The 57,671-nt window shown below is 50.2% G+C and carries 49 protein-coding genes and 4 tRNA genes (1 of these 53 running past the window's edge); 30 read left to right on the top strand and 23 right to left on the bottom strand.

Annotation, left to right across the window (positions count from 1 at the left end):
• Window positions 1–559: 559 nt before the first annotated feature.
• From rbsD to BZJ21_RS08420, 7 genes are all read left to right on the top strand, one after another.
• Window positions 560–979, top strand: a complete 420-nt coding sequence (rbsD, locus tag BZJ21_RS08390; protein ID WP_077669542.1) for a D-ribose pyranase — start codon at window positions 560–562, stop codon at window positions 977–979.
• Window positions 980–1,002: 23 nt separating this feature from the next.
• Complete coding sequence (gene rbsA / locus BZJ21_RS08395; RefSeq protein WP_021023175.1) at window positions 1,003–2,508, top strand: ribose ABC transporter ATP-binding protein RbsA; 1,506 nt, start codon at window positions 1,003–1,005, stop codon at window positions 2,506–2,508.
• Window positions 2,505–3,494, top strand: a complete 990-nt coding sequence (rbsC, locus tag BZJ21_RS08400) for a ribose ABC transporter permease (protein WP_021023174.1) — start codon at window positions 2,505–2,507, stop codon at window positions 3,492–3,494. Before rbsA ends, rbsC begins: the two co-directional genes overlap by 4 nt.
• A 262-nt stretch (window positions 3,495–3,756) precedes the next feature.
• Complete coding sequence (rbsB, locus tag BZJ21_RS08405) at window positions 3,757–4,650, top strand: ribose ABC transporter substrate-binding protein RbsB (protein WP_077669543.1); 894 nt, start codon at window positions 3,757–3,759, stop codon at window positions 4,648–4,650.
• Window positions 4,651–4,736: 86 nt separating this feature from the next.
• Complete coding sequence (rbsK, locus tag BZJ21_RS08410; RefSeq protein ID WP_077669544.1) at window positions 4,737–5,666, top strand: ribokinase; 930 nt, start codon at window positions 4,737–4,739, stop codon at window positions 5,664–5,666.
• A 34-nt stretch (window positions 5,667–5,700) separates the two neighbouring features.
• Entirely contained in the window at window positions 5,701–6,705 is a 1,005-nt protein-coding gene (locus BZJ21_RS08415; RefSeq protein WP_077669545.1) for a substrate-binding domain-containing protein, read from the top strand.
• A gap of 129 nt (window positions 6,706–6,834) precedes the next feature.
• Window positions 6,835–7,503: a TIGR01621 family pseudouridine synthase gene (locus BZJ21_RS08420; protein ID WP_077669569.1), complete on the top strand. Its 669-nt coding sequence runs from the start codon at window positions 6,835–6,837 to the stop codon at window positions 7,501–7,503.
• On the opposite strand, the gene gspS2 is transcribed toward BZJ21_RS08420, so the two are convergent.
• The 14 genes from gspS2 to rne form a co-directional block, all read right to left on the bottom strand.
• The gene (gene gspS2 / locus BZJ21_RS08425) at window positions 7,496–7,873 is read right to left on the bottom strand and encodes a type II secretion system pilot lipoprotein GspS-beta (RefSeq protein ID WP_077669546.1); all 378 of its coding nucleotides are present in this window, start codon (window positions 7,871–7,873) and stop codon (window positions 7,496–7,498) included. The two genes, BZJ21_RS08420 and gspS2, sit on opposite strands and share 8 nt — an antisense overlap.
• A complete protein-coding gene (locus BZJ21_RS08430; RefSeq protein WP_021023168.1) occupies window positions 7,873–8,184 on the bottom strand; it encodes a YciI family protein in 312 nt (103 codons plus the stop codon). Before BZJ21_RS08430 ends, gspS2 begins: the two co-directional genes overlap by 1 nt.
• Window positions 8,185–8,374: 190 nt before the next feature.
• On the bottom strand, window positions 8,375–10,498 hold the full coding sequence (locus tag BZJ21_RS08435) for a plasmid pRiA4b ORF-3 family protein (protein WP_077669547.1): 2,124 nt from the start codon (window positions 10,496–10,498) through the stop codon (window positions 8,375–8,377).
• 513 nt (window positions 10,499–11,011) lie between these two features.
• Window positions 11,012–11,962: a transposase gene (locus BZJ21_RS08440; protein WP_077669548.1), complete on the bottom strand. Its 951-nt coding sequence runs from the start codon at window positions 11,960–11,962 to the stop codon at window positions 11,012–11,014.
• 410 nt (window positions 11,963–12,372) lie between these two features.
• Entirely contained in the window at window positions 12,373–13,140 is a 768-nt protein-coding gene (gene miaE, locus BZJ21_RS08445) for a tRNA isopentenyl-2-thiomethyl-A-37 hydroxylase MiaE (RefSeq protein WP_077669549.1), read from the bottom strand.
• Window positions 13,141–13,249: 109 nt separating this feature from the next.
• Complete coding sequence (locus tag BZJ21_RS08450; protein WP_077669550.1) at window positions 13,250–15,214, bottom strand: beta-N-acetylhexosaminidase; 1,965 nt, start codon at window positions 15,212–15,214, stop codon at window positions 13,250–13,252.
• Window positions 15,214–17,232: a glycoside hydrolase family 9 protein gene (locus BZJ21_RS08455; protein ID WP_077669551.1), complete on the bottom strand. Its 2,019-nt coding sequence runs from the start codon at window positions 17,230–17,232 to the stop codon at window positions 15,214–15,216. Before BZJ21_RS08455 ends, BZJ21_RS08450 begins: the two co-directional genes overlap by 1 nt.
• A 20-nt stretch (window positions 17,233–17,252) precedes the next feature.
• A complete protein-coding gene (locus BZJ21_RS08460) occupies window positions 17,253–18,248 on the bottom strand; it encodes an ABC transporter ATP-binding protein (RefSeq protein WP_077669552.1) in 996 nt (331 codons plus the stop codon).
• 27 nt (window positions 18,249–18,275) lie between these two features.
• Window positions 18,276–19,265, bottom strand: a complete 990-nt coding sequence (locus BZJ21_RS08465) for an ABC transporter ATP-binding protein (RefSeq protein WP_077461207.1) — start codon at window positions 19,263–19,265, stop codon at window positions 18,276–18,278.
• A complete protein-coding gene (locus BZJ21_RS08470) occupies window positions 19,262–20,290 on the bottom strand; it encodes an ABC transporter permease (RefSeq protein ID WP_077646596.1) in 1,029 nt (342 codons plus the stop codon). Before BZJ21_RS08470 ends, BZJ21_RS08465 begins: the two co-directional genes overlap by 4 nt.
• The gene (locus tag BZJ21_RS08475) at window positions 20,287–21,279 is read right to left on the bottom strand and encodes an ABC transporter permease (RefSeq protein ID WP_077669553.1); all 993 of its coding nucleotides are present in this window, start codon (window positions 21,277–21,279) and stop codon (window positions 20,287–20,289) included. The genes BZJ21_RS08470 and BZJ21_RS08475 overlap by 4 nt, the downstream gene beginning before the upstream one ends.
• 83 nt (window positions 21,280–21,362) lie before the next feature.
• Entirely contained in the window at window positions 21,363–23,051 is a 1,689-nt protein-coding gene (locus BZJ21_RS08480) for an ABC transporter substrate-binding protein (protein ID WP_077669554.1), read from the bottom strand.
• Window positions 23,052–23,869: 818 nt separating this feature from the next.
• Window positions 23,870–27,277 (bottom strand): hybrid sensor histidine kinase/response regulator, encoded by a 3,408-nt coding sequence (locus BZJ21_RS08485; RefSeq protein ID WP_077669570.1) that lies wholly within the window; start codon window positions 27,275–27,277, stop codon window positions 23,870–23,872.
• A 290-nt stretch (window positions 27,278–27,567) separates the two neighbouring features.
• On the bottom strand, window positions 27,568–30,600 hold the full coding sequence (gene rne / locus BZJ21_RS08490) for a ribonuclease E (RefSeq protein ID WP_077669555.1): 3,033 nt from the start codon (window positions 30,598–30,600) through the stop codon (window positions 27,568–27,570).
• Window positions 30,601–31,319: 719 nt separating this feature from the next.
• On the opposite strand from rne, the gene rluC reads away from it, so the two are divergent.
• The 4 genes from rluC (at window position 31,320) to BZJ21_RS08510 (ending at window position 33,724) form a co-directional block, all read left to right on the top strand.
• Window positions 31,320–32,270, top strand: coding sequence for a 23S rRNA pseudouridine(955/2504/2580) synthase RluC (rluC, locus tag BZJ21_RS08495; protein ID WP_021023160.1), 951 nt, complete (start codon window positions 31,320–31,322; stop codon window positions 32,268–32,270).
• Between the two features lie 84 nt (window positions 32,271–32,354).
• Window positions 32,355–33,098, top strand: a complete 744-nt coding sequence (locus BZJ21_RS08500; protein ID WP_236719538.1) for an HAD-IA family hydrolase — start codon at window positions 32,355–32,357, stop codon at window positions 33,096–33,098.
• A 69-nt stretch (window positions 33,099–33,167) separates the two neighbouring features.
• Window positions 33,168–33,338 carry a hypothetical protein gene (locus tag BZJ21_RS08505; protein WP_021023158.1) on the top strand — a complete coding sequence of 57 codons (171 nt, stop codon included), beginning with the start codon at window positions 33,168–33,170 and terminating at the stop codon, window positions 33,336–33,338.
• The gene (locus BZJ21_RS08510) at window positions 33,338–33,724 is read left to right on the top strand and encodes a type II toxin-antitoxin system death-on-curing family toxin (RefSeq protein WP_077461212.1); all 387 of its coding nucleotides are present in this window, start codon (window positions 33,338–33,340) and stop codon (window positions 33,722–33,724) included. Before BZJ21_RS08505 ends, BZJ21_RS08510 begins: the two co-directional genes overlap by 1 nt.
• Window positions 33,725–33,838: 114 nt before the next feature.
• On the opposite strand, the gene BZJ21_RS08515 is transcribed toward BZJ21_RS08510, so the two are convergent.
• Entirely contained in the window at window positions 33,839–34,432 is a 594-nt protein-coding gene (locus BZJ21_RS08515) for a Maf family protein (protein ID WP_077461213.1), read from the bottom strand.
• A gap of 204 nt (window positions 34,433–34,636) precedes the next feature.
• On the opposite strand from BZJ21_RS08515, the gene yceD reads away from it, so the two are divergent.
• The 14 genes from yceD to ptsG all read left to right on the top strand — a co-directional run bounded on the left by yceD (window position 34,637) and on the right by ptsG (window position 47,197).
• Window positions 34,637–35,167, top strand: coding sequence for a 23S rRNA accumulation protein YceD (gene yceD, locus BZJ21_RS08520; RefSeq protein ID WP_021023156.1), 531 nt, complete (start codon window positions 34,637–34,639; stop codon window positions 35,165–35,167).
• Between the two features lie 5 nt (window positions 35,168–35,172).
• Window positions 35,173–35,343 carry a 50S ribosomal protein L32 gene (gene rpmF, locus BZJ21_RS08525; RefSeq protein WP_021023155.1) on the top strand — a complete coding sequence of 57 codons (171 nt, stop codon included), beginning with the start codon at window positions 35,173–35,175 and terminating at the stop codon, window positions 35,341–35,343.
• Between the two features lie 9 nt (window positions 35,344–35,352).
• On the top strand, window positions 35,353–36,375 hold the full coding sequence (plsX, locus tag BZJ21_RS08530) for a phosphate acyltransferase PlsX (protein WP_077669556.1): 1,023 nt from the start codon (window positions 35,353–35,355) through the stop codon (window positions 36,373–36,375).
• Window positions 36,376–36,383: 8 nt separating this feature from the next.
• Window positions 36,384–37,343: a beta-ketoacyl-ACP synthase III gene (locus BZJ21_RS08535; RefSeq protein ID WP_077669557.1), complete on the top strand. Its 960-nt coding sequence runs from the start codon at window positions 36,384–36,386 to the stop codon at window positions 37,341–37,343.
• A gap of 17 nt (window positions 37,344–37,360) precedes the next feature.
• Window positions 37,361–38,287 (top strand): ACP S-malonyltransferase, encoded by a 927-nt coding sequence (fabD, locus tag BZJ21_RS08540; protein WP_077669558.1) that lies wholly within the window; start codon window positions 37,361–37,363, stop codon window positions 38,285–38,287.
• Window positions 38,288–38,359: 72 nt separating this feature from the next.
• On the top strand, window positions 38,360–39,094 hold the full coding sequence (fabG, locus tag BZJ21_RS08545; RefSeq protein ID WP_021023151.1) for a 3-oxoacyl-ACP reductase FabG: 735 nt from the start codon (window positions 38,360–38,362) through the stop codon (window positions 39,092–39,094).
• Window positions 39,095–39,251: 157 nt separating this feature from the next.
• The gene (acpP, locus tag BZJ21_RS08550; RefSeq protein ID WP_025673161.1) at window positions 39,252–39,488 is read left to right on the top strand and encodes an acyl carrier protein; all 237 of its coding nucleotides are present in this window, start codon (window positions 39,252–39,254) and stop codon (window positions 39,486–39,488) included.
• A gap of 92 nt (window positions 39,489–39,580) precedes the next feature.
• The gene (fabF, locus tag BZJ21_RS08555; protein ID WP_077461217.1) at window positions 39,581–40,819 is read left to right on the top strand and encodes a beta-ketoacyl-ACP synthase II; all 1,239 of its coding nucleotides are present in this window, start codon (window positions 39,581–39,583) and stop codon (window positions 40,817–40,819) included.
• 108 nt (window positions 40,820–40,927) lie between these two features.
• Window positions 40,928–41,737 (top strand): aminodeoxychorismate lyase, encoded by an 810-nt coding sequence (gene pabC, locus BZJ21_RS08560; protein WP_077669559.1) that lies wholly within the window; start codon window positions 40,928–40,930, stop codon window positions 41,735–41,737.
• Window positions 41,731–42,747, top strand: a complete 1,017-nt coding sequence (gene mltG / locus BZJ21_RS08565; protein ID WP_077669560.1) for an endolytic transglycosylase MltG — start codon at window positions 41,731–41,733, stop codon at window positions 42,745–42,747. The genes pabC and mltG overlap by 7 nt, the downstream gene beginning before the upstream one ends.
• Window positions 42,744–43,382, top strand: a complete 639-nt coding sequence (gene tmk / locus BZJ21_RS08570; protein WP_021023147.1) for a dTMP kinase — start codon at window positions 42,744–42,746, stop codon at window positions 43,380–43,382. The genes mltG and tmk overlap by 4 nt, the downstream gene beginning before the upstream one ends.
• Window positions 43,379–44,371 (top strand): DNA polymerase III subunit delta', encoded by a 993-nt coding sequence (gene holB, locus BZJ21_RS08575; RefSeq protein ID WP_021023146.1) that lies wholly within the window; start codon window positions 43,379–43,381, stop codon window positions 44,369–44,371. The genes tmk and holB overlap by 4 nt, the downstream gene beginning before the upstream one ends.
• Window position 44,372: 1 nt before the next feature.
• The gene (locus tag BZJ21_RS08580; RefSeq protein ID WP_077669561.1) at window positions 44,373–45,152 is read left to right on the top strand and encodes a TatD family hydrolase; all 780 of its coding nucleotides are present in this window, start codon (window positions 44,373–44,375) and stop codon (window positions 45,150–45,152) included.
• Between the two features lie 614 nt (window positions 45,153–45,766).
• A complete protein-coding gene (gene ptsG / locus BZJ21_RS08590; protein WP_077669563.1) occupies window positions 45,767–47,197 on the top strand; it encodes a PTS glucose transporter subunit IIBC in 1,431 nt (476 codons plus the stop codon).
• Window positions 47,198–47,269: 72 nt separating this feature from the next.
• Here the strand turns inward: ptsG and BZJ21_RS08595 are convergent, their stop codons facing one another.
• From BZJ21_RS08595 to BZJ21_RS08605, 3 genes are all read right to left on the bottom strand, one after another.
• Complete coding sequence (locus tag BZJ21_RS08595; RefSeq protein ID WP_077669564.1) at window positions 47,270–48,175, bottom strand: lysine exporter LysO family protein; 906 nt, start codon at window positions 48,173–48,175, stop codon at window positions 47,270–47,272.
• A 181-nt stretch (window positions 48,176–48,356) separates the two neighbouring features.
• Entirely contained in the window at window positions 48,357–49,280 is a 924-nt protein-coding gene (locus BZJ21_RS08600; protein ID WP_077461223.1) for an HDOD domain-containing protein, read from the bottom strand.
• A gap of 125 nt (window positions 49,281–49,405) precedes the next feature.
• Window positions 49,406–50,011, bottom strand: coding sequence for an LON peptidase substrate-binding domain-containing protein (locus tag BZJ21_RS08605; RefSeq protein ID WP_077669565.1), 606 nt, complete (start codon window positions 50,009–50,011; stop codon window positions 49,406–49,408).
• A 288-nt stretch (window positions 50,012–50,299) separates the two neighbouring features.
• Between BZJ21_RS08605 and BZJ21_RS08610 the strand changes: the two genes are divergently transcribed.
• From BZJ21_RS08610 to BZJ21_RS08630, 5 genes are all read left to right on the top strand, one after another.
• Window positions 50,300–50,887 carry a TfoX/Sxy family DNA transformation protein gene (locus tag BZJ21_RS08610; RefSeq protein ID WP_077461225.1) on the top strand — a complete coding sequence of 196 codons (588 nt, stop codon included), beginning with the start codon at window positions 50,300–50,302 and terminating at the stop codon, window positions 50,885–50,887.
• Between the two features lie 236 nt (window positions 50,888–51,123).
• Window positions 51,124–51,197, top strand: a tRNA-Cys gene (locus BZJ21_RS08615).
• A gap of 26 nt (window positions 51,198–51,223) precedes the next feature.
• A tRNA-Met gene (locus tag BZJ21_RS08620) sits at window positions 51,224–51,300 on the top strand.
• A gap of 35 nt (window positions 51,301–51,335) precedes the next feature.
• Window positions 51,336–51,411: transfer RNA gene (locus tag BZJ21_RS08625), tRNA-Gly, on the top strand.
• A gap of 41 nt (window positions 51,412–51,452) precedes the next feature.
• Window positions 51,453–51,539, top strand: a tRNA-Leu gene (locus BZJ21_RS08630).
• A 49-nt stretch (window positions 51,540–51,588) separates the two neighbouring features.
• Here BZJ21_RS08630 and BZJ21_RS08635 read toward each other — a convergent pair.
• From BZJ21_RS08635 to ltaE, 5 genes are all read right to left on the bottom strand, one after another.
• Complete coding sequence (locus tag BZJ21_RS08635; RefSeq protein ID WP_158011336.1) at window positions 51,589–51,810, bottom strand: FeoC-like transcriptional regulator; 222 nt, start codon at window positions 51,808–51,810, stop codon at window positions 51,589–51,591.
• The gene (feoB, locus tag BZJ21_RS08640; RefSeq protein WP_077669566.1) at window positions 51,761–54,103 is read right to left on the bottom strand and encodes a ferrous iron transport protein B; all 2,343 of its coding nucleotides are present in this window, start codon (window positions 54,101–54,103) and stop codon (window positions 51,761–51,763) included. The genes BZJ21_RS08635 and feoB overlap by 50 nt, the downstream gene beginning before the upstream one ends.
• Window positions 54,103–54,330: a FeoA family protein gene (locus BZJ21_RS08645; protein WP_021023136.1), complete on the bottom strand. Its 228-nt coding sequence runs from the start codon at window positions 54,328–54,330 to the stop codon at window positions 54,103–54,105. The genes feoB and BZJ21_RS08645 overlap by 1 nt, the downstream gene beginning before the upstream one ends.
• 174 nt (window positions 54,331–54,504) lie before the next feature.
• A complete protein-coding gene (locus BZJ21_RS08650) occupies window positions 54,505–56,880 on the bottom strand; it encodes a Lon protease family protein (RefSeq protein WP_077669567.1) in 2,376 nt (791 codons plus the stop codon).
• Window positions 56,881–57,085: 205 nt separating this feature from the next.
• Window positions 57,086–57,671, bottom strand: the 3' portion of a protein-coding gene (ltaE, locus tag BZJ21_RS08655; protein WP_077669568.1) for a low-specificity L-threonine aldolase. It continues 425 nt past the right edge of the window; only the last 586 of its 1,011 coding nucleotides appear in the window; its start codon lies off the right edge, out of view; the stop codon is at window positions 57,086–57,088.

Here is a 57,671-nt window from a genome sequence, read left to right on the forward strand (position 1 = left end):
TTGGTGTTGTAAAACATCAAAGCGAATACCACCCGCAAGTGGTTACATAACCCTTTACGGATGGTTCGGAGAGATGGTATCTACGCCTGGTTTTTATTTCGGTGGTGCCATTGGTGCTTGTCCGACCTAGGCTTGATTCGGGATCTTGAATACGGGAAAGAGCGGGAAGCAGTGCCTAGGTCCTAGGATCCTAGGCCCTAGGAACTTTATCTACAGGACCAGGCACGATACGCTTTTTCCGTATTCCGTATTCCGTATTCCGTATTCCGTATTCCGTATTCCGTATTCCGTCCCCTAGGCTCTTTCTAGTCTCTAGTTCTCCCAACCCCCTAGTGTGATCTTCCCCTCTCTTTGCTAGTGACTTCGATATCAATAGTCGATCTGCTTCACATCTGTGTATCTTGCTTATGGTGAATTTTATATCGCCGTTTATTATTTATTTAATATCGAAACGTTTCGATGGCGTGTTTTCTGCGAGAAAGCGCGATAAAAGAAGGCGTATCCGCGTTGAGTGGGGTGTAAGCGCTGAATGATCCAATCGAGAGTGAGAAGGTGATGAATGAATAAACATGGTTTGCTCCATCCAGAGCTCGCACAGCTGGTTACGCAAGTGGGACATACCGATGAGTTTACGGTGTGTGATGCGGGGCTTCCGATCCCAAGCTCGGTGTCGCGCATTGATTTGGCGCTGACTGATGGCGTGCCGAGCTTTATGCAAACGGTTGAGGCGGTGTTAAATCACGCTTGCATTGAATCTGTGGTGATTGCGGAAGAGCTCGCAGTGGTGAGCCCAGCGCTGCACCAGGCATTGCTTGGGCGATTAGAACAAGAAAATGCTGCACGCCAACAGCCGATAGGGGTGACCACTATCAGCCACGAGGCATTTAAAGCACGTACGGCGCAGAGCCAAGCGGTGGTGCGCACCGGTGAATGTACGCCTTATGCCAATGTGATTTTTCAAGCCGGTGTTACCTTTTAGGTGGGCCTAAGCGAGTAACCACGATGACGCAACCTATCTTACAGCTCAGCCAAGTCGTAAAAACCTTTCCTGGGGTTCGCGCGTTAGATGAGGCGAGCTTAAATGTGTATCCCGGCCAAGTGATGGCGCTATTGGGCGAGAACGGCGCGGGCAAGTCCACCTTGATGAAGGTGTTAACCGGGATTTATCACGCCGATAGCGGTGAGGTGAATTACCAAGGCACACCTGTCTCGTTTAAAGGGCCACGCGATTCGCAGCAAGCGGGGATCAGTATTATTCACCAAGAGCTGAATTTGATCCCAGAGCTGACCATTGCCGAAAACATTTTTCTGGGTCGTGAATTTACTAATCGTTTTGGCAAGATTGACTGGGTCAAAATGGTTGAAGAGGCGGATAAGCTGCTGGCGCGGTTAAATGTCAATGCGCGCGGTTCGACGCCTCTGGGGAGCATTAGCCTGGGCGAGCAGCAGATGGTGGAAATTGCTAAAGCACTGTCGTTTGAGTCGCAGGTGATCATTATGGATGAGCCGACCGATGCGCTGACCGACACCGAGACGGCTTCGCTGTTTGCGGTGATCAATGAGTTACGTGCGCAGGGCTGCGGCATTGTGTATATCTCACACCGTTTAAAAGAAATTTTTGAGATTTGCGATCGGATCACCGTGTTACGCGACGGCAAGTTTATTGGTGAATGTGCCGTCAGTGATACCGATGAAGACGGCCTGATTGAGATGATGGTGGGCCGTAAACTTGCCGAACAATACCCGCGAAGCGACGTCGCCCCTGATGGAATAAGCCTTGAGGTGGAAAATGTCAGCGGCCACGGGGTGGAAGAGGTGAGTTTCCAGCTGCACCGCAGTGAAATTTTAGGCGTGTCGGGTCTGATGGGGGCTGGGCGTACGGAGCTAATGAAAATTATCTATGGCGCCATGCCGCGCGAGGCAGGCACGATTCGGCTTGATGGCAAGGTGATTAATCCGGTCAGCCCACAAGATGCACTGGCCAATGGCATTGCTTATATCTCCGAAGATCGCAAAGGCGAGGGCTTGGTGCTGGGGTTATCGGTGAAAGACAACATGTCACTCAGCGCGCTCGATAAACTGACGCATTGGGGCAAAATTCAGCCGCGCGATGAAGTGATGGCGGTGGATGATTTTATTCGTCTTTTTAATATTAAAACTCCGCATCGTGGCCAAATTATTGGCAACTTGTCGGGCGGGAATCAGCAAAAAGTGGCGATCGCCAAAGGGCTGATGACCAAGCCGAAAGTGCTGATTTTGGATGAGCCGACGCGTGGTGTCGATGTCGGCGCTAAAAAAGAAATTTACCAGTTAATTAATCAATTTAAAGCCGAGGGCATGAGCATCATCTTGGTGTCGTCAGAAATGCCCGAAGTGCTTGGCATGAGTGATCGCATCTTAGTGATGCACGAAGGCCGCGTGTGCGGTGAATTTGATGCCAAGGACGCTAACCAAGAAACTCTGCTTGCCTGTGCGGTAGGCAAAGATGCCAATGAGGATGCAGCATGAGCTCAAATGCAGTCAATAAGTCCCAGCCGTCAGAGGATGGACGCAAACCTATGTTCAGCAAAGCCTGGTTAATTGAGCAAAAATCACTGATCGCCTTGTTGGCGCTGATCGTGGTGATGTCATTTTTAAACAGCAACTTTTTCATGGTCGATAACCTGCTCAATATCCTGCGCCAAACCTCGGTGAACGCGATTATCGCGGTGGGGATGACGCTGGTGATTTTAACCGCGGGTATCGATTTGAGTGTCGGCTCGGTGCTGGCATTGTGCGGTGCCTTTGCTGCGAGCCTGATAGCGGTCGAAGTGCCGGTGTTGATCGCAGTGCCCACCGCTTTGTTTGCCGGCGCAGCAATTGGTGCCATGACTGGTGTGGTGGTGGCTAAAGGCAAGGTGCAGGCCTTTATCGCTACCTTGGTCGCAATGACCCTCTATCGTGGCGTGACTATGGTGTATACCGATGGTCGCCCTATTTCCGCGGGCTTTACTGAAACGGCCGACGCCTTTGCATGGTTTGGGACCGGTTATTTATTGGGTATTCCCGTGCCCGTGTGGCTGATGGCCATCGTCTTTATCGGTGCCTGGTACTTGCTTAATCATACCCGCTTTGGCCGTTATATCTATGCACTCGGTGGCAACGAGTCAGCGGCGCGTCTGTCTGGCATCAATGTCGATCGGATTAAAATCGGTGTTTACAGCCTTTGCGGCATGCTTGCCGCGCTGGCGGGGATCATCGTTACTTCACGTCTGTCCTCCGGTCAACCGACTGCTGGCACTGGCTATGAGCTTGACGCGATTGCGGCGGTGGTACTGGGCGGCACCAGCCTCATGGGCGGTAAAGGCAAGATCATGGGCACGCTGATAGGTGCGCTGATTATCGGCTTTTTGAACAACGCCCTTAACCTGCTGGACGTGTCGTCTTACTACCAAATGATTGCCAAAGCCGTGGTGATTTTGCTCGCCGTGCTGGTGGATAACAAAAACAAATAGCTTGTTGGGACAGGCACTTTAGCTTGTCGGGACAGACACTTTAAGTTAGCGGGACAGGCACTTTAAGTTGGCATTCGGGAATGGGAATACGGAGCGCTTCGCTTACGGAATACGGGAAAGAGCCGAGACGCTTCTCTTCTAGAAACTAGAAACTAGAAACTAGATAGAGCAGATTGTGCTTAAGTTAGCGGGACAGGCACTTTTATTTCTGTTTGATTAGCAATTAAAAACAATACCCTACAAACACAAAAGGACTGAAAGCATGAAAAAACTGACTACTTTGATTACCACCGCGCTTTTGTCATCAACGCTTAGCATCAGTGCGCAGGCGGAAGATAGAATGGCGATCGTGGTCTCAACCTTAAACAACCCATTTTTTGTCACCATGAAAGAAGGCGCGGAGCAAAAAGCGGAAGATCTTGGCTATGAGCTATTAGTGCTCGATTCGCAAAACGACGCCAGTAAAGAGCTGTCGAATGTGGAGGATTTAACCATTCGTGGTGTGAAAGCCATCTTGATTAATCCCACTGATTCGGATGCAGTCTCGAATGCAATTCGTATTGCTAATCGCGCTGACATTCCGGTGATTACGCTAGACCGTGGCGCCAGCCGTGGGGAGGTGGTGAGCCATATTGCCTCTGATAACGCGCAAGGCAGTAAAATGGCGGCGGAATTTATCATGGGTAAAGTCGGTGAGCGTGCCAAAGTGATCCAGCTTGAGGGCATTGCCGGTACGTCGGCAGCGCGTGAACGGGGTGAAGGCTTTATGGATGCGATTGAAGGTACGGATGTAGAGTTACTGGCCAGTCAGCCAGCGGATTTTGACCGCACCAAAGGTCTGAATGTGATGGAGAACTTGCTTGCTGCGTATCCAGAGGTGCAGGCGGTGTTTGCACAAAACGATGAAATGGCGTTTGGCGCGTTGCGTGCGGTGCAGGCATCAGGCAAAGATGTCACCATTGTGGGCTTTGATGGCACTAAAGATGGCATTGCCGCGGTAGAACGTGGCCACTTGGCAGCGACTATCGCTCAGCAGCCGGGTATGATTGGTGAGCTCGGTGTTGAAACGGCGGATAAAGTGCTGAAAGGCGAGTCAGTCGACATCTATATTCCGGTACCGCTTAAAGTGATCAGTCAAGAAACGATCGCTGAATAAGGGTCGCACGGGAAGATACAATAATAAGCACCGTCTGGCCCAGTGTGTTGGACGGTGCGCGATTGATTGAATGGTAAGGAAGGGTAATGAGTCCATTAGTTGTGCTCGGCAGTGTTAATGCCGATCATGTTTTACGCGTCTCCAGTTTTCCGCGCCCCGGAGAGACATTACACGGTCGAGATTATGCGGTAATTGCGGGTGGCAAAGGCGCAAATCAAGCGGTGGCGGCGGTGCGTTGCGGTGCGGATGTTGCCTTTATTGCTAGTGTGGGTGACGATGTCTTTGGCCAGCAGATTCGTCAGTGTTATGCGCAAGAGGGGATGGATGTCAGTGCGATGAAGGTGCAGGCGAATGCGCCGACCGGGATTGCGATGATTCAAGTCACTGATCAAGGTGAGAACAGTATCGCGTTATCGGCGGAGGCCAATGCGGCGCTGACAGCGGAGGCCATTACCGCCGATCTCGATACGATAGCCCAAGCCGATTACTTGTTGATGCAGTTAGAAACGCCGATGTGCGGGATTGAAAAAGCGGCTTTTCATGCCAAAGCGTCAAATACCCAAGTGGTGCTGAATCCGGCCCCTGCGGCTTCTTTGAGCAATGCGCTTTTGGCGGCGGTCGACATTATCACGCCGAATGAAACAGAAGCACAAAGCCTGACTGGCATTGCGGTGACAGATTCCGAGAGTGCGCAAGCTGCATCAAATGTGCTGCACCAAAAAGGGATTGAGACGGTGCTGATCACTATGGGTAAACAGGGCGTGTGGCTGAGTGACAAAGCGCGAAAGGAAGGGAGATTAATCCCGGGTTTTGTTGTCAATGCTATGGATACCACCGCCGCTGGCGATACCTTTAATGGCGCACTCGTCACTGGATTGATAGAGGGACAGACACTTGATCAGGCGATTCGCTTTGCGCATGCCGCGGCCGCTTTATCCGTCACCCAGCGTGGCGCACAAACGTCGATTCCCTCGCGCGTGGATATCGATGCGTTTTTAGCCCATCAAGATGCCTAATCTTCATTTCAACCTTGGTAGCGGAGCGCGATAAATGGCGACCATGAAAGATATAGCCAAACGGGCGGGCGTGTCGACGTCGACGGTCAGTCATGTGATTAACAACACCCGCTATGTCAGTGAGACGATTGCTGAGAAGGTTAACCAAGCTGCGAAAGAGCTCAACTACTATGCTCCCTCGGCATTGGCGCGCAGTTTAAAAGTCAATCGTACTAAAACGTTTGGCATGCTGGTGACAACCTCTACCAACCCGTTTTTTGGTGAAGTGGTAAAAGGCGTCGAGCGCAGTTGTTACCACAATGGTTACAGTTTGATTCTGTGCAACACGGAAGGTGATGCTGAACGCATGCGTGCCTCGATTGATACGCTGCTGCAAAAGCGGGTCGATGGCTTGATTTTGATGTGCTCGACCATGGAAGGGGAGCGGATTGAAGGCTTTGATCGTTATCCGGATATTCCTGTGGTGGTGATGGATTGGGGGCCGATTGATTTTGCCTGCGATAAAATCCAAGACAATTCCTATCAAGGCGGCTATTTAGCGACCCAGCACTTGATTGATTGTGGTCACCGCCAGATTGGCTGCATCAGTGGGCCTCTTGTTAGGTATCAAGCGCAAATGCGTTTTCAAGGCTTTAAAGATGCACTGCGCGATGCTGGACTTGCTGAAAATCCACATTGGATGGTGGAAGCGGACTTTGAGTGTGAAGGCGGCTATCAAGGTTTGCAGGCGATTGCTGAGTGTGGATCCTTACCCACCGCTATTTTTGCAGGCAATGACATGATGGCGATGGGCGCGATCAATGCTGCTAACGCGCTAGGGATTTGCGTACCCGATGATCTCTCTATTATTGGATATGATGATATTCACTTGGCTAAATTTATCTCGCCTTCCCTGACTACCATTCACCAGCCCAAATATCGTCTCGGTCAAGCAGCGGTCGAAACGCTTCTTAGTAAACTTGATGCCCCTAATAGTGAAAGTCAAACGGTGCAGCTAGAGCCAACGCTGGTGGTGCGCGAGAGCGTGAAGCGGGTTTAGCTACCGGGGACAGACACTTTAAGCTAACGACAACTAACGGGACAGGCACTTTTATGATTGCTCTAGCGGGCTGAGGGGGAAGCCGTTATGATGCCTGTCCTCAATGGCCAACCGGTAAATCCCTTCGTTATGTTTTCAATTGTCGACCAAAACCAACACTTTGTGGTGATCAACAAGCACCATGGCGTTAGCGTGCAAAAAGAGACCGATGAAGCGGCACTGTTGCCTGCGGTCGCGGCGTATATTGGGGTTGAGAAGGTCTACCTTGTACATCGTTTAGATAAGATGACGTCGGGCTTGCTGCTGCTGGCAACCTCTTCTCATGCGGCGTCTGTCCTCTCAGGATTGTTCGCGTCGCGCGAGATAGAAAAGTGCTATTTGGCATTAAGTGCGAAAAAGCCGCGTAAGAAACAGGGATTGATTGTCGGCGATATGGGTAAAAGTCGGCGAGGCTGTTGGAAGTTGCTTGCCAGCAAAGATAACCCTGCGAGGACGCGTTTTATCTCTATTGCAGGCGGTGAGGGGCGGCGATTTTTTCTCTGTCGGCCTTACACGGGTAAAACCCATCAAATTCGCGTGGCGATGAAAAGTATTGGCTCACCGCTTATCGGTGATGATTACTATGGCGGTGAGCTTGCCGATCGTGGCTACTTACACGCTTATGGGCTGCAATTTACGTGTCGTTTTGCCGATGATCAGCCAGCCAAGCACTACAGCTATGTGCTGCCCCCGAGCCAAGGCGAGTTGTGGCCAGCCTTACCGGTAGAGTGGGAGCAGCCTTGGTGCTTAATTAGCTAGCACAGCTGGGTGCATTGATAGCGTTATTGAGGATTTGTCGGCCGCGGGTATCGCGAACCAAAATGGTATAGCTGATACCACTGTCTAACATACTGCGTATGTCGCTATCTTGGCAATAACGACGTTTTAAACCGGAAAAGAGCTCTCCTGGTGCTTTTTTGGCATTCTTATCCAGAAGCGTCAGCTCGATGATGGCATCTTGCGCACGTGCTCGAACCAGTGAGTAGCCTTCAATATCCATCGGCAGTAGCTGTGCAATCATGTCTGCACGTTGGATTGCGGCTTCTGCGGCTTGGTCATGCTGGGTGCTGCTACATGCACTGAGTACTAGCCCCAGGCAGGCCATCATCAGTATTTTTACATATCGCATTAGGCTGGGTCCTGCGGAAGCACTTTTTTGAACGGTTTTACGGTCACTTCAGCATAAACGCCAGCGGCTACATAAGGGTCTTTGTCGGCCCATGCCTTTGCGGCTGATAGTGACTCAAACCAGGCAATAACGGTCGAGCCCGTAAACCCAGCTTCGCCTGGCTCCTCACTATCAACAGCAGGGTTTGGCCCGGCAATCATCAAGCGGTTTTCTTTTTCCAGTTGGTGTAAGCGTTCAAGGTGTGCGTCACGCGCTTGCTTGCGTAGCGGTAGGCTGTTCTCGACGTCTTGCGAATAAATGAGATACCACATCGTTGTTGTCCTTGATAGATGTTTATAGCCACTAGGATACAGAGTCCAGATTTCTGAGTACAGCGTATTAGAAAACATTGGCGGGACAGGCACTTTTGTCAGAACATTTAACATTGGTGGGACAGGCACCAAAAGTTAAAAAGTGCCTGTCCCAAGATGTACCCTCTAAAGTGCCTGTCCCACGATGTAGCTAGTCGAAAATAGGTGGCACTTCTTCTTTTAATCTCTGATTCACTTCGTTTTTATCAAAGTGTTTTGCGTCCCAATCCTGCATGTTGAAGAGGTCCAGGATCTCTTGCTCATCGTCGCTGAGTGGTGCGCGTTTTGAGAGCCTGAGTAGGTGTTTGTATCTGTCTATACCGCCGCAATCTTCTGGCGGACAGGCTCCATTACCTGCCGTGACTTTAGGCTGCGTGCAATTGCGGGTATTCAGTTTCTCAAGGGTGATGGTGTGGTGCCAGTTATCACCAAAATCATACACATACGCGATGGTGTCTCCGGGCTCTTGCAGTGCTGCCCCAATGGGTAAATACGCCGCTTGAGTGTCGGATTCATCGTCAAGGTCAATATGACCAAAGGGTGTGATAAACATGGCAAGATGTTGGTGCTCCCAACCCATAATGGCTTGAATGCAATCGTGTAGCGCGATAAAAGGTAAGGCGTTTGAAATGGTAAAACGGCGCCATATTTTTGGACGGCTATTATCAAGCTCAATGTACAGTACGATGCCTTGGGGACGTTCTATTTCCTGGGGGCCGTGTGCCACCGGATGATATTCCGCTTGCTGTTGCATACTCAGCTCTGCGAGCTGGTCGAAAAGCGGAAAGGTTTTTCTCATACGATCAGGTGCTTGCAACGCATACGCCGCGGCAAATATAAATAGTTTGCTCGGTGAAAACGGTGTACTGTCTTGCTTGCTGTAATGCGTGATCAGCCCACTCAACGCGAGTGCTTTGATATAGGGTTCAGGGTGTTCGAGATAATGGCGGTTCCGGACTTTGCGTATGGTATCTAGCGTTGGGTCGATCGATTCAGCGATCGTCCATGTCTCTATCAATGGGGTATTGACTAACAGTTTGCTGGATCGATGTCCTCGCGCTATCGCGTCCGGATGTTCTCCTGGGAAGTCACACGTGGAGGCGAGTTTATCTAATGAGAACGGTTGCGGCTCGGTCCATTGGGACGGGAGAAGCGCCAACATATGTAGCGTGTCAGGATCGAGGACCTCATGCTGTTCGTCCAGGGCCCAACAAAGTATGTGTCGCAAGATATTGGGATGGCATTGAACGACGTCGACAGCGGTGTCCATTTCTGTGGTCATTTTTTTATATTGCACAGTGTCGACGGGATTGGTATCAAAATAGCTATCCACTAAACCGAAACCTAAGCGAAAAACGCCACCGAATACGTGTGCATTTTTAGTTGTTGGGTCGATGAGCAGTCCGTTAAATAGTATGGCATGGTTGCCGTCCGGATAGGACAGGTAAAGCTCGGTCACTTGATGTTGTTCGGCTTGTTTGCTGTATTGCATGGCTGATTTTTGCCATGCTGACAGGTGGGTTTTTACGCTATCGTGACCAAAGCGCTGGATCAGGGTTAGATATTGGCGTTGACCAAGGGACTTCCATTTTTTTGCTGGAAGGCTATTGAGTACACTCGCTGCGGTGTCGGCGACTTTAGGCTCGGGATTGAGGCTCAAAAGCAAAAGTGCATCAATTGACCAAGGTTGACGGCTCATCATTGTGAGCAATCCTTGAATTTCCTGCTTAGTGAGAAAGACAAGTTCACCACTGACGAATTGACAAAAAGCAAGCCCGGTGTCGATGCCAAATTTATTGAGGTCAGCGACAAGATTCTCGGTAACCTTTTCAGGGTCTTGTGCCAAGTATTCTTGTTGATCAGTGATCTCCTGCCGACTGCGTTCACGCACTTTCACAATGATCGCATCGTCAACATGCAGTTTAAGGTGTTTCATGCATTTGATGATTTCACTGGCGAGTACCAGATTAATGTGATCGTCGTCTAGCTCAAGTGCTTGAGTGAGGATTTTATTCGCGATATCGATGATTTCAGTGATGTCATGACGACGCGAATGAATACGCAGGTCATCGGCCATTTGTGAAAAGTAATCGACAAAAAGCTCTTCTTGACGTTGATCGAATGTCTTTGATAACGATAGACCAATCGGTATCGCGGTAATAAAAGACTCTGGTGAACCATTTATCAACTGACGTTGATCTGTGCTGATATCGGTGATGGGCGTGTAGTGTTGGATAGCCTCAAGGAGCGCCTGCGCAGACGGTGGAAGTTCCATATTCTTGGCCTAGGTTGTGATTAATTAATTGTTTAAGCGTACAAAAAATTAATCTCAAAAACGAGTTTTGTCTTTTTTCTTTTGGTGGGACAGACACTTTTCGCTTTATCCGCTTTATCCGAGACCGCTTTATCCGGGACAGTCACCACTAGTAACCAGTAAGCCGTTGTTAAGATGCCTGTCCTAGTAAAATCTCTAAAGATGCCTGTCCTAGTAAAATCTCTAAAGATGCCTGTCCTAGTAAAATCTCTAATGAAATCTTACCTCTTTAAAATCCGAACATGCCTTTACCTTCCTGTAACTGGAGGGTTTATCCTGGGGAAATAACGATGAGGAGGTAATATGGGATGTTGTAATCAGTCCCCAGAAGGTGGGTCCAAAGGGCTAAAGCCGCTCTTAAAAGCGGTAGGCATTTTGTTCGTGTTTATAATGGTGCTGGCTTATTGGGTAGGGTAGATCTTCGGGCTAGTATGACGATTCCTTTACGCATTGATGCGTGTTTTAGTGCTTGCCTCAACGATTTGGGATCATGACGCCTGTCATGCGTTTTAGGCCCAGTGTCGGTAATACGGCTTGGATACTCGACAGTGAGCCTACAACATTTCCGCACTCTAAATGAGCGCATGTGGTCAGCCAGGTTTCACTCGACATATTCAGTCGTGTGAGTAGGGGAGGCCGCTGATTTGAGCCCCTTTCTTGTCCCTTGTGGCAAGTCCATTCAACAAGTGCTAAATAGTCCATTAGCCGGAACGGAATGCCGTCGGGCATAGATTTCCTCGGATTTCCTGCAAAGGCGAATAAGCCTGCTGGTGTTGCTTTATTTTGCTTGAGTGATTCAACGCGCTTTTTAATCGATGTGTAATTGGCTTGTTTAGGCTGTTTGGTGATACCTGCTCGCACGGGGTTTAAATCGACATAGGCCATTGCCGCAGCAAGAGCTTTGTCATCCAACAAGGCCTGACTTTTAAAGCGTCCTTCCCAAAAATGCCCCGTGCATTGATCTTCTCGGTTCGCTTGCGCTGAAATATATTGATTGAGCAGCTTCATAAACCAACTGACAGACATCAAACGCTCGCGCCAGCTCTCAATGATCCGACAGCACGCTTTGTACTCCGATTTGGAGAGAGATTCTCCCTGACGAAAACGTTGGATGAGTACCGGAGTCTGGTGAAAGGCTAGCCAGCGGTCAATTACGTCGATATTTGTCAGGGATTGGGCGGCTTTTGCATTGATATGTAGGACAACGTGATAATGATTGCTCATAATGGCGTAAGCGCAGATATCGATGCAAAAAGCTTTGGCTAGTGTAAGTAAACGCGTTTCTATCCATGCGCGACGATGCTCATAGCTTTTTTGCGATTGAGCGTCATAGCCACACAGGAAAGAGCGGCGCACGCAGCGTGAGACGCAATGATAATAGGGTGTGGCTGATAGGTTCACTAAAGATGCGCGAGCTTTGGTCATCGTCAGTCCCTTTTGGTATATGGGTATATGCAAAAGATACTGTATAAATGAACAGCTATCATCTTTTCTGGCCTGGTTTTTCGTGACAGTACAAGAAGTACTGTAACTGTGAGATTGGTTAGTTACTAAAGGCGTCTGTCCCGATTAGTAAACAACGGGGACTAAACAACGGGGACAGGCGGGCTATAAAACAAACTACCAGGACAGTCACCAAGAGGTGTTTGTATCCGGCGAAAACTAAAAGTGCCTGTCCCTGGAAAGGAGACTTAGTAGGGACAGGTGTAAAGGTGTCTGTCCCCGCAGGAAATCAGGGACAGGTGTAAAGGTGTCTGTCCCCGCAGGAAATCACTCGCAGGAAATCACGTTGAATAAAAGTGCCTGTCCCCACAAAGAGAAGCTGCCATAAGAAGTTAGGCAGGGGCGCCGCTGTGAAAGCGGAATTGGCTGTCGGGCGCTTGGATCAACTCTGCTTCGCGCTCGCCGATGGTTTGGATACGGTCGCGAATGTCTTCGCCGGCGATGGTTTCTGCGAGCGTCAGGTAATCTTGATAATGGCGTGCTTCCGAGCGCAGTAGCGAGATGTAGAACTTTTGTAGTTCATCATCGAGGTGTGGGGCGACTTTGGCAAAGCGCTCGCAGGAACGTGCTTCAATGTAGGCGCCAATAATCAGTTTATCGATCAAGGTTGCCGGCTCGTGAGTGCGTGCCGCGCGCATTAATCCTTTGGCGTAGCGACCTGCTTCTAACGGTTGATAAGGAATACCGCGTGCGTCCATGATTTCAATCACTTGCTCAAAATGATGAAACTCTTCTTTGATTAACCGGACCATTTTATCAATCAAGGCTTGGCCGTGGGCAAAGCCGGCTTTAGGGGTTAAAGGCGCGCTGAGGCCGTTTTTGCGCGCGTGGAAGATCCCATCGCGAATGCGGCGATAAACAAAGTCTTCATAGGGTTTGGCCCATGCCAGCAGTTGCTCGCCACTCGCCGCGTCGACTGCATATTTACGGATCAGCCACATCGCGGTTTGGCTGGCTTTTAATTCGCAGTTTGCGTGATCGCGCAAAAGAATCGATTGATTGTCAGGCTGAATGGCCGCGTCAATCCAACTGTCGGGGGTTTGACAGTGCAGAAAACCATGAATAGGGGTGAGTAGGGTATTAATTTCTTGGCGTAGCATGCCGAAAACACTCTCAGACTGACAACAATGGCTGGGCATTATAAACAGATGGGATGCGAGCGCAAAGAGCTGGCAGCGCAGGAGGCACTGCCAGGTGGGCGAATTCGGCCTACTTGTTCGATGCCCAAGGGGAACGGTATTGAATACCGAACTTGTCTAAACGCGGTAACTGCGCTTTGAGTCTGGCCAGATAATCGAGCCAGTCACGGCGCTCACTGTGGCTCCAGGCCGCTTCTGCAATGGCGGTAAGCCTTGGAAACACCATATAATCGAGCCTGTCCTGATTAGTGATCAGTTCACTCCAGAGTGCACATTGTACGCCTAGCATATGCTCACGAGCTGGGTCATCACTGGCGAGGCTTGCTAGCGGCTCATATTGGTAGGCTTTTTCTAATGGTGTGACGCCCGCCCAGTCGAGCCCGGGCTCGGTGGCAGCATAATCTTGCACCATATCGAGATAGGTCGCTTGACCCGGGGTTAAAATCACATCAAACCCATGCTGCGCACAATGCAATGCGGCGTCTTCGCTTTGCCATGAATAGATCACGGTGTTTTTGCTGACTTTATCGCCGTGCTGCACTTCTTCCCAGCCAACCATACGTTTGCCCAAGGCGCGAAGCTTTTGCTCAGCATAGGTCAGTATCTGTCCCTGTAGCGAAGCGGTCGTTTCTCCGTTCATGCGTCTGTCCCGATAAATTGAGCTATCCGTCCATACCCCGTCAGGGACTTCATCGGCGCCAATATGGACCCATGAGGCGGGGAAAAGCTCGGCGACTTCACTTAATACCGTATCTAAAAATCGATACGTGCCATCGAGGGCTGGCGATAATACGTTATCGGTGTAGTGCTGCACGCTGCGGTAAGTCGAGCGGTCGTCGGCATCGTGTAGCCAATCAGGCAGCGCTTTGATGGCTGCGCGACAGTGGCCGGGAATATCAATTTCAGGAATGACGGTAATACCACGGGCTGCGGCGTATTCAATCACGTCACGTACGTCTTCTTGGCGATAATAACCTTCGTGACGTTTTGCAATATGACTGAATTGCGGAGCAAGGCGGGTATTGGGGCCGCGTTGACTCCCATAGCGCGTCAATTCAGGCAGAGCTTTAATCTCCAGTCGCCAGCCTTCATCGTCGGTTAAATGCCAGTGAAAGGTATTGAACTTAAAATAGGCCAACTGGTTAATCAGTCGCTTTATCGTGTCCACCGAATGAAAATGACGCGCACAATCGAGCATCATCCCTCGGTAAGCAAAGCGTGGTGCATCGCTGATTTTTATTGCCGGTATCCGAAGCTGTGTGTCTTGCTCTTGACTAAGTTGTAGCAGCGATGCGCAGCCGTAAATAAATCCTCGCTTAGCACAGGCTTGGATAACCACGCCTTGGTCGGTGACGGTGAGCTGATAGGCCTCATCGCGGTGTGTGATATCCCGAAGCGCGGAGTCGGGTAGCGGCCGTAAGAGAATAGCATGATCGCCAGTTACCGCATCTTGATGACGTGGGTCGAGTGCAATCTCGGCTTGCGGATACATGCGAACCCATTCGTTGCTTAGCCACTGCGCGGCGGGAAGCGCCTGTGGATCGACAGCGATTAACGGTGTTGTGGGTGAAAGCGTAAAGTATCCTGGCTGGTGGCGCACCGATTTGGGCACCGGAATAATGGCGTGCTCGGCGGGATGAACATCTGGAATCGATGAGCGTGTGGTGTGAGTATGCGCCAAATTGATGGGGGTGAGCATCACTGAATATTGCTCGCCATTGGCATAGAGCAGCGCATCTTTAAAGCCCGCACAAAGGAACCGTAATGGCGGCGTGTGGGCATCAAACTCGATGTATAAGCTCTGATTGGCATCGAGAGTTTGATGCGCCGGTGTAATGACGCAATAGCTACCGATTTGCTCGATGCTGCCTTGTGAAAGGGTATTGGGGTTGATGAAGCGATCAAACAGTACCGCAATAGACAGCTGATTTAAGGGACAGTCGGTGAGATTATGCAAGGTTAACCCCATTCGGCTGCGCGGTGGAGTGTCATTGGGATACTCGTTGATCACACTAAGATCGAGGCGGTAAGTCATCACGTGTTCTCCTTGTTCGAGTGGCCGTTGCCAGTCAGCGTTTGCGCACTGATGGCGAGCATAAACCAGCTTGCATGTGGCAACCACTGCTCGCCCCATCGCCAGTTTTGCGCCATATCATCGCAATATGGCGCGGGGTTGAATGCAATCTGTGTTTCATCCTCCATCCCTGCGGTAATGCCATTGCAGATCCCCCCTTTGGCATTAAAAAAGCCCAAGTGCGGTAGGTAATCTGGGTTGTTGTGGCCATGCCCATCGAGCATACAGATATCAAATGGATTTAAACCGAGGATCCAATTAAGCGCCCGTTGGCTAAAGGTGTGGAGAGCAGCATTTAGCGCATCGTCTTGAATATGGCGCGTGGCATGACACGCAAAGGTCGCCAGTGACCCCAAGCGTGCATTCTCGCCTTGCCACCAATAGCCGGTTTCATTGTGGTGAGGAATAAAGTGACGCACCTGTTTAACGCCATCGACGGGTTTGACGTACTGACGCGGATACGCGAATGGATTATCGGCGGTTTGTGTTAGGCTCAGCTCAAACTGGCAGGCGCGTTCCAGTGCTGTTTGTGCAATAGCCTGATGGCTGGGATTGGTTTCCACATCGAGGTAGCGAACTAACGCCAACCCGGGCAGACCTGCATCAGCGGCATGGTAAAACGGACGACTCCCATCGGCATTGGCCGACCAATAATATTGGCAAGTTTCATCACTGCGTTGCCGTGCGACCAGCTTTTGCATCCAACCTCGTGCCTCGCTCAAAAAGGGACAGTCACCGTTCGCACTAATGTGTCTGTCCCCGGAACCTAAAGGTGCCTGTCCCGTTAAATAAGCGTGACTGTCCCCTGTAGATTGCCCAGTAGATTGCCGAGTGGCGTGATGCAACTCGCATGCGGCGAGAAGGGTGCAGGTTTCGTCAATAATGTTGGGCTCACCGTCATCAAGGTAGTGATGGTTATGTTCAACCAAATGCCAGTAGCCACGAATGGCAGCGTCTAAATAGCGTGCTTGTTGGTCAGGCTCTGAGCAAAGTGAGACTCTGCTTGCGGCGGCAAGGGCTGCAATCGCTATGCCGCCGCCTTGACGAAAGCCGGCTTGGTAAGCCTCACTCATTACTCCATCTTGCGTCGCGTAAGCGCAAAGGGTGCGGCGCTCTGGGTCTTTCGACCATTGATCAAACACCGTCATGTAAAAGAAGCCACTGGGGTGTTGCATACGGAGAAGAAAATCGGCGCCGTGTTTCGCTTCATCAGCTAAGCGTGTGCGCATAAACGCAGGCAGCGTGTCCGAGCTAAATTGGCTGGTAAGATCGGCCAGCCCCCAAGCCAACAGCGGGATTTGTTGAGGATTAAAGTAATTGGCATAGGAAAGGTGACTCAGGTATTTGCTCACATCGCCAGAGGCATCGTACCAACCGCCTGATACATCCACACGTTCATCAGAGCCAAATACCTTGGCGCGCTGATCCGCGTGTTCATAGATACCGCTACACCGCTGCGATTTAAAGTAATGCAGCAGATCGGAAAACGTGGTGTGAAACAGGCAATCATCTCGGATCTCAAACGGATGGGAATATACCGGTGTGTCTGTTAACAGCACGAGTTGATAGCGTCCGCGATGCGCAAAGGCAGAAAAATCGAGGGTATAAGCCGTACCTATCTGCCAGTTGTTTAACTGTGTGCCTTGCTGTAATTCAAACTGCGCGACCACTTTATCGAGTGATACTGTGTCTGTCCCACGAACAAAAGTGTCTGTCCCCGTAAATTTTAAAGTGCCTGTCCCGGTAAAATTGTTTGCACTTTCTGCGGCCTCGTTAAAGTGCCTGTCCCCAGAAGAAAAGTGCCTGTCCCCGGAAGAGGAGGCAGCTTTATCGGCAGTGCTAAATGTGCCTGTCCCCTTAAGAGGAGGCAGGGCAATCAGTGCTACGGGCGTGCCGGTGAGGGAGTCGCTGTCACTGACGATCACCGCGTATTTGTCACCGTGTAACGAGTAGCCAATGTGATTGGTCAGCACTTGCATGATGGTATCCTTATTGGTCGCTATTGCTCGTACAAATAGCAGCGCACATAGTGGTTGTCGGCGAGCTTGGTCACGCCGGGTAACTGCTCGGTGCATTTAGCGGTGGCATGCGGGCAGCGGCCAGCAAAAGGGCAGCCGACCGAATCTGGCGTCCACAGTGGGATCTCACCCTTGTTGCCCTTTAGTTCCTCGTGAATGGATTTGCTGGGGTCAGGCACCGCTGAGACCAACAGCTGGGTGTAAGGATGTTGAGGGCGATGAATAATCTCTTCGGTGTCCCCCCATTCGACCATATGGCCGACGTACATCACTGCCAAGTCTTCGGCAATGTAACGCGCGGTGGCGATATCATGGGTGATGTAGAGCAGCGACATTTGCTTCTCCACTTTCATCTCTTCCATGAGGTTAAGTACGCCGGCACGAATCGATACATCCAGCATCGAGGTGGGTTCGTCGGCGAGTACTACTTCGGCGCCCACGGCGATGTTACGCGCTAGGTTTATCCTCTGACGCTGGCCGCCCGACAGCTGGTGGGGGAATTTCTCCGCCGTTTCTTTGGCCGGAGTGAGGCCCACTTGCTCGAGCAGCTCGAACACCCGTTCTTTCAATTGGGCTTTGTCGCGCTTGGCGACTTTTTTGTGGATCAATAACGGACGCGCAATATGGTGAAACACATTATGCGTGGGATTGAGCGAGCCAAAAGGGTCTTGCCAGACCATTTGCAGGCCTTCGCGATAGCGCATCAGCTCATCACGTTTTTTAATGGTGGTGATATCGCGTCCCCGGTATTCAATGCAGCCGTCGGTCGGGGCGTACATTTTGGCGATCATTTTCGCGGTGGTTGATTTGCCCGAGCCTGATTCACCCACCACCGCAAGTCCACGGCCTTTGTACATTTTGAACGAGACATCATTGATCGCTCGCATCATGGGTTGTTTAAGGGCATGGCTATTAATAGGGAAATCTTTCACCACGTTTTTACCTTCAACCAGCAGTTCTCCAAGACCTGTACTCATCACTGACTTCCTCACATTGGCACGATATTAGACTTTTTGTTGGGCGATCGGCTCGCCGTCGTATAGGTGGCAGTTGGAATAACGGCCTGGTTCGATTTGGCGCAGCACGGTTTGGGTGGTTCGACACTGTTCATGCACTTGCGCGCAACGTGCTTGAAAGCGGCAGCCGGTCGGGATTTCGAGTAAGTTGAGCGGATTACCTGGGATACCCACCAGTTGGCGCTTGGGCCCGGTGAGTGAGGGGAATGAGCTGCCCAGCCCTTCGGTGTAGGGGTGATAGGGATTGGTAAGTACTTGTTTGGACGGCGCGACTTCAATCAGCTCACCGGAATACATGATCCCTATCCGGTCGGAAAACTCGACCATGAGCGATAAGTCATGGGTGATAAACAGAATCGAAAAGCCAAACTCTTCTTTTAACGCGTAGATTTTTTGTAAGATCTCGCGCTGCACCACCACATCTAATGCGGTGGTGGGCTCATCCATGATGATCATTTTCGGGTTGAGGGCTAGCGCAATGGCAATTACCAAGCGCTGACGCATCCCGCCCGAAAACTGGTGCGGATAATCGGTCAGGCGGCTGGGGTGAATATCGACAATTTCCAGCAAGCCTTGCGCTCGATTGACCGCTTGTTTACGGGTCATATTGGTGTGACGCATTAATACATCGCAAAATTGATCTTCAAGCGTCAGCACGGGATTGAGGGCATTCATGGCGCTTTGAAACACCATCGACATTTCTCGCCAACGAAAATCACGCATGCGGGCATCGCTATAGTTGAGGATATTCTCGCCGTTAAATAGCACTTCGCCGCCGGTGATAAATGCGGGTGGCTTATGCAGACGCATCAGCGAAAAGGCAACGGTGGATTTACCGCATCCCGATTCGCCAGCCAGGCCAAATACTTCACCGGGGGCAATGTCAAAACTGACGTGATCGCAGGCTCTTACATCACCGGCATCGGTAATGTAGTCCACGCACAGATCACGGATTGAGATAAGTGGGGTGCGACTCATGATTTATCTCCACTGATCAACATGTGTTCGGCAACGGGATTCTCGTCTCGGGCTTTCTTTTCTTGCTGGTTAAGTTTTTTCCAGCGCTTCATCCCTTTTTGCGCACGTAATTGCGGGTTGGCTATTTCATCCACTGCGAAGTTGAGCAAGGCAAGCCCCGTCACCAGTAAGGTCAGCGCAATACAAGGTGCGAGCAGCTCCCACCACGCGCCAATCAGCATGGACGAAGAGGTTTGTACGTTGTAGAGCATGATCCCCCAGCTGATGGTGTTGGGATCGCCAAGGCCTAAGAAGGAAATAATTGACTCCATGGCAATGGCATACATCACTGAGCCAATAAAGCTGGCGCCGACAATAGGCACGAGGTTAGGCAAGATCTCGACAAAGGTGATGCGAAAGCGCGACTCGCCCAGCACTTCAGCGGCTTTCACGAACTCTTTTTCGCGCAGGGCAAGAGTTTGTGAGCGAACCACCCGTGCTCCCCACGCCCAGGAGGTACAGCCAATAATGATGGCGATCGTCAGCGGTCCGGCTTCGCCGATAAACGCGGCGAGCACGAACAAGAGTGGGTATTGCGGGATCACCAACATGATGTTCATCGCGGCGGTAAGCACATCGTCAACCCAACCGCCTAAATAGCCGGCGGTAATGCCAATTAAGGTGGCGAGTACACACACGGTGATCCCGGCGCCAAAACCGACTGCCAGTGAAACGCGAGCACCATGGAGTAACTGGGACCAGACATCGCGGCCCATACGGGTGGTGCCGAGGGCATGCTCCGCGTCTTTTGACATTAATAAGGTACGAGGATGGTCTGCTAAGTGGGTGGCGATCCAGCCATCTGGGTTGGCTTGTGCGGCTTTAACCACAAAGCTTGGGTATTCATGCGGGTTACCGGTGCGTTTATCTGGTGCATGCTGGCTTAGCAGTGGAGCGAATATCGCCATTAAGATAAATAAGCCGACAATGATGGAGCCCGCGCGCGCGATTTTGTTGCGCACAATAAGCGTGAGGAGATCTTTCATGATTCTTTTCCTCCGGTTCGCAGGCGTGGGTCAAGCACCACGTACAGCATGTCAGCAATTAAGTTAAACGAGAGCATAAATAAGGTCATAATCAGCAGGTGGCCTTGCAGTACTTGGTAGTCTCGCGCGTTAATCGCATTCAAAAGTACCGAGCCAAGACCGGGGTAGTTAAAAATAATTTCCACAATCAGCTGGCCACCGATGGCGATACCCAGCGACATCGATAGCGCAGTGACACTAGGCAAGAGCGCGTTACGGGCCGCGTAGTTAAAGACCACGCGGTTTTCGCTTAACCCTTTGCCGCGCGCCATGGTGATGTAGTCTTCCGCCAGCAGATTAATCATGTTGTTGCGCATGTTGACCAAAAAGCCGCCCACTTGAATGATGGAAGCACAAAAAAGCGGGAGTACGGCGTGATAGGCCACATCTTTAATAAAGGTCCAACTGGTCCAGTCGGGCGTGACGCCTGGGGTATAGGCGTATCCGGTCGGAAACCATTTCAACCCAATCGCGAAAATAAACAGCGCGAGCATTGCAATGACCACTTGCGGTACCGCTTGGATAATCAGCATGCCTGGGGTGATCATGGCATCGTATTTCCCGCCGCGTTTCCATGCGGCAAAAATGCCCAAAATCGAGCCCAGGGAAAAAGAGAGCAGCACGGCACTGCCGGCGAGAAAGAGCGACCAGCCAAACGCTTTGCCCAGCAACTCGTTAACTGATAATGGATAAAATTGGATGGAGGTGCCTAAATCCCAGCTCAGCACGTTTTTCATGTAAGTGAAATACTGCATATAGAGCGGGCCATCGACAAAGCCCAGCAGTTGTTTCATTGCCTCAATCCGCTCTGGGGTGACTTGCACTGAGGCGTTGGCAAACATCATGGTGACAGGATCACCGGGCATGGCACGAGGAATTATAAAATTGAGTGTTGCTGCCACTAAAAGGGCAATCATGTAAAAAGTTAGCCGTCGGAAAAAATAACCCATAACCCACACCTTACACAGCGAAGTGGTGATGTTCGTGGCGTGAACACCGTGGAAAAGCGGGCGCGCAAGGCGCCCGATAGTGGTTACTGAACGGGTTTAAGGTCCAGCACATGAAGAAGACGTTCGGGAATGCCGGCCCAGATAGAGGGGCGACCTTTCGGATTGTCTTCGTTCCACCAACCGGTAAAGCGGGTTGTGTTGTATTGATACATTTGCGCGCCAGAAAGCACCGGAATGGTGACTTGATCCTTGGCGATAATCGCTTGAATTTGGTGAGCAATTTCCAGCTGCTCATCTTTATCCGCGGTTTTGTAGAAGCTGTCTAACAACTTGTCGAGCTCGGCATTTTGGTAGTAATGCATCGCGAACCGCGGCATGCCATCCCCTTCCTGTAGGTTGGAGTTATACGCGCTATTCCAGTAAGTGTAAGGGTCGGCACCGTGGAAATAGTTGGTGTAGGCCACATCGTAATCGGCTTCGAGCATGGCTTGGTTATACACCGAGAAATCCGGGGTACGTGCTTTTGTTTTGATACCGGCATCGGCAAGCTGCTCAACCGCAAGCTGTACGGTATTATTAAAGTCAGTCCAGCCATTGGGCGACTGAATTTCTAGCTCAAACGATTTGCCCGATGGTGTTTCAACAAAGCCATCACCGTCTTGATCTGTAAAGCCGGCTTTAGCGAGCAGGGCTTTGGCGCCGTCCAGATCGTAAGTATTGTATTGACGATATTTCTCATGCACTGCGTCGTCTGACCAGGCTTCAAAGGCATAGCCAAGGCCGGATGCAAAGTCATTCACCGTGCCACCGCCATAAAAAGCGATATCAATGATGGTTTGACGATCAATCGCCATCGAGAAAGCACGGCGAAAATCGACATTGGTCAGCGCTTCGCGCTTGGCAGGATCGGGGTCATTAAAGTTGACCATAAAGGCCTGAGTGCCGGCAGCCGGATACCAATAGTGATGGTTTGGATTGGCCGCGGCATAGGTGCGATCAATGTCGGGAATAAACGAGGACGTCCAGTCCATTTCGCTATTGATCACCTTACTCAAAAACTGATCGTTATTGGCAATCTGTGGCACACGCAGGCAATCGACGTCGAGATTATCATTATCCCAATAATGCGGGTTGCGGCACTGAATATAGAGTTGCGAGGTAAAGGTATCGACAGTGGTGAAGGGGCCTGACCCGACAGGATTCTCGTTGGTATATGAGGCGGGGTTGTCGATGTTTTTCCACACATGCTCAGGCACCACGGGGACTTTGACAATCTCATAAGGGACGTTCGAATTAGCTTCAGTGAGCTCAAAGCGGATGGTGTAATCATCAACTTTCTTCACATCGTCGATCCACTGGTTAATCCCCGATTGGTCGAGTTCTGGGTTCGCTTTGACCAAATCAAATGAATACACCACATCATCGGCTGTGTAGGCTTCACCGTCTGACCACTTCACCCCTTTACGCAGGGTAAAGGTGACACTTTTTAAATCGTCTGCCATGTCGAAACCCGTCGCAATACGATAAACGGGCTCGTTGCCTTGTAGTTCATTAAAGACGACCAAAGGTTCATAGACAAAGTCGGTCGTCGTGTGAAGATAGGTCGCTCCTAAATAGGGGTTAAAGTTACGGACGAAGGTATTGAACTCTTTGGGATGAATGGTGAGCTCACTGCGCTCAGCAGCACTTGCGCCAGCACTCATGCTTAACGCACCAATTATTGCAGAGGCAAGTAGGGTCTTGCTGGCAATTCTACTGTTACTCGAAAACATAGCCATTCCTTACTGTTGCTTTCAGTTCACGTGATGGATAGTGGTGAGCTCTTTAATGGACCGCCTGTGAGCTCAATGTTACCGGTTGCTAACGTTCCGCTGTGGTTGTCGTCATGGTGTTATTGCAAGAGGTCGGCCAGCAACTCCCTTCAATAAGCCCCAGTTGTCCCTTTGCTGCAACGGTCGAAATCGTTAAAACCGTAAAAACACCTTTAATCGCCGTTATTTTCGTTAAAATGAAGGGCTTGAGAAGACGATTTTCCATGCAGTTAGTCTCAAAACCGTGAAGCTCATCCTCAACAAACTAAACTTTAAATTATTTATTATCAATTATTTACAGTGTTATCGATTGATATATCGACCCATGTCACACACATTCCCTCTCTTATTTCTCGTCGAAAAATTTATCTTTATTTTTGTTGTGATAAAGCGCGCACTTTCACTTTTAATCTTGGTTTAGATGGCTTTTAGCCATGCTGAATAGGCAGATCCATAATGTTGTTTTGTGTCGATTATTAATTTAATAGGAGGGTGATAGTGAGGACAGGCACTTTATTGATTGTGGGGACAGGCACCTTATGACTGGCACCTTATGACTAAGGTGCCTGTCCCCGTAAGAAGATACCTGCAAGAAGAAAATAAAAACGGCATGGACTTAACGTGTCTGTCCTCCTAAAGGGAAATGTGCCTGTCCTCGTACGGAGCTCTCGTAAGGAGCTAGGAGAAAAGTGCCAGGAGAAAAGTGTCTGTCCCCGGAAGAGGAGAAAAGTGTCTGTCCCCGGAAGAGGAGGCACTTTATTGCGGTGCTGGGTGTGTTGTTAATCGTCTAACAGTAGTTGGCGCAGTTGTTGGTAGTAAGATTCTAGCTGAGTGCGGGTGGTGCTGCGTTTGTCGCAATGATCGAGGATAAAGCGAATGGAATTCAGCACAGTGCGCCACCTTGGCGTTTTGGGAAGGGTTTCTAGCAAGAGGTACTTGTCTAAAGTGCGCGTTTGTAAGCTGCTACGATCAAGGTATACGCGCCATAAGCCGCTTTGTTCGGCAAAGTCGAACTTGGTTTTGCCGGTGGCTTCTTCCCAGTAATCTAACCCTGCAATCATGGCTTCGACAATGAGCTGCCTACGGGTGTTGATTTTACTTTCTTGTTGATGTTCAGCTTTTTCTGCCAGCGCCTCAAACTCACCGCCCATGGCTTTTAATGCGTCCAGTTGGCGAATGTCGCCGCCTAATGCATACCCAGAGAGGGCTTCAATCGCACTTTCAAGGCTTTGTATACGGGTTTGAGAAACGGGGGCATCGTTGTTGATCACGTAGAGGCTGTCGATATCAGATTCTGCAGGAAAACGTAACAACATGCCATCAAGGTGCTCAGGCGTTCCGTCAATAAAAGCGGTAAGTGGCCCTTGATAGCGTTCGCTATGTTGGGCGTGGTCGGGGGCGGTAACGAGTGCGTGGCCGTGCATGCGTTTTACGTCTTCTTTATCGCGCTTAAACAAGCGTGCTGCCGCTTCGTTGACGAACCTAACTTGGCCATCACGACTCATGCCGAGCATGGCTTCGGGCGCAAGAGACAGCTGTGAGATCAGCCAAGATTGTGTTTCGAGCAGGCTGGCTTGTTGTTGTGCGCTTTGCTCTAGTGCCTGTTCAAGGCGTTGATTTTCTTGGCGTCGCTGCTCAGCTTGACTTGCGGTCAGGTGGGTGGCAATCCGTGCGGCCAGCTCTCGTTTATCAAAGGGTTTACTGAGGTAATCATTCGCACCCACGCTAAAGCCATAGACCCTGTCATCCGGCTGGTTGAGTGCAGTGAGCATAATGATGGGAAGTGCGGCATGATCGAAGTGTGTCCTGAGTTGCTCGCAGACGTCAAAGCCACTCATTCCCGGCATCAGTACATCCAAAAGTACCAGATCTGGCGGTGTGGCGATTACGTTATCTATCGCAGTGCGGCCATCGCTGGCGGTTGAAACACGGTAGCCTTCCATGTGAAGAAAGCTGGTTAGGATTTGTTGATTGGTCGGCTCATCATCGACAACCATAATATGCAGCGCGTCTTCGGCTGGAGCGGGGACGCTGGCTTCAGCTGGCTCGGGGAAGCGTTGATCCGCGTCTAAGGGGTGGATATGCTCGGACATCGAGATATGCTGATCAGTCTCATCCGTCAGTGCGGGCATTTCATGTGCTTTGGCAAGCGTGAAACTGAACGTGGTTCCGACCTGTGGTTGACTACTGACATAGAGTTGACCGCCCATCAGTTCAATCAGTTGTCGGCTAATCGATAGTCCTAGACCCGCACCGTGTTGATAGTGATAGTGGCCGCTTACTGCTTGGGCAAGCGGCTCAAAGACTCGGCTGAGTTGTTCGGCGGGGATCCCTTTTCCGGTATCAACCACTTGAACGCGAATACGGTCATCAATGGTATCGGCACTGATCACTATTTTGCCTGCATCGGTGAACTTGATCGCATTGCCAAGCAGATTGTACATAACTTGCTCGAGCCGTTGCGGATCGGCGTATACCCATACTGGCGAATCGCTCAGCTGGTTGATGATCTCCAAGGGTTTATCTTTTTTAAGGTGCTTGGCGAGTGAAAGGACCAATTGTGTCATTGCGTTAACGTCGACAGGGCATTGTTCGAGACCCAGTTGTCCATAACGCATTTTGTGATAATCGAGAAGATCATCAACCAGTTTTGCTAGCCGTTGACCACTGTTAACGATGATCGACAATTGGTATTGGTGATCGCGACTAATTGGGCCGTTCGCACCATCAATCATTGCTTCTGCAATACCTATCATACCGTGTAGCGGCGTGCGTAGTTCATGTGACGTGGTGGCGAGGAACTCATCTTTTAGCGTGTTGGCCAACTGCAGCTCTTGGTTCTGAGCCTTGATGATGGTGAGGTTGGCTTCTAAGGTTTGATTTTGCTTTTGAATTAACTGGATTTTCTCGCGAATAGCATGACGCATGCGCGCAAAACTCACTGCTAGCCGACCCACTTCATCAGGCCGGCGTGTGTGATGGATTTGGGTGTCGAGATCACCGGCACTGACTTTTTCGGCGGCCCACGTAAGCTGAAGGAGTGGTCGAGTAATAAAGTTAGACACATAATGCGATGCAACGACCACGGCGAGGGTCGCGAGCAGCATGGCGACAATAAATAGCTGCTCTAATTGGTGGATTCGTGCGAACGCAACTTGCGTGGGTACCTCGGCGACGAGTCCCCACTTTAAACCATGGCTATCAATGGGGGTATAAGCGGCGAGTAATGTGTTGCCCGAGGGGCTTTGGTAACGGGTGACACCTGTGTTCCCCGCTAGCGCCTTGTCCATCACTGGCGTGCTGTTGGTGATCGCTTTAGAGGTTGCTGATTGCGCACGTACTTGGCCGTCTTTTCCCACCAATAAGGTTTGAATACCATTGGACTCTCTCGGCGCCATTAATGTGGCAAGAGCCTGGTTGGGTAGCCGAAACAGGGCATAACTGTGAAGGTATCCTTGTTGAATAATCGGTGCACCTAGCCAAGCTACGGGTATCCCATCTTGCTCGGGTGAGAAATCTGAAATAACGACATGTGGCGTCGGGTCAAGTTTGCCTTGTATCTTTTGGCTGTGCTGTGTCAAGGCTGAGAAGGTGTGCCCCAATGAGGTATCTCGGAATGGCCCTGTGATTAAATTGGTGCCGTAGTTGGCGTGTTTTTTCACCGAGTAAGTGACGTTGCCTTGTTTATCGACGAGTAAAGCATCATCAAAATCCGCGCGTGTCAGTAACGCCTGATAAGCGCGATGATAGCGTTGATGGAGCAGCCGATAACGCTCAGTGGCTGAATAGTTGGGATCGTCTTTGGCGACGGGCGTTTTTATTTTGTTCCCTGACTCGGGAAGATAACGGCGTTGGGCGTATTGACGGGCTTGTTCAATGTCAGGGCGTAAGCGGCGAAATGCATCGATCAAACCATAAAAATGGCCGCCACTGGCATAGGCTAGCTCAGAGGCCACAAAGCCTAGCACTTCGGCTTCTTGGGCATTCAAGTAATCATTGATTTGCTGCTGCTTGCTGTCTCGAACCGATAAAAGGTGCGCGGTACTTTGCTTTTGCAGATCCTGGCTATAAGCATTTAAAAAAAACAATGCCACCAAAGTGAGTGGAAGAAGGCTTAGTAACAAGAATGCCAGCATCAGGGTATGATGAAGGCGTTTAAATGGGTAGACAGCGAGAAACTTCTTCATAATAAACAGCATTTTCCCTACAGCACTTTAATAAAGGTTGTGGGTTCACTCGTCCTGTCTGAGTCAATGTAAACGTGAATAATCAGGCTTGAGGAACGCATCCTGTTACGACGTTACTGCGTTTTTTCGCTTTGACAAGGAAGTATCGATAGAAGCGTGTTGATTGACGCACTTTTCTATGTATCGCTGCAAGTGAGGGTAGGGTGACAGGTATTGCGTCGGCGGAATAAACCTAAAAAAAGGCCTCAGCATATGCCGAGGCCTTTGAAGAATGCCGTTAAGCCTAGCGATTAGTGCTGGGGCTTGGTCGCAGGCGCATACGCTGATGCACGAGCGCAGGCGCTACCTGCTGCTTTGGCGTCTGCGTTTGGCGCGTTAAACGCGGCGATAGCCACAGGGCTGTGATCGACTGTCTCATTCGGTGCCGGCGCTTTCATCATCGGTGATGTTGCGCGGCGATATTGGATAGTGGCGGTCGGTGCATTGATTGCCACCTCGCGCTCAATCACTTTCTCAGTCACTAAATCGACGTTCGGATCATGCTCCGGTGTCGTGGCCGGTGCGGGTGAAACAGCCACTTGCGGTGTGGCTTCCACCTCAGGCGTCTGCACGGGCTGCACAACAGGCTTCTGCTCAGCCGCGGGTGTGACTACAGAAGATGCAGGGTGGATGGAGACCGGGGCCGCGTCAGCCGGTTTGCTTTGCATGATAATGACTTTACCCATCGCCATTTCAGGACGCGCCACACCACTTACAATACCACTCACACTCTGTTGATGGGTTTGGCGTTTATCTTGGCGACGGCGATCTTGCTTCACCTTGACCGGTTGCTCTGCTGACCACACTTTACCCATTGCCATTTCCGGTGAGGCCATGCCCGTGGTGAGCGGCATTGGGCTTTTCACTATTGGACGGCGACGACGACGCTGGCCACTGGCGCGAAGATGGCGAGGTGAGCGACGGTTACGACGCTTGTCCTGCTGGCCTTCTTTTTTGCCGTTTTCCGGTTGCTGTTTCGCTTGTTGGGCGACTTCGGCACCGACTTGATGCAAGTCTTTGCCTGGCTCGGCGGCAGTCTCGACCGGCGCGTGTGTCTCTGCGATGTCTTTATTAATCCGCACGCTACGGTTTAGCTTACGACGTTGACGGCGCTGTTTAACCTGTTCGGTTTTTTCCGCCTTCTGATCGTTTGGCTTCTGACCTTTATTATCCGCTTTTTCAGCTTGCGGTTTCGCCGCTTTACTGTCGTCTTGTGGTTCGACCGCTGGTGCTTGCTCTGCGGTTTTCTTCGCTTTGTCGCTACGGTTATCGTTGCGAGGCTTCTTGCCTTTACGATTGGTGTCGCGACGTTCTTCTTGGGATTTATTCTGACGACGTTGCTTATTGTTACGACCGCGATCGTTACTGCTGTTATCGCTTTGCTCGTCTTGCGCATCGGGCTTATGGTTGCTAGCCGATGGGTTGCTTCGCGATGAGTTGCCACGCGATTGACTACCGCGAGACTGATTGCGACGATTTTGTTGGTCGCGTGATGATTTCTGACCTTGTTCCTGGCTTGATGCTTCAGGCTTTTGTGTGGTTTGGTTCGTCGCCTCATCACTGGCAGGCGCGCTAAATAGCTTAGCAATAAACTGACCGACTTTTGCCAATAATCCCGGTGTTGTCGCTTTAACGGATGCCTCGGTCGACGCCGTTTGAGCTGGCGCACTTGGCGCTGGTGTCGCGGGTGCGGCAAAGCCTTGCAGAACAGGCTCTTCACGTTTTTTCGCTGGACGTGCTTGTTGTGGCTCTTCGCGTGCTTCTGCTTCTTTTAACGCGTCGATTTGACCGGGCAATTGATAAGACAGGTCAGCCATCTCTTCACCACCGCGGACACGAACCACATCAAAGTGCGGGGTCTGCATTTCGGCGTTTGGTACCACCACCACTTTGACATTGTGGTACTTCTCAATGTGCTGGACGGAGCGGCGTTTTTCGTTGAGCAGATAAGAGGCCACAGGGACAGGAACAATACCGAGTACTTGTGCGGTGTTTTCCTTCATTGCCTCTTCTTCCATCAAGCGAAGGATGGAAAGAGACAGTGACTCGTTATCACGAATGACGCCTGTGCCCTTACAGCGTGGGCAAATATGATGACTGGCTTCCGCCAATGAAGGGCTTAAGCGCTGACGCGACATTTCTAACAAGCCAAAGCGCGAGATGCGGCCGATTTGTACGCGAGCACGATCCATTCGTACCGAATCGCGGAGCATGTTTTCGACTTCGCGTTGATGACGTACTGGGGTCATGTCGATAAAGTCGATCACCACCAGGCCGCCCAAGTCACGCAAACGCAATTGGCGAGCAATTTCTTCTGCCGCTTCGACGTTGGTTTGGCGAGCTGTCTCTTCGATGTCGCTGCCTTTGGTGGCTCGGGCAGAGTTAATATCGATAGACGTCAGTGCCTCGGTCGGATCGATAACAATCGAGCCGCCGGATGGCAAGCGTACTTCGCGTTGGAAGGCCGATTCGATCTGGCTCTCGATTTGATAATGGCTAAAGAGTGGAACTTCGCCATCATAAAACTTAATGCGGCTGACAAAGTCAGGACGAACCAGCTTGATGTGTTCTTGCGCCCGTGTGAAGACTTTTTCGCTGTCGATCAAAATCTCGCCAATGTCGCGACGCAAGTAGTCACGGATAGCGCGCGCAATCACGTTACTTTCTTGATGGATAAGGAAAGGTGCAGGGTTTGCCGCTGCCGCTTCTTTCACCGCTTGCCAATGGTTAAGAAGCACTTTTAAATCCCACTCGAGCTCTTCGGCCGATTTGCCGACCCCAGCCGTGCGGACAATCAGCCCCATGCCTTGTGGCAGCTCGAGGCCGGACATGGCTTCTTTCAGCTGGCTGCGTTCTTCGCCTTCGATACGGCGAGAGATACCGCCTGCACGCGGGTTATTTGGCATCAGAACCAGATAACTACCGGCTAAAGAAACAAAGGTGGTCAGTGCCGCACCTTTATTACCGCGTTCCTCTTTGTCTACTTGGACAATAACTTCCTGGCCTTCTTTCACCACATTTTTGATGTTGGGACGGCCTTGATAGCTGTAACCGGAAGGGAAGTATTCGCGAGCGATTTCTTTGAGCGGGAGGAAACCGTGTCTGTCTGCGCCGTAATCAACAAATGCCGCTTCCAAGCTGGGTTCAATACGGGTGATGCGTCCTTTGTAAATGTTAGCTTTTTTCGATTCATGGCCAGGGCTTTCGATATCGAGATCGTATAACCGTTGACCGTCAACCAATGCGACGCGCAACTCTTCTTTCTGAGTTGCGTTAATCAACATTCTTTTCATCTGATTTTTCTCATTTATTTATCGTTGTTATTAGCGGTTGATGACGAGAGCAGTCGCCAATGCTGCCTGACCCCAAGTCTGATATGATGCAGCCTCCCGGCTGGAGAAAATCAGGGGTGCGCTCGGGCAAGTTTTAATCGGCCAGCTGCAACGGTTTTTATGGCTCACCGGATTACACAGTTGGCGTCCGCCGTTTTTTACCGATGGCGGAGAGCTCTGACACTGACTCACTGCCTCGTGTCAACACACTAACGGGTGCTTTGGGTTTACGTCTTACGCCAATTGCCGCGTAACGCCTTAAAAGCATTCGGAATTATGGTGCTATTGCGGGATTAACCGCATGACGGTTACCGACTGCTCGATTCGCAACCGCACCACTCGCGTTTTTATACCCCGAGCGCCACGTGTTTGCCAAGCGCGATATCTCTATCGCAGGCGATAAACCGTGTGTCAGCTAAGCGTTTGCTTTTCTGACTAACGCCGCAACTATAGCAGGGAGACCAGAGTCCAGCAATCGGCTTTATTGGCTTATGTTGCCTTGATAGAAAAACCCAGTGAATATGGCGTTTTTTTGCACGATTGCCCGGCAGGAAGAGAGCGGAACTCAACGGATTTTGCCGCGATTTTGCGGCATAGTCATCACGTGATTTAACGGCTTTAGCACGCTCAACAGGTGCATGTCAGCACACTTAGAGGTAGAATAATAAGTTATGACAGAACAAAAATCTCAAGTGCGATTTATCGACATCGATGATGATATCGCCGGCCAACGTATTGACAATTTTTTGCGAAATCAGCTGAAAAATGTCCCGAAAAGTATGATTTATCGCGTGCTTCGTAAAGGCGAAGTGCGAGTTAACAAAAAACGGATAAAACCGGAATATAAACTCCAACCGGGAGATGTGGTGCGCGTGCCACCTATTCGTCTTCCCGACAAAGATGAAAAAGCCGCACCCAGCACCAAGTTAGACAAAGTAGCGGCGCTTGAACATTGTATTTTGCACGAAGACGATCATCTGTTAGTGCTTAATAAGCCATCGGGGACCGCAGTGCACGGAGGCAGTGGATTGCAATTCGGTGCCATTGAGGCCATGCGTGCATTGCGACCTAAGGCGCGTTTTTTAGAGCTGGTTCATCGGATCGACCGTGACACCTCAGGGATTTTATTGATTGCGAAAAAACGCTCGGCACTGCGACATTTACAGGCGCAGTTTCGAGAAAAGACGGTGCAAAAAGAGTATTACGCGTTAGTCATGGGCAAATGGCCAGCCAAACAGCGCAAAGTGACTGCACCGCTATTAAAAAATGAGGTGAATAGCATTGTGCGTGTCAACCCTAAGGGGAAACCGTCTGAAACGCGTTTTAAAGTGATTGAAAGCTTTGCTGAAGCCACTTTGGTGCAGGCTAGCCCTGTGACGGGACGAACGCATCAAATACGGGTACACGCGCAGTATGTCGGGCATCCTTTAGCATGGGATGATCGCTATGGTGATCCGCGTTTTGATGCATACACCCGGTCAGTCGGGCTGGATCGCTTGTTCCTTCATGCTGCCAATATCCGTTTTGTGCATCCGGGGAATGAAGACACCATGACGCTCAGCGCGCCGATGGAGCCCAAGCTTGAGCGTGCCCTTGAAGGGCTACGGGCGAAAAACGCATAATTTTTTCCGTATTTCCAGATCGTCAATACGCAGTATTTTGTCGCTGCGTCTTGCAACAGTAAGTGTTGAGAACACGAGGTAAAAATGCACATTGAACCACCGACCACTGTTGATTGTGATGCGGCGTCAAATATGGCAATAAGAAAGCCGCATCCTGCCATTGCCTCTTATTCGTTACTGATTTTTGATTGGGACGGTACGGTGATGGATTCCATTGGACGGATTGTGTCTAGCCTTGATAGGGCAGCACGTTTAACCGGCCAGTTGCCGGTGTTACCGCCTGAACGCTTGCAAGCCATGATCGGTTTAAGTTTGGAAAAGGGCTATCAATTGCTCTATCCCGACGCTGATCCGGCTTGGTATCCGAGCTGGATTGCGCATTATCGTCAGCAATTTGTCCACGACAATCCGACACCGTGCCAGCTTTTTTCTGGCGTCAAAGACACATTAGTGGCATTAAAAGCACAAGGCTTTCAATTAGCGGTTGCGACCGGAAAATCACGAGCAGGCTTAGATCGAGCTATGGCAGAGACAGGCACGCAGGATTTATTTGTTGCGACGCGTTGCGCGGATGAAACGGCATCTAAACCTGACCCACAAATGCTAGACGAAGTGTTGGCGCAAACGGGTATCGCGCGCGAGAAAGCGATTATGATCGGTGATACGGGCCATGACATGCAATTAGCCGTGAATGCGGATATGGCACGGTTGGCTGTTACCTGGGGCGTTGAAGATCACGCTAGCCTAACGACCTTTGGTCCCGTCGCTGTATTGGTCAGCCTCACCGCATTGATAGATCACGCGCCGGTTACAACCGCTAAATCTTAAATCGGCTTCTTGCGGTCCCCCATGTTATCGGCGATTATTGAGTAATAGATTGTATAGGAAGTAAAAGGCATGAATAGAAAAGTAGAGGCCTATGGTGTTGGTGCAATACAGAGGCCAAAAATTAAAGCCAAGAAAAGTCTTGATTTATCGGGTGTTTTAGGACGTCAGATTGTCAAGTCAGAAACCAAGCTGGCTTTACGAACACACTCTAATACCTTTAAAAAGCTCGCTGATATGTAATGGATATTATTAGCTTTCCCTTTGAACGTGTCATTGAGATAAATGCGCTAATTCTGGATTCAGGCCCTGGGATGAAAGGTGCTATTGATTTAGGAAAACTGCAAGGAGCATTGAGTCGCATTGATAACGCTATTATTTACGATGGGCTTGATGATGTGTTCGAGATAGCAGCAAAATACACAGCCTGTATCGCTGTAGCTCACGCGCTTCCCGATGCCAATAAGCGTACTGGTTTAGCGGTTGCACTGGAGTATCTATCGCTCAATGACTTTGAACTAACGCATGACAATTCACTTCTCGCTGACGCTGTGCGAGATCTTGTCATAGGCGAAATTAATGAGCTTGATTTTGCAGACATTTTATACGCACAGTATGCTGGCGTATAAACTAGCTTGACTAGCTTGGTTTTTCGTCATACATGCGATCTTGTGGTAAATCTTTCTGCCTTTTTAGAAAGCAAGTTGTATCGAGATCTGCTCGATACACGCCATTGCTGCAACTTAGATAACCCTAATCCTTTCTTTCTCTAACATCTCGCGTAGCCGAATCAGTGGCAGCCCCACTAATGTATTGGGATCGCGGCCATGCATGGCGTTAAAGAGGGCAATCCCTAAGCCTTCGCATTTAAAGCTCCCCGCGCAATCTAGCGGTTGCTCGATATCGATGTAGCGGACAATCTCCTGCTCGGTGAGCTCACGGAAATCGACATGAAAAGGTTCAACGTCCGATTGATGCTCACCGGTTTCACTATTAATCACCGCCAGCCCCGTGTAAAAGGTCACTTTCTTGCCGCTGGCGCGCTTTAACTGCTCAATGGCGACGTCTCGCTCATGCGGCTTGCCTAAGACTTCCTCGTCAATCACACACACTTGGTCAGAGCCTATAATGATGGCGTTATCGAACAGCGGCATCCCGGCCATCGCTTTTTCGAGTGCGAGCCGTTCCACTAAGTCAGTGGCGCGTTCGTTCTCGAGTCGACTTTCGTCAATGGCAGGTGAAAAAGTCGAAAAGGGGAGGGCGAACTTTTTTAAGAGGGCCTGGCGGTAGGGGGAGCTTGATGCCAGCACAATTTTTGGCGGTTGTGTGGTATGCATGACCGTTCCTTTTTTAAGCGCGCCAGTGTGTCTAAACGACTCGCGCGTGATTGATTTTTGTTAATTGTTCGCACTCAGTCTAACCTGAAAAGATAACTTGCGCGATGTCGGCAAACCGGCCGAGTGGCTATCGAGCCTAAACAGCGACGCGTAGGTAACATTTTCTTTGACTCCAGCGCATTTGGAGGCTAATATTCGCGCCCTATGCAGAAGGTAAAGCTACCGCTGACGGTTGATCCGTTCCGTTGCGCCCAAAAGCAACTCGACTACGATGGTATTGTAGACAAGTCGCGATTGTTGCGCCTCGGTGAGGCAACCCAAAGCATCGATAGTGATGCAGAGGTCATGCTTTCATTCGACATTGATGCCCAAGGCTTGAAAATTGTAACGGGTCGAGCAGCCGTTTCAGTGAGTCTTGAGTGCCAACGTTGTTGGGGGCCGTTCTCGTATCGCTATGAAACTGAATTCGTTTATAGCCCGGTTTTCAATGAAGACCAGGTGGGCAATTTACCGGATGCTTATGAGCCGGCATTAGTCGACGAAAACGGTGAGATTGATCTGATTCAATTGGTCGAAGACGAGTTGATTGTGGCCTTGCCACAAGTCGCCATGCACGAAGATACAGACTGCAAAGTCAGTACGGACAACATGGTGTTCGGGGAAATCCCACTTGCTGATGAGCGTCCAAATCCGTTTGCCGCACTAAAAAACTTAAAGCAAAGTAACGAGGAGTAGGGTCAATGGCCGTACAAAAGAACCGTAAAACCCGTTCTAAGCGTGGTATGCGTCGTTCACACGATGCACTGGGTACTCAAGCTGTATCTGTAGACAAAACCAGCGGTGAAACTCACCTGCGTCACAATGTGACTGCAGACGGTTTCTACCGTGGCCGCAAGGTTATCAACAAGTAAGGTTGACCCTTGACTAGGCTAACCATTGCACTCGATGCGATGGGCGGGGATTTTGGTCCCCAAGTCACAGTGCCTGCCTCCGTGCAGGCATTGTCGCGTTTTGCGGACCTAAAAGTGATGCTAGTGGGCGATGAATCTCGCATCCAAGCGTCGCTTCGTCAACTTAATGCCCAGCATCACCCCCGACTATCCATCGTCCATGCCCCGGACGTAATCCCTAATGATATGCGCCCGTCTACCGCATTGCGACGTAGCGCCGATACCTCCATGCGTGTCGCGCTTGAAAGCGTCGCCAGTGGTGAGGCGGATGCGTGTGTCAGTGCCGGCAATACCGGTGCTTTGATGGCGTTGTCCAAATACCTTCTGAAATTATTACCCGGTATCGACCGACCGGCGCTAGTCACTGCGCTGCCCGGTGCCAATTATCAACGTAAATGGTTACTTGATTTAGGGGCGAATGTGGCCTGTGACGCGGATACGCTCTTCCAGTTTGCGGTGATGGGGGCGGTGTTAGCCGAAGCAGAGCTTGGCCGTACGCCAAGGGTAGGCTTATTAAATATCGGTGAAGAGGCGATCAAAGGGAATGACTGGGTGCGTCGTTGTGCTGACTTGCTTTTGCATAGCCCATCGGTGCATTACACGGGTTATGTCGAAGGCGACCAGATTTACACCGGTGAAACGGATGTGATTGTCTGTGATGGTTTTGTTGGCAATGTCGCATTAAAAACCAGCGAAGGCGTCGCCCGTTTGATCACTGATAAGGTGAAAGCGCACCTTAATCCTCATCCTATCAAGCGCTGGATCGCGAAATGGCTATTTTCTGAGCTTTTAAATCAACTCCAACAGCTGAAACCCGACCAGTACAACGGCGCAAGTTTGCTAGGATTGCGCAGCATCGTTGTAAAAAGCCACGGACGCGCAGATATCGCCGCTTACGAAAACGCTATTTTTGAAGCGGTGCACGAGGTCGAACGGCAAATCCCAACTAAGATAAGTGACCGTTTAGAGGCAGTTCTTCTCGAGAGGCATTAGTAGTCTTCATGTATAGTAAGATTTTGGGCACAGGCAGCTATTTGCCTGAACAGGTTCGCACCAATGCTGACCTTGAACAGATGGTAGACACCAGTGACGAGTGGATTGTGACCCGTACGGGGATCAAAGAACGTCGCATTGCTGCACCAACAGACACCGTTGCCTCAATGGCTTATCAAGCCGGCGTACAGGCGATTGAAATGGCCGCCATCGACAAACATGATATCGATCTCATTATTGTTGCCACGACCAGTGGTGAACGTGCGTTTCCAGCCGCTGCCTGTGATGTGCAAGCGATGTTGGGGATACAAGGTTGTCCCGCGTTTGATATTGCCGCTGCATGCTCTGGTTTTGTGTATGCGTTGAGTGTGGCCGATCAATACGTTAAAAATGGGCTGGCAAAACATGCCCTCGTGATTGGTGCCGATCGCCTCTCGCACACCTGCGATCCCGCGGATCGGTCTACCGTTATTTTGTTTGGCGATGGTGCGGGAGCCGTCGTGCTTTCGGCCGATGAGCAAGATGGTATTTTGTCCACCCATTTAAAAGCGGATGGAAAATTTGGTGAGCTTTTGAAACTGAGGTATCCCGAGCGGGGCCAATCCCATGTATCGGATGAAGCCTGGCTCTATATGGCCGGCAATGAAGTGTTCAAAGTGGCGGTAACGCAGCTGGCGAATATTGTCACGGAAACCCTTCAGGCGAACCAAATCGAAAAATCAGACATTGATTGGTTAGTTCCTCATCAGGCGAACTACCGAATTATTAAAGCGACCGCGAAAAAACTCGCGATGTCGATGGATCAAGTGGTGTTGACCCTAGACCGTCATGGCAACACATCAGCGGCTTCTGTACCGACTGCGTTTGATGAAGCGGTGCGTGATGGACGCATTCAACGTGGTCAAACGGTATTGCTCGAAGCATTTGGTGGCGGTTTTGCATGGGGTTCTGCACTGGTCAGGTTCTAAACTAATAGGAAACGAATATGACTCAAACAGTGATCGTTTTTCCGGGCCAAGGCTCGCAAGCCGTGGGTATGCTCGGTGAGTTAGCTGAACAATATGGTGTGGTTCAGCAGACGTTTGCAGAGGCCTCTGAGGTGCTTGGTTATGATCTGTGGGCGTTGGTTCAACAAGGTCCTGAGGCAGATTTGAATGAAACCCACCGCACTCAGCCTGCTTTGTTGGCGGCGTCAGTGTCGATTTGGCGGGTCTGGCAATCGCAAGGTGGTGCAACGCCTTCGGTACTCGCGGGTCATAGCTTGGGTGAGTACTCAGCTTTGGTCTGTGCAGGGGTATTGGACTTTAAAGAAGCCATCAAGCTTGTCGAGTTACGTGGCCAACTGATGCAAGAAGCGGTCCCTGCAGGCGTCGGTGCGATGTCAGCGATTATTGGTCTCGACAATGACGCTATCGCAACGGCGTGCGAACAAGCCGCTCAAGATCAGGTTGTTTCGCCGGTTAACTTCAACTCGCCCGGTCAAGTCGTGATTGCTGGGAATAAAGACGCGGTTGAACGCGCCAATACACTGTGCAAAGAAGCGGGCGCTAAGCGGGCGCTACCATTGCCGGTATCCGTGCCGTCACACTGTGCATTGATGAAACCTGCTGCTGAAAAGTTAGCGCAAGCACTTGAATCTGTCACGTTTAATGTGCCTGTCATTCCTGTGATCAATAATGCCGACGTAGCGACACCAACGGACCCAGCCGCCATTAAAGAAGCACTGGTGCGCCAGTTGCATAGTCCAGTCCGCTGGACGGAAACCGTTGAGCGTATGGCGACTGAAGACGTTGAGCAGCTTCTCGAGTTTGGGCCAGGTAAAGTCCTAACGGGATTGACCAAACGCATCAACAAATCATTGAGCAGTGCGGCTGTTAACGATAGCGCCAGCTTGGCGGCAGCAACAGCCTAAGTGTGACTGTGCGGTAATAGTATTCTGTGACTGCCGGCCGATGTCGGCAGAATCAATTAAAAGGGTAACCGAATGAAACTAGATGGAAAAGTAGCACTAGTGACAGGTGCGAGCCGAGGTATTGGCCGAGCAACGGCAGAGCTTTTGGCTGAGCGCGGTGCAACAGTGATCGGGACGGCAACCAGTGAAAACGGTGCCGCAGCGATCAGCGACTACCTCGGTGAAAACGGTAAAGGGTTGGCCCTGAATGTCACATCATCGGATTCAGTGGCGGACGTTTTAGCCACGATCAAAAAAGAATTTGGTGATGTTGATATTCTGGTTAACAACGCGGGTATCACTCGTGATAACCTATTGATGCGTATGAAAGACGACGAGTGGCAAGATATCATCGATACCAACTTGACGTCGATTTTCCGTTTATCAAAGGCAGTCTTGCGTGCGATGATGAAAAAACGCTGCGGCCGAATCATCAATATCGGCTCTGTCGTCGGTGTGATGGGGAATGCGGGACAAGCCAACTATGCTGCGGCAAAAGCAGGTGTCATTGGTTTTACTAAATCCATGGCACGTGAAGTGGCTGCGCGTGGCATTACCGTTAACACCGTTGCGCCTGGGTTTATCGAAACCGATATGACGAAGGCCCTCAGTGACGATCAGCGTGCAGCAACCTTGGCACAAGTGCCAGCGGGACGTTTAGGCGATCCTAAAGAGATTGCTGCGACGGTCGCTTTTTTAGCATCAGACGATGCCGCATACATGACAGGCGAAACCTTGCACGTTAACGGCGGCATGTACATGATTTGATCGAGACCGTTGCAATCTGGAATGACACACGTCAAACTCCGATTGATTTGTCCCCAAATCGTGGTTTGACCAGCCGTGGAGGTCTTGCAACTTCCACATTAATGAATAAACTACAGCACATATCGCATCTGCGAATCTTGTAAGGACTAGTATTAATATGAGCAACATCGAAGAACGCGTAAAGAAAATCATCATTGAGCAACTAGGTGTCGACGAAGCAGAAGTGAAAAACGAAGCTTCATTTGTAGACGACTTGGGCGCGGACTCTCTGGATACCGTTGAGCTGGTAATGGCTCTTGAAGAGGAATTCGATACAGAGATTCCAGATGAAGAAGCAGAAAAGATCACGACTGTACAAGCCGCTATCGACTACGTAGTCGGCGCTTCAGCGTAATCTCAGAATCCTACCAGGCGGTCTCCTTGACCGCCTGTGTTTTTTTTACTCTACTCTACAATCCAAATTAATATTCTCCGGAGAATATCATCGTGTCTAAGCGTCGTGTTGTTGTGACTGGCATGGGTATGTTATCACCCGTCGGTAACTCAGTTGAGTCCTCATGGAAAGCTCTGCTAGCCGGGCAAAGCGGTATCTCCGCCATTGAGCATTTTGATGCCAGCGCCTTTGCTACTCAATTTGCCGGCATGGTTAAAGACTTCAACTGTGAAGACTACATGTCGAAAAAAGATGCACGAAAAATGGACTTGTTCATTCAATACGGCATCGCGGCCAGTGTTCAAGCCATTCAAGACTCCGGACTGCAAGTTGACGACCACAATGCGCACCGTATTGGTGTTGCGATCGGATCGGGCATTGGTGGCCTTGGTTTAATTGAACAGAACCACCGTGCATTTGTGGAGAAGGGTCCACGTAAAATTAGCCCTTTCTTTGTGCCATCAACCATCGTCAATATGATTGCCGGTCACGTGTCGATTAACTATGGCATGCGCGGTCCAAATATCTCGATTTCAACCGCGTGTACCACCGGCCTACACAATATTGGCCATGCGGCGCGTATGATTGCGTTTGGTGATGCCGATGCCATGGTGGCAGGCGGCGCCGAAAAAGCCTCGACAGAGCTGGGTATCGGTGGTTTTGCTGCAGCGAAAGCGCTGTCGACCCGCAACGATGATCCTCAAGCGGCCTCGCGTCCTTGGGATAAAGATCGTGATGGTTTTGTCCTTGGCGACGGTGCCGGTGTGATGGTGCTTGAAGAATATGAACACGCTAAAGCTCGCGGGGCGACGATTTATTGTGAGCTCGTCGGCTTTGGTATGAGTGGTGATGCGTATCATATGACATCACCCAGTGAAGACGGCTCTGGCGCGGCACTGGCGATGGAAGCGGCCATTCGTGATGCAGGCATCACGCCTGAGCAAATTGGTTACATCAATGCCCATGGCACCTCAACCCCGGCGGGTGATGTCGCCGAGAGTAAGGCCGTGCGCCGTGCGATGGGGGCAGCCGCGGATAGCGTTTTGGTGTCTTCGACCAAATCAATGACAGGACACCTTCTTGGCGCGGCAGGCTCGGTAGAGTCGATCATTACCGCGATGTCATTGATTGACCAAATTGTACCGCCGACGATTAACCTTGATAATGCTGATGAAGGGTGCGATCTCGATTATGTGCCACATCATGCGCGCGATGTAAAAATGGATTATGCGCTGTGTAACTCATTCGGCTTTGGTGGCACCAACGGCTCTTTGATCTTCAAAAAAATCTAATGACACGCGCAGTGAGCGCTGCGTGATGAGAGATTTTGATTGAGAGATTTTGATATAATAACGGTCCGATTTGTCGGGCCGTTTTTATTGGTGAGGTGGCAAGGAATCATGCATTGGGTTAATGGACAGCTTAGCACCGAGATAGCGGTGTCCGATCGGGGCTTACAATTTGGCGATGGTTGTTTTACCACAGGTCATGTGTATTCCAAGGTGTTGCTCGATCGCGATGCACATCTTCTTCGCCTCCAGGATACCTGTCAGCGTTTAGCCATTGCAGACGTTGACTGGCCCCTATTAGCGCACACCCTTGATTTGGCCTGTCAACAGGCTCAAGGTGAGCAAGTTCTGAAAGTGATCATCACCCGTGGTCAAGGTGGACGTGGCTATAGCCCTCAAGGGTGCACGGCACCGACGGTTATCGTTAGTCTGCATCCTTTTCCCTCCTATTACCGCCAGTGGCAGCAACAGGGGATCTCGCTGGCAACCACGTCCATTCAATTGGGCGCTTCACCGCTGGCGGGGTTAAAGCACTTAAATCGGCTCGAGCAAGTGTTACTCAAACAGGGACTCGCCGACACCACAGCCGATGACCTGGTGGTAAGCGATATGTTTGGCCATGTAGTGGAAACCTCAGCTGCCAATATTTTTTGGCGTAGTGGCCCAGTGGTTTATACGCCGGCGCTACAGTATGCCGGTGTGGCTGGATTGATGCGCGATAAAGTGATGGCTGTGCTAGAGGGCGTCGGGGATGTTCAATGCCATACGGTGAGCACCGATGAGACGGCGCTTTACCAGGCCGATGAAGTCTTTATCTGCAACACCTTAATGAAAGTGGTGCCGGTCACGGCAATCAACAACACACCATTTAACACACATACCCTGACTCGGGTGTTACAACAGAGGTTAAACGCGTGCTAAAAAAGCGACTTTTAGGGGGGATCAGCGCGATAATGGCGTTGGTTGTGCTGGCCGCCGCAGTGGTAATATGGCAGACGAAAGCATTCGTTGCGATGCCCTTATCGATTCAATCTCCTCAATTATTCACTGTGCCGGCTGGTGCGCACTATCAACGCGTTATAAGGCAATTTGAAGCCAAAGGTTGGGTGGCATCAAGTCTCTGGGCCAAGTTTGCCCCTCATCTGTATCCTGAGTTAACCCGCGTTCAAGCGGGGACATTTCAACTTCAACCTGGGCAAACGCTCGCGCAAGCGTTCACCACCCTCCGATCGGGACAGCAGTATCAGGCATCAATCACTTTTGTCGAAGGGAGCACGTTCGCACAGTGGCGTGCGCAGCTGCAATCAGCACCGCACTTAGATCATACACTAGAGGGTGTCAGTGAAGCGGTCATTGCCGAACAGCTCGGGGTATCACGTGATCAGTTGGAAGGACTGTTGCTGCCTGAAACCTATACGTACGACGTGAATGATACGGATATTGACCTGTTACAGCGTGCCGTGCGCGCCATGGAGGCCACACTCGAGAAAGCATGGCAACACCGTGCCGACGACTTGCCTATTAAAACGCCCTATGAGTTATTGATCTTAGCCTCTATCATCGAAAAAGAGACAGCCGTTGCCAGTGAGCGTGAAAACGTGGCCTCTGTATTTGTTAATCGTTTGCGCAAAGGCATGCGCTTGCAAACGGACCCCACGGTCATTTATGGCATGGGAGAGCAATATGATGGCAATATCCGTAAGCGCGATTTGCGTACGCCGACACCCTATAATACCTATGTGATTAATGGGTTGCCGCCTACGCCCATTGCGATGCCAGGTAAAGCGTCGATCATGGCTGCCGCGCAACCGGCACATACTGATTATTACTACTTTGTCGCGACAGGCAAAGGGGGCCATCAATTTTCCACGACATTGGCCGAACACAATCGAGCTGTGCGTGATTACCTAAAAGTGTTTAGAAATCAATGAACAATCATTTTATCGTCGTAGAAGGCCTTGAAGGGGCGGGTAAGAGTACCGCCATTAGTCAAGTGAAGCAGGTACTCCACGATGCCGGCATTCATGATGTGATCACTACGCGTGAGCCAGGTGGGACGCCACTTGCGGAGCAGTTACGAACCTTGGTAAAACAAGGCCATCCTGAGGAGCCTTTAACAGATAAAGCCGAGTTATTAATGCTATACGCGGCTCGTGTTCAACTGGTTGAAAACGTGATCAAACCAGCGTTAGCAAAAGGGCAGTGGGTGATTGGTGATCGTCATGATATGTCTTCTCAAGCGTATCAAGGCGGTGGACGCGGGATGGATACTGCACTAATGGAAAGCTTAAAAGCGACTGTCCTCGGTGACTTTGCTCCCGCCTTGACGCTATATATGGATATTGATCCTGAAATGGGGTTGGCGCGTGCCCGTGGACGCGGTGAGCTCGATCGGATTGAGCAAATGCAGATCGACTTTTTTGAGCGCACTCGCGCGCGTTATTTGGCGTTAGCGCACCAGGATCCGAGTGTGGTGATTATCGATGCCAGTCAACCGCTTGAGGTGGTGACCGCCAGCATTAAAACGGCGTTATCGACGTGGCTTAAGCAACTGAAAACGTTATGAGTGAGTCAGTCGTCGCGCACCATCCCGCCCCGCATGTGTTTCCTTGGTTTAATACGGTATGGACGCACTGGCAGCAACTGTTAGTGACCGCTCGCTTTCCGCATGCCGTATTACTGGCTGCCCCTCCGGGAAGCGGTCGGCGCGCAATGGCCAGTCATTTGGCCAAGGTGCGTTTGTGCAAGCAGCAGGCCGACCAAGCATGTGGGTGTTGTCATAGTTGCCAGTTATTTGATGCCGGTAATCACCCTGATATGCACTGGTTGATGCCTGAAAAACCCGGTAAGCAGATAGGCATTGATGCGGTGCGTAAGGTGCAACGTCAAGCGATGGAAACGTCGCAGCTCGGCGGTGCCCGTTTTATCGTGATTGAGCGCGTTGAAAACCTCGGTGAGGCAGCGGCTAACGCGCTATTAAAATCATTAGAGGAGCCGCCAGAAGGATGTTACTTCGTGTTGCTAACCGCGTCACTTGATAGCTTGTTAGCGACGATTATCAGTCGGTGCAGCGTCTGGAAAGCGCCACAGCCGGATAACGAAACCGCGAAGCATTGGATTGAGCAAGCGTTGAAGCGCACGGTTCCTGATCATGCGGTCACGCTTTACCGCGGTGCGCCATTGGCAGCACGTGATTTTGTTGAATCTGGAGGACTCGATCATCATCATGCGGTGATCAATGGCTTTGCGACCTACGTAAAAAGCCGTACTGGCTTATTTGACACGTCAGAGGTGTTAGTCGCACACTATCCCGCCTCACTGGACTGGCTGAGCCACTTTCTACTTGATGTGCTCAAGTGGCGACAAGGCGCAAAACACGCTATTTTGCATCGCCATCATCACGCCTTGGTGGCTGAGGTGGCGAATGTGATGGCGACTCAGCACGTCCATACGCAATTGCGACAATTACATCAACTGCAGCGTCAGCTGCAAACGCATACTGGGCTAAATACCGAATTGGTACTTAGCCAATGGCTATTATCGATTGGAGAATAACGTGTTAATAGACTCTCACTGCCATCTCGACAAACTGGACTATGATTCGCTGCACCAGAATGTGGAAGATGTTCTGGATAAAGCACAGGCAAGGGGTGTCGATTATTTTCTCTCTGTTGGCGTTACATTGGATAGTTTCCCGGCGATGCTAGACATGATCCGCCCTTATCCTCATGTTTTTGCCTCGTGTGGTGTTCACCCCTTAGATATAGAAAATGGGTTTGACTATCAGCAACTGAAAGCCCTGGCCGCGGATGAGCGCGTGGTCGCGATCGGGGAGACTGGGTTGGATTATCACTACCAACCGGAACTGGCCGAGCAGCAACAAGCGATTTTCCGTCAGCATGTCCGCCTCGCCGTCGAGCTAAATAAGCCCCTGATTATTCATACCCGTGCCGCGCGAGAGGATACCTTGACGATTTTGCGCGAGGAAGGCGCTGAGCGTGTGGGCGGTGTGCTACACTGCTTTACAGAGAGCTATGAAATGGCAGAAGCGGCGATTGAGCTAGGCTTCTACATTTCGATTTCTGGCATCGTTACTTTTAATAAAGCGACGGAGCTAAAGGATGTGGTGCGGCGTTTGCCGCTTGAACGATTGCTGGTCGAAACGGATTCGCCTTATTTGGCTCCGGTGCCGCATCGTGGCAAGCAAAACCAACCGGCTTACGTGAAAGAGGTCGCCGAATACGTGGCGATGTTAAAAGGTGAGTCTGTTGAAACGGTGTGTGATATCACTAGCCGGAACTTTTTTGCGCTTTTTTTGAGTGCGAATCCGCAATAATCCACGTCGCCCGATTGTTCAATCGGGCTTTTTTCCTACCTGAATGTACCCATGAATGATAACGACAAAAAGCGCGGCTTTTTACCGCTATCAAGCGCGTCGTTTTGATGATGATTTGGCTATACTGTCGTCAATAATCGGTTGTTTTTTCCTCAGGTTTTTACTTTGCACTGAATGCAGCTCGAAATTTGATCTGGCGCAATTTGCTCATAACTACATGGAAAATAAAGAAAAAATGGCCATTGTAACGTTTATCGTGTGCATGAGATTTTTCGTTACATGAAATAACTTTTGAGGTTTTTAAGTCGCTGTTTTTTTATGCGGTCTTTTTATCCGCCGTCAGTGTAAAAAGTCATTTTTAATCATGATCTTACGTTTATTTTTGTTGTTTTTGTCACCCGTTCGGTTTGTGATCTATATTTACTTTTTAATCAGTAAAGTCGTTACGGATAGGCAAGGTACTGATTCCCCCCTTATAGTTTGGGTGAGTTCAATAATCACAAATCGTTTGTTCTCTGGGCACCTGTTGTATCGTGTGACCTCTTGCGGGGGGGAATCGAAAGGTCTGTCTTTAGAGACACAATTGTTAAACGTCCTTGTTAGGAGCAAGAACTATGTCAAAAAAACTCTTTGCTAATCTGCAAAAAGTCGGTAAGGCGCTGATGCTTCCAGTATCTGTGCTACCGGTTGCAGGTATACTATTAGGTGTTGGTGCGGCCAACTTTAGCTGGATGCCAGACATCATTTCTCACATGATGGAACAAGCGGGTGGTTCGGTGTTTGGTCAAATGGCCTTGCTGTTCGCGGTAGGTGTGGCACTTGGCTTCACCAATAACGACGGTGTATCGGGCCTATCTGCGATTGTCGGTTACGGCATCATGGTGGCTACGCTGGATGTGATGGCACCCGTTATGGGTGTAGATACGATCAAGACAGGTGTGCTTGGTGGTATTCTCGCGGGTGGTGTTGCAGCGTGGACGTTTAATCGCTTCTACACGATTCAGCTGCCAGACTACCTCGGCTTCTTTGCCGGCAAACGCTCTGTGCCTATTATCACCGGCTTTATTTCGATTGCTCTGGGTGTGATCCTGTCTGTGATCTGGCCGCCAATCGGTGGTGCGATCGCTACCTTCTCTCACTGGGCCGCAGAGCAAAACCCTGTTACCGCCTTTGGTATCTACGGTGTGGTAGAGCGTGCATTGATCCCATTTGGTCTGCACCACATCTGGAACGTGCCTTTCTTCTATGAAGCAGGTAGCTGTGTTAACAACGCCGGTGAGCAAGTCAACGGTATCATGACGTGTTTCTTGACCGCTAACGACGTAACGCGTGAAGCAGGTAACGGCTTTGGTCAGTTAGCCGGTGGTTACTTGTTCAAAATGTTCGGTCTACCCGCCGCTGCGTTTGCTATCGCTCACTCAGCGAAGCCAGAGAACCGTGCCAAAATCATGGGTATCATGGCATCGGCCGCTCTGACGTCGTTCCTGACCGGTATCACTGAACCCATTGAGTTCTCGTTCCTGTTCATCGCACCGGTACTTTACGGTATTCACGCCATCATGGCGGGTGCTGCTTATGTGCTGACGAACGCACTGGGTGTGGTTCACGGTCATACCTTCTCGAACGGTTTCATTGACTTTATCGTACAGATGCCACGTGCTGAAAACGTGACTACTCTGGTACTACTTGGTCTTGGTTATGGTGTGCTGTATTACATTGTCTTCCGCGTGGTGATTCGCGCCCTTGACCTGAAAACCCCAGGTCGTGAAGACGAAGCCGTCGCGGATGTATCGACAGCGACAGGCTCTGAACTAGCGGGTGACTTGGTCGCAGCTTTCGGTGGTAAAGACAACATTACTGCTTTAGACGCATGTATCACACGTCTGCGCGTCTCTGTGGCGGATACTGACATTGTTGACGAAGCGAAGTTGAAGCAGCTTGGCGCAGCGGGTGTTGTAAAAGTATCAGGTGGTGTACAAGCTATCTTTGGTACTAAGTCAGACAACCTACGAACTGAAATGGACAACTGGATGCGCGCGCAATAAGCGCTACCATTATCCATTTTGCAAAAGGGGTAGCCGGGTGCTACCCCTTTTTTGATCCAACTGGCTGGGTGATTAACCGCCTAAAGAAAGAAAAAAGAGCATAAGGACGGGAACCAGGAGGCTGAGAATAAACCCGCTGACAATGGCAGTCGGCACACAGCGGATACCCCCGGTGCTTTGAATGATTGGCAGAGTAAAGTCCATCGCGGTTGCGCCGCCGTAGCCAATGGCGGTAAGTGGATAGCGACGAATCAATATTGGAATCATCATAATCGCTACAAGCTCGCGTCCCAACTCGAGAATAAACGAGGCGCCACCATAGACAGGGCCTAAGCCATCGCCCATTAAAATGCCGGCTAAAGAATACCAGCCAAACCCAGAGGCCATCGCTAAACCATGGTGATAAGGAATACCCAACCACCAAGCTGCCAGTAACCCCCCAGGTAAAGACGTTGCCACCACCAGTGCGGCAATCATCAAACCACGCTTATTGAGGATGATTTGTTTTAGCGTCATGCCGCTATTGCGTAGCTGGATGCCAATCAGTAATAGCAACAATAACAAAATACCTTCACTGGCGGCGTCGACCCAAGAGAGATCTTGTTGCCACAGTAGACCAACGATTAAACCTGTGGCGACCGCGCCGATCAGTTTTCCAGATTCAGACATCATGCCACGTAACGTCAGCTTATATTGGTGGCCTTGCGTTTGTGTCGGCATCCATTTATCGAGAATTGGCAGCGCTAAAAGGTTAGCGGCGCCAATACAAATGAAGAAAGTGGCGGCAAAATGCAAAATGGTGGAGATATGTTGGCCGAGGTTGTCTAAGCCCGCGAGGCTAAGCCCCATTAACACCAGGATAACCATGACCAATCGCATCGTCAGCGTATTCACGGTATGAACATGGCGGGGCTGCTTGAGTGGGATCAAGTAGCCAACGATAAGTGGCGCGAAGATAAATAACATCCCTGAAAACATTAGATGATGCTCGGTGTTAAGAAAGGGACTTCCAGGTTATCAATCAGTTAATAGGCAGGTCAATAAAATCAGACCAGAGTGACTTGCGCCTTCAACATCAGAGCCACTCTAGTTACTTGCTAGCGGAGGGAGTATGCAGCGGGTTTAGTATGAGACGTTTGCATCAAACGTTTGCATCCTACTAGATGCTCGTGGCGTCGATAACACGGTTGAGTTGACGTGAAAACTCGCGATCATCCAGATTGGAGAGTTCGTATAACGCCTCGGCGCCTGGCGCAGTCATTTCTACTTCATGCTCTTCAATCGCGTCATCGTGGTTGCGAAACATCAATAAGTGGTTCGCCATTCTTGCCACATCAAGATAGGTGATATCAGGACGCGGTTTGGTGTAAAGCTTGTTATTGATAGCCACTTCAATAAAATCGCGATCGAATGCCCATTGCTTCAGGACTAACCGGCTACAATCGCCGGCGAGCGCAAAAAAGACTTGCTCGGCAATATCAAATTGAAGGTAGTGACCTTCATGAATAAAGCGCTGGAATTCACCAATCACACTGTATAAACCGATGTCGGCCAGTAAACCGACAATCAGTGCTTTTTCTGGTTCGACCGATAGCGGCTCATCACAATAATGTCTGATAGTTTGGGTCACTAACGCCATTGCCGCGGCAAATTCACGCGACTTCTGTGCACTTTGCTTCAAAAGCGCGTTGCAGTCGCGAGAAAACGTCGCATCGCTTTTCAATTGGTGAATGGCCGCTGCGGTAATAATACCTAAAACACGGTCGACCCCTAGACGTGAAACGGCGGTTTGAACATCTTTGCATTGTCCAGTTGCCCTAGGCGCAAAAAGGGCGGAATTTGCCGCTTTGAGTACCGCGCCGCACAAGCTAGGATCTTCCATCAACAAGTTAGCAATATCTCGCATCGTGGTTTCAGGCTGCTTGCTGGCGTGCTGTATGGACAGAATGGCGTCCGGTAAAGGGGGAAGAGAGAGGCGGTTAACGCGAACGGTTTCGACAGCGCGTTTATAAAATTCGGTCTCGAGGGAGCGCAAATATTTATCGCGATCCGGTGAGACCCAGAAAAATGACAGATGATCCATAAGTCCCGATAGTGTTTGTCACCAGACGGCATGGTAATGCGGCCAAAAGCAAAATAGAACCGCCTTTGATCGAATCAGTGCGCCTGATGGCGTCTTTGGTGATGGTTTAAACAGCAAACTCGCGCCTATTCAGGGTCGGTAAGCGGATAACGCAATAGTTTATCAATAAATTCGGCAACGAATAAGGCGTTAGGCTGTGAAAGTAACAATTGTTTTTGCTTAACTTCAATGGGAAGCAGCTCTAACCAGCGTAAACAGACCCAACCTATGTCGTCATATTGGGTCAGCTGAAAATGGTCATGCAACCCAGGATTGGAACGGTAGTATTGTTTTAGCTTGTCACTCAGATAGTGATAGGGCTCAGGAACGGTTTGACGTCGCCATATCGGCAACGGAGTATGCCGTGCCAAGTCAATATCCCTTTCTCCTCGTTCGATAGCCTCCACCTTGACACTTTCAATGCCCTGTAATGTCAGTGCGATCTGCTGGGGATCATGGCGATTAAAATCAGCCACTTGGCAAAGTGTCACAATCGGGGAAATCGTGGAAGGACGCGGAGTCGACGGAGCCTGGGGGCTGATTTCGTCTATATCTATCATGGCCACAAGTAATCGCGGTGGCTCGCCTGCTTGTGGGAGTGCGTCTAAGTAGAAAGCCTCAGACACAATATACGTGTTTACGCCACCTGGTAATAAATGATTGGTTTCAATCAGCAAAGGGTGTATCGACATACCGGCTCCCTACTCATGACTGGCTTACTTCTAATTTAGCGCACTGTAGTGCAATGGATAAAGCTTTCTTAATTGAAGACTTTTTTAAGCTGATGAAAATACCTGTCATAAATGCGACATATTCCACAATATGAAAGTGGTCTTTATGGGGATGAGTGATCAAATGCATAGTATTTCATATCAATTTGATGCACTCTTCTTTGCGCAAATAAACATGCAAAATAATTAATTTATCAGTCAAAAATGCTATTGCCATTATTAATCACTTGCTAATAGGAGGAGCCCTTGATGAAAAAGCAATTAAAAACCCAAGTGACATGTTTTTTAAACACTTTCGGCGAGATGGAGCAGCGCTCAATGTTTGGTGGTACTGGGTTTTTCCATCAGGATGCGATGTTTGCGCTACTCACCGATAAGCGATTTTATCTGCGTGGTGGCGGCATAGTAACTGATGCGTTGGTTGATAAAGGGTGCAAAAAGTTTGTTCACGTGAAGAAAAGCTCGTCTGCGGTTGTGAATTATTATGATGTGACCGCACTCTTTATTGAGGACGATGTTGAACTGGCGGTGTTGGTTAAGGCGTCGCGCGATCATGCGCTGAATGATAGAGCATATAAAGCTGGGGGACATCACCGTCGTTTGCGCGATCTCCCTAACCTGCGTTTGACGATAGAGCGGATGTTGAAAAAGTCGGGGGTAGAAGATATTTCCACATTTTACAGCATGGCGCCGGAAGAGATTTTTCGTCGTTTGCAAGTGACGCATGGTAACGATCTTGATTTATGTTTGCTTTGGAAATTGGCAGGGGCGCAACAAGGCCGGCATTGGAAACTGATTGAAGAAGATGAACGTGAGCGCCTGTTATCTGCTGTTTGATCTCCTTTTTAAGGCGCGCGTGCCGATCTGCCGATCTGCGGATCGGCGACTTTTTTATTGCGGTACTTTCATCGTGTTTATCTTCATGTTTCGGACGAATTGTGATCAATAAAAGGGTGTTAATGCGATGTTTGGATAAATAATCGACGGTTAAACCTAAAAACGATAATTTGTACGTGACAGCCAGAAAAACTTATGTAGAATTCAAACCACTTAGCCGAGAGGTGAAGCGCGAAGGCGCGTTGGCAGAGTGGCTATGCAGCGGATTGCAAATCCGTGGACCTCGGTTCGACTCCGGGACGCGCCTCCATAGAACTCTGGCTAGTACAAAACGGACGCGGGATGGAGCAGTTTGGTAGCTCGTCGGGCTCATAACCCGAAGGTCGGTGGTTCAAATCCGCCTCCCGCAACCAATTTTCTAAGCGCTTTTAAGCGCTTGATTGAATAAGCGACATTAGCTCAGCTGGTAGAGCGCGACCTTGCCAAGGTCGAGGTCACGAGTTCGAACCTCGTATGTCGCTCCAAATTAAAAACAGTGGCGTAAGCGGCTGAAAAAAAATTGCGTGCCCTGGTGGTGGAATTGGTAGACACAAGGGATTTAAAATCCCTCGACGTTCGCGTTGTGCCGGTTCAAGTCCGGCCCGGGGCACCATTACAAAGTAAAACGGCGACCTTAATGGTCGCCGTTTTTGTATGTCTCGCTATACCATACTCAAGCATTGTATTTCGTTATGATGCGCTAAACGGTATTGAACCTCTTGCTGATCGTGACAAGTACATTGGCGGATGATCGTGCCCCGCCTGATCCAAGTCTCCATCATGGCCTCAATACCGTCGGGACTGAGGCCGTACTCTTTTGCAAGCGCTTCTCGACTAATGACACCCGCCTGAGTGACACTGGCTTTGAGCTTTTGCAGGATCATAATAGGTCTCCTTGAACCAATGAGGATGGCGACCAACATAACGCATTACGCCGATCACGGTAATCAGTAGGGCAGAAAGGCTGACAATATAAACTGTCGCCTGAGTGGTCGCCACGCCGATTTGACTGACTTGAAAGCACAGTGTGGCACCACTGACAGCTAAGAGCATTGACCATCCCGCGATAAATAGCGCAAATCGACGGCCAAACTCACGGGTATAAGCTCCCATCGCGGCAACACAGGGCGTATACAGTAGGATCACAATCAGATAAGCCATAACACTGGCCGTCGTCGTGAATTGGCGGTGTAAATTGTCAAACGTTGCCATACTCACTGCTTGCTCTTGCGCAGCGGCTTCGGTGTTTTCTATCTCACCCACGCTCATCGCGAATGGATCGCTGTAATCAATGCCAAATAAGTTTTCCGGAATGCTTTGAACGGCGTCAACAAGCGCATCACTGATCGAGCCTTCGTCTTGTTCTGCATTGGTTGGGGCATAGAGGCTATTTAAGGTACCAACCACTGCTTCTTTGGCGAATAGTCCGGTCACTAAGCCGACAGTAGCTGGCCAATTATCTTCTTCGATACCAATGGGTGAGAGAGCAGGGGTGACAACTTGAGCCGCTTTCGATAACACGGAGGTCTCGCTATCTTCATGGCCAAAGCTGCCATCGGTACCGAGAGAGTTAAAGAAAGTTAAGAGGGTTACCACAATGACGATGGTTTTACCTGCCCCCAATACGAAACGGCGCAGCTTTTGCCAGGTATGACTCAACACGTGGCGCATACGAGGGAGCTCGTAGTCCGGCAGTGTCATTAACAGACTTTCACTCTGGCCCGGATAAAGGGTGTGGCGCAAAATCAAACCAGTGAGCACGGCCGCTGCAATCCCGAGTAAGTAGAGCGCAAATACCAGGTTTTGTCCGTTTTGCGGGAAGAACGCTGCGGCAAACAAGGCGTAAACGGGGAGCCGTGCACCACAGGACATAAAGGTGGCCATTGCTGCGGCGGTTTTGCGCTCATGAATTTGCTCAAGAGTGCGCGTTGCCATGACGGCAGGCACTGTGCAGCCAAAGCCGAGGATCAGGGGGACAAATGCTTTACCCGGTAAGCCAATTTTTTGCATCAAACCATCGAGCAAAAAGGCGGCGCGCGCCATGTAACCGGTGCTTTCTAGAACGGTGAGAAAAAGATACAGCCCAGCAATCACCGGGATAAAGGTCGCCACGGTTTGAATACCACCACCCACACCATCTGCAACGAGTGTCACTATCGCTTCGGGCAATATGCCATCTAATAGTTGATGGGTGCCATCCACTAAAACAGCGCCAACGGCGATATCAAAAAAGTCGATAAAGGCGCCGCCAATATTGATGGCAAATACGAACATGGCATAGAGTACGGCAAGCAAAATAGGCAGCGATAAAAAAGGATTGAGGATCACCTTGTCGAGTTTTTCGGTTTTATTGCGGCTTAAATGGCGGTGCTCGCGTCGTGTGTCATGTACCAGATCGCGAATATAGCTGTAGCGTGTATCGGCGATAAGAATGTCGGTATCTTGTCCGGCCAGCGATTGGCAAGCCTGGGAAAATGACGCTTGTAGGGACGTATCATTGCCATCGGGCAAACGATCTCGCTCTAGGCACTCAAGCAAATGGGCGCGTTGATTCACTTGTGCCGCTGCCGAGCCTGCAAACGGGGCGCCAAGATGAGATTGGATCCATGCCTCGATATGCTCACCATAGTTTAACTGCATGGCGTCGCAATGCGGAAGTTCCATCATCATGTGGGCGAGCTGATGGCGGAAAGTCGCCACACTGTCGGCTTGGCATGCGGTAACGGTAAGCACGGGACAACCAAGCCATTCTTGTAGCTTCCCGATATCGAGCTGTTGTCCGTTGCGATCTAACCGATCCATCTTATTGATCAGCACTATCATCGGGACGCCGCGCTCGCGTAATTGCAAGGTAAGGTACAGTCCTCTTTCAAGACTATTGGCGTCTAGCACGTTAATGATCGCATCACAGTCGTGGCTATCAATTGAATACGTCGCGATTTGTTCGTCTAGACTGGCATCAAAGCCTGCATTTAGGGCGTATAAACCGGGTAAATCGGTAATTTCACACTCTGTATTGTCGTTCGCTGTTTGATTGAACGTGAGCTGGCCGACTTTCTTATCAACCGTGACACCAGCCCAGTTACCGACTTTTTGGCGAGAGCCGGTTAACGCATTAAATAATGTGGTTTTGCCGCAGTTTGGGTTACCGGCAAGAAGAATGCGTTTTTTTTCCATTACAGTGTCTCCACATCAATCAATTTGGCAACGTCACGACGAACGACGAGTTGTTCGTTATCGAGCCGGATTTGTAATGGGTCTCCAAGCGGTGCTCGCCGAACCAGCTCCACCGCGGTGCCCGGGATTAATCCCATAACAGCAAGGCGGTGACGGATAACAGCGGGCACATGATGGACACTGGTAATACGCGCGGACTGACCGCGACCAAGCGTTGACAGTTTCATAATGCGAGATCCAAATAAGAATGGTTTTCATTGCATATTACGCGCAAAGGTCGCTATTTTTTTTGCGTCGGATCAAGCTATGGTGAAAGTCAATAACGTGATTGCTGCCACAATGAGAAGTGACGATCCTGATGTGAACTAAGAAGCAAAAAGCGGCCAGTGTGGCCGCTGTCTTTAACTTGCGGAAGTACGATGTGCATCGCGTTGATTGTTCAGTTTATCCATCGCGATGGTCAATAGTCCGTTGGGGGCTTTACCCTCGGGACCGAATCCCGCTTTCTCTCCTGATAAAAGCGAGAGTGCTTCACTGACGTGCGAAACGGCATAAATATGAAATTCGCCTTTTTCAACTGCCAGCACCACATCTTTGCGCAACATCAGATTCTGAATATTGGTGGCAGGAATAATTACCCCTTGTTGGTGGTTTGGCCCTTTGAGTGTGCAGACGTCAAAGAAGCCTTCGATTTTTTCATTCACACCGCCAATCGGTTGTGCTTCGCCAAATTGGTTCATGGATCCTGTGATGGCGATATCTTGGCGCAGTGGCACCTCAGTCATTGCCGAGAAAATCGCACAAAATTCCGCCATGGAGGCGCTATCACCGTCGACGCCGCCATACGATTGTTCAAAGGTCAGATGCGTTTTAAGCGGGATCTTATCGGTTTTACCCAAAAGCGTGGCAAGATACGCGGATAAAATCATTACCCCTTTTGAGTGAATACGCCCGCCTAGTTTTACGCTACGCTCTATATCGAGTACTTCACCTTCGCCAAACGCGGTGGTCGCGGTAATGCGATTGGGTAAACCAAAGCTGTAGTCAGAGGTGCTGAGCACTGACAGGCCGTTAATCTGGCCGAGAGCCGTTCCCTGGGTGTTGATCAAAGTTACCCCGTTTTCTACATTCTGCATCATGCTGTCTCGTAAGCGGCTTACCCGCATGTTTCGACTGGCAAGGGCTTTTTCAACATGCAGCGCGCCAACGGTATTCGCTTTTGCTTGCGTGGCCCAGTAATTGGACTCGCGCAATAAGTTAGCGATGTCAGCTGAATGAAGCGACAAACGGTTTTGATCCTCCGCTTGTCGTGCACTGTGCTCGATAATACGAGCGATAGCACTGCGGCTACAGTGTAACAGGTTGCCATCATGGATAATGCTGGAAATAAATTTGGCGTATTGGTGCTCAGTACTCTCTGTTCGCGGCATGTCATCTTCAAAATCTGCTGTGACTCGGAACAGCTCACTGAATTCTGCATCGTAGCGTTGTAAAAGCTGATACGTTTGATAATCGCCAAATAAAACAATTTTGAGATCAAGTGGAATGGGGGCTGGATCGAGTGACACGGTTCCGCTGAGGGTTACCTCTCGCTCTAGCGCACTGACGCTGAGCTGACGACTGCTCAAGGCACGTTTAATGCCTTCCCATACGTAAGGTTTTTCGAGCACTTTGATGGCATCCATCATCAACACACCGCCATTGGCGCGATGGAAACTGCCGGCGCGAATGAGAGAAAAGTCAGTGAAGACCGTGCCTTTAAAGGTGGCGTTTTCAACATAGCCAAATAAATTGTGATAGCTGGGGCTGTCTTCGACCACGATGGGGGCTTGCGCGTCGTGTTGGCTAACTAATACATTGACTTGATAACGGCGAGGGAGCTTTTTATCTAACGCCGCGTAGGCGAGTGCCGCTTGCTCTTCGCTGTCTTCTAAAAAAATATCAAGGTGTTCCAGCATGTCGGCCTGCATTGCCTCGAGAAAAGTGATGATCTCGGGCAGCTCTGCGAACGTCTTTTTCAGTGGCGCGATATGGGTGGCAATCACTTCTTGGCCAATGTCTTCATCAAGCGCTTTTTGTTTGTCTGCGTATTCTGACTCCCATTCACCCAATTGGCGAACAACGCCGCGTAATTCAGTCTCAAGCTTATCAATCACTTTACCGAAGGCCATCTGTTCATCTTGTGATAAAGCATCAAAGGTGTCTTCAGTATGTGGCTCCTCACCGTTAAGGGCAACGAACTGATAATCCCCTTGTGGCGTGATAGAAAGACTAACACTGTTTTTCTCTGCGGTTTCACTTAAGCCTTGCAGAATCGTTTGTTGCCGCTCAGTGAGTTGATTTTTTAATGTTTCCGCACGTTGGTAGTACATTTCATTATCAAACGCCATTGGCAGGGCATTGGCGAGCTTACCCATGAGCTGTTCAATATGCTTTTTTAATTCACTACCTTTTCCCGCGGGGAGTTTTAGGACTTGTGGTGAACGTGCTTCTTGGAAATTCGCAACATAGCACCAATCATAAACGGGTGAATCAGTCTGCCAGTGTTGGTTAAGGTAGCGCATCATCATGGTGCGTTTACCGAGTCCGTTCTGACCGATGGCGTAAATGTTGTAACCTTTTTCTTTAATTGACATCGCGAATTCAACGGCGTGGCGAGCACGATCTTGACCGACAATTTCGTCAAGTGGCGCAAGATGCTTGGTTGACGTAATGTCGCTGTGTTTCAAGCTAGATTCACGATACAAGCGATCGCTGGTGAGCTGAGTGAGAGCCATGGCTGTCCCCGTATTGGCGTTTAATCGTTACTGATTTTAGTGTAGCGACTGTAAGTGATTGTTTTAGTGACTTTGGTGGAGAAAGCGATGATAGGGTCACAGTTTTACATTGGCTGGTTATTTTATAAACAAAAAACGGGCTAATGTGCCCGCTTTTTATCGATTTTATCGCGAAGGAAGAAGGTCAGCGCTTCGATGATAGCGGCTAAAGAGAGTCGGCTATCGCACGAATAAGGGTATTGATATCCTCACGGCTGATGTCTTTATGGGTCACCAAACGAGCGGGATGACCACTGAATGTGACGCGAATATCCTTCTCAATCAGCCGCATTTGAAGCCGTGTACGCTCGATCGTATCGGCGATATCGACATAGACGATATTGGTTTGGACCTGATAAGCGTCAGTTGAAAAGCCGTCAAGTTGATGCAATTCACTCGCTAAGTACTGCGCATTAGCATGATCTTGAGCCAGGCGTTCAACATTTTCATTGAGTGCTTTCTGACCGGCAACCGCTAAAATTCCCGCTTGGCGCATCCCCCCACCGAGCATTTTCCGTATGCGTCTTGCTTTATTGATAAAGGCTTGAGAACCAAGAAGAAGAGAGCCAACAGGGGCGCCAAGTCCTTTGGATAAACAAATGGTCATTGAATCAAAGTGACAACTGATGGCGGTGATATCGACGCCTAACGCGACTGCCGCATTGTAAACGCGCGCGCCATCGAGGTGTAATTGCAGCTTATGGTGATCACAAAAAATGCGCGCCTCGGCCAGGTAGGATAAAGGTAAAACT

Origin of the sequence: Salinivibrio costicola subsp. alcaliphilus, from assembly GCF_001996185.1 — a bacterium.
GTDB classification, from domain to species: Bacteria; Pseudomonadota; Gammaproteobacteria; order Enterobacterales; family Vibrionaceae; genus Salinivibrio; species Salinivibrio costicola.

Coding starts and splice junctions, on each gene's coding strand:
- rbsD (WP_077669542.1), top strand. CDS start 560: ATGAATAAACATGGTTTGCTCCATCCAGAGCTCGCACAGCTGGTTACG.
- rbsA (WP_021023175.1), top strand. CDS start 1,003: ATGACGCAACCTATCTTACAGCTCAGCCAAGTCGTAAAAACCTTTCCT.
- rbsC (WP_021023174.1), top strand. CDS start 2,505: ATGAGCTCAAATGCAGTCAATAAGTCCCAGCCGTCAGAGGATGGACGC.
- rbsB (WP_077669543.1), top strand. CDS start 3,757: ATGAAAAAACTGACTACTTTGATTACCACCGCGCTTTTGTCATCAACG.
- rbsK (WP_077669544.1), top strand. CDS start 4,737: ATGAGTCCATTAGTTGTGCTCGGCAGTGTTAATGCCGATCATGTTTTA.
- BZJ21_RS08415 (WP_077669545.1), top strand. CDS start 5,701: ATGGCGACCATGAAAGATATAGCCAAACGGGCGGGCGTGTCGACGTCG.
- BZJ21_RS08420 (WP_077669569.1), top strand. CDS start 6,835: ATGTTTTCAATTGTCGACCAAAACCAACACTTTGTGGTGATCAACAAG.
- gspS2 (WP_077669546.1), bottom strand. CDS start 7,873: ATGCGATATGTAAAAATACTGATGATGGCCTGCCTGGGGCTAGTACTC.
- BZJ21_RS08430 (WP_021023168.1), bottom strand. CDS start 8,184: ATGTGGTATCTCATTTATTCGCAAGACGTCGAGAACAGCCTACCGCTA.
- BZJ21_RS08435 (WP_077669547.1), bottom strand. CDS start 10,498: ATGGAACTTCCACCGTCTGCGCAGGCGCTCCTTGAGGCTATCCAACAC.
- BZJ21_RS08440 (WP_077669548.1), bottom strand. CDS start 11,962: ATGACCAAAGCTCGCGCATCTTTAGTGAACCTATCAGCCACACCCTAT.
- miaE (WP_077669549.1), bottom strand. CDS start 13,140: ATGCTACGCCAAGAAATTAATACCCTACTCACCCCTATTCATGGTTTT.
- BZJ21_RS08450 (WP_077669550.1), bottom strand. CDS start 15,214: ATGACTTACCGCCTCGATCTTAGTGTGATCAACGAGTATCCCAATGAC.
- BZJ21_RS08455 (WP_077669551.1), bottom strand. CDS start 17,232: ATGCAAGTGCTGACCAATCACATTGGCTACTCGTTACACGGTGACAAA.
- BZJ21_RS08460 (WP_077669552.1), bottom strand. CDS start 18,248: ATGAGTACAGGTCTTGGAGAACTGCTGGTTGAAGGTAAAAACGTGGTG.
- BZJ21_RS08465 (WP_077461207.1), bottom strand. CDS start 19,265: ATGAGTCGCACCCCACTTATCTCAATCCGTGATCTGTGCGTGGACTAC.
- BZJ21_RS08470 (WP_077646596.1), bottom strand. CDS start 20,290: ATGAAAGATCTCCTCACGCTTATTGTGCGCAACAAAATCGCGCGCGCG.
- BZJ21_RS08475 (WP_077669553.1), bottom strand. CDS start 21,279: ATGGGTTATTTTTTCCGACGGCTAACTTTTTACATGATTGCCCTTTTA.
- BZJ21_RS08480 (WP_077669554.1), bottom strand. CDS start 23,051: ATGTTTTCGAGTAACAGTAGAATTGCCAGCAAGACCCTACTTGCCTCT.
- BZJ21_RS08485 (WP_077669570.1), bottom strand. CDS start 27,277: ATGAAGAAGTTTCTCGCTGTCTACCCATTTAAACGCCTTCATCATACC.
- rne (WP_077669555.1), bottom strand. CDS start 30,600: ATGTTGATTAACGCAACTCAGAAAGAAGAGTTGCGCGTCGCATTGGTT.
- rluC (WP_021023160.1), top strand. CDS start 31,320: ATGACAGAACAAAAATCTCAAGTGCGATTTATCGACATCGATGATGAT.
- BZJ21_RS08500 (WP_236719538.1), top strand. CDS start 32,355: ATGCACATTGAACCACCGACCACTGTTGATTGTGATGCGGCGTCAAAT.
- BZJ21_RS08505 (WP_021023158.1), top strand. CDS start 33,168: ATGAATAGAAAAGTAGAGGCCTATGGTGTTGGTGCAATACAGAGGCCA.
- BZJ21_RS08510 (WP_077461212.1), top strand. CDS start 33,338: ATGGATATTATTAGCTTTCCCTTTGAACGTGTCATTGAGATAAATGCG.
- BZJ21_RS08515 (WP_077461213.1), bottom strand. CDS start 34,432: ATGCATACCACACAACCGCCAAAAATTGTGCTGGCATCAAGCTCCCCC.
- yceD (WP_021023156.1), top strand. CDS start 34,637: ATGCAGAAGGTAAAGCTACCGCTGACGGTTGATCCGTTCCGTTGCGCC.
- rpmF (WP_021023155.1), top strand. CDS start 35,173: ATGGCCGTACAAAAGAACCGTAAAACCCGTTCTAAGCGTGGTATGCGT.
- BZJ21_RS08535 (WP_077669557.1), top strand. CDS start 36,384: ATGTATAGTAAGATTTTGGGCACAGGCAGCTATTTGCCTGAACAGGTT.
- fabD (WP_077669558.1), top strand. CDS start 37,361: ATGACTCAAACAGTGATCGTTTTTCCGGGCCAAGGCTCGCAAGCCGTG.
- fabG (WP_021023151.1), top strand. CDS start 38,360: ATGAAACTAGATGGAAAAGTAGCACTAGTGACAGGTGCGAGCCGAGGT.
- acpP (WP_025673161.1), top strand. CDS start 39,252: ATGAGCAACATCGAAGAACGCGTAAAGAAAATCATCATTGAGCAACTA.
- pabC (WP_077669559.1), top strand. CDS start 40,928: ATGCATTGGGTTAATGGACAGCTTAGCACCGAGATAGCGGTGTCCGAT.
- tmk (WP_021023147.1), top strand. CDS start 42,744: ATGAACAATCATTTTATCGTCGTAGAAGGCCTTGAAGGGGCGGGTAAG.
- holB (WP_021023146.1), top strand. CDS start 43,379: ATGAGTGAGTCAGTCGTCGCGCACCATCCCGCCCCGCATGTGTTTCCT.
- ptsG (WP_077669563.1), top strand. CDS start 45,767: ATGTCAAAAAAACTCTTTGCTAATCTGCAAAAAGTCGGTAAGGCGCTG.
- BZJ21_RS08595 (WP_077669564.1), bottom strand. CDS start 48,175: ATGTTTTCAGGGATGTTATTTATCTTCGCGCCACTTATCGTTGGCTAC.
- BZJ21_RS08600 (WP_077461223.1), bottom strand. CDS start 49,280: ATGGATCATCTGTCATTTTTCTGGGTCTCACCGGATCGCGATAAATAT.
- BZJ21_RS08605 (WP_077669565.1), bottom strand. CDS start 50,011: ATGTCGATACACCCTTTGCTGATTGAAACCAATCATTTATTACCAGGT.
- BZJ21_RS08610 (WP_077461225.1), top strand. CDS start 50,300: ATGAAAAAGCAATTAAAAACCCAAGTGACATGTTTTTTAAACACTTTC.
- BZJ21_RS08635 (WP_158011336.1), bottom strand. CDS start 51,810: ATGATCCTGCAAAAGCTCAAAGCCAGTGTCACTCAGGCGGGTGTCATT.
- feoB (WP_077669566.1), bottom strand. CDS start 54,103: ATGGAAAAAAAACGCATTCTTCTTGCCGGTAACCCAAACTGCGGCAAA.
- BZJ21_RS08645 (WP_021023136.1), bottom strand. CDS start 54,330: ATGAAACTGTCAACGCTTGGTCGCGGTCAGTCCGCGCGTATTACCAGT.
- BZJ21_RS08650 (WP_077669567.1), bottom strand. CDS start 56,880: ATGGCTCTCACTCAGCTCACCAGCGATCGCTTGTATCGTGAATCTAGC.